We start from the raw sequence: 56623 nt of genomic DNA on the forward strand, positions 1-56623 counted from the left end.
TTTCTGGAGTGTACAGGGAACACTACAGGTAGTCAGGTTGCTTAAGCGCTCCCTTCTTCCGCTATCGGTATGATAGTTGGTAGAATGGAACCCGTCAAGGAAAGCACTTGACTGTTTCCATTCTACCAACTTCGTGGTCTGTATGCGGAAGAAGGATCCTGACTGATGAACCTATTTCATCCAGCTAACATGTTTCTGGGATTGAGTGGAAATCACAGAAAATGGTGAAGACCCAAAAAATTAAAAGGATTTTCATTTCAAATTACACTTGACAAAAAAAGAGGATTGTGATAAGTAAAACCAAAATAGTATTTCTTCCTTTTTATTCCATGCTTCTCTTTGGGCAACATTGCTGTCATGTTTGCCTTTAAAAGTCAAGTACATCTTTTGGTGAAGAACTTTTTTGTTTGGTTGTCAATTTATGTTAGTGAATTTGCTCATCTACAGTAGGTATTTTGTTTGCTTATCCATTGTAAAATATAGGTAAAGGACTCGCACGTCATGTGCTTGGAATCGCCTTGGGCCAGCGCGGTTTTTACGGTCCGCAACAACAAAAGGCTTCCGGTGATCAAAAAGGCGTTGGCGGCTTTCGTCTGCGCCCTTGTGTCTTTCGTCATAGCGGCGGAATCTGCCACGTCAATCCATTCGTCTTCGATCTTGGCTTGCTTCAGCTGCTCATGGACACGAGAGCGCTTTGATGCTTGCGATCAACTTAACCGCATCGCTGGTTCGGGTTTGGCATTGGGGATCCACAGAAACCGTCCGGTCAGAAACAAGTTTGAAATCGCGCCACGCAAAAACCCCCACCGCCAACCGATGGCGATGGGGGAATCGTTAATAAATCGGCGTGTTGTCTTTGTTCATATTTTCCAAAATCTCTTTGACGCGGGCGAGGAAGCGGCCGCAAATGAGGCCGTCCAAGACGCGGTGGTCGAGCGACAAACATAAGTTGACCATGTCGCGGATGGCGATCATGCCATCTTTGACGACCGGACGTTTGACGATCGTTTCCACTTGCAAAATGGCCGCTTGCGGATAGTTGATAATGCCCATCGACTGCACCGAGCCGAACGCGCCGGTGTTGTTGACGGTAAACGTGCCGCCTTGCATATCTTCCGGACGGAGTTTGCCGGCGCGCGTTTTCGCCGCCAGTTCAGCGATTTCGCGGGCGATGCCTTTGATCGTTTTTTCATCGGCGTGCTTGATGACGGGCACGAACAAGGCATCTTCCGTCGCGACGGCGATCGAAATGTTGATGTCCTTGCGCTGGATGATCTTATCACCGGCCCAAACGGAGTTCAGCTGAGGGAATTCTTTCAGCGCTTGGGCGACCGCCTTGACGAAGAAGGCGAAATACGTCAAATTGAAGCCTTCACGCCGCTTGAACTCGTCTTTGATCGCATCGCGGTAGGCGACAAGGTCGGTCACGTCGACTTCGACCATCGTCCACGCGTGCGGCGCTTCGTGTTTGCTGCGGAGCATGTTCGCGGCGATCGCTTTGCGCACCGGAGTGACCGGAATCTCGATGTCGCCTGCTCCTACTTCGATCGTTGGCGCTGCTGGTTTGATCGGCGCTGTCGCCGGCGCGGCTTGTGCGGCCGCTCCAGCCGTTTGAACTGTTGCGGCGGCCGTGGCCGGTTGTTCCGTTCTCGGTTCCGCTTTTGGCGCCGCTTGTTCCGCCGCCGGTGCCGCTCCCGCTTTCGGAATTTGTCCAGACTCAATGAGCTTCAGCAAATCTTTGCGCGTCACCCGCCCGCCAAGGCCGGTGCCTTTCACTTGTTCAAGGTCAATGCCGTGTTCTTGGGCAAGGCGGAGAACGGCCGGCGAATAGCGGCCGTTGTTTGCCCGGCCGGCCTTTTTCGGAGCCGCTGGCTTCGCGTTGTCTTCTGCTTTCGGCGCTTCATCCGCCGGCTTCGCTTCCGGAGCCGGTGCAGCGCCTTCGACTTCGATCGTGCAAATCGGCGCGCCGACCGGGAGCGTCTCCCCTTCTTTGGCGATCAGCTCGCGAATGACGCCGGCAAACGACGACGGAATTTCCGCGCTCACTTTATCGGTGATGACTTCGGCGACCGGATCGTATTTGTTCACTTTGTCGCCCGGGGAGACGAGCCATTTGCTGATCGTGCCTTCAGTGACGCTCTCCCCGAGCTGAGGCATCGTCAATTGTTCGATGGCCACATCGATACCCTCCTATCTCTGCTGCAATGTCTTCACCTTAAAACGCCGCCAGTTCGCGCATCGCTTTTTCGACTTTTTCCGGATTGATCATAAAGAACTTCTCCATCGTCGGCGCATACGGCATGGCTGGGACGTCCGGGCCGGCCAAGCGCATAATCGGCGCGTCAAGGTCAAACAGGCAATGCTCGGCAATGATGGCCGCGACTTCGCTCATGACACTTCCTTCTTTATTGTCTTCCGTAATGAGCAGCACTTTCCCCGTTTTGCTCGCCGCTTCGATGATCGCTTCTTTGTCGAGCGGATAGACGGTGCGCAAATCCAACAGGTGAACGGAAATGCCATCTTGGGCGACGCGCTCGGCCGCCTGCAAGGCAAAATGGACGCAAAGCCCGTATGTGATGACTGTGATGTCATCGCCTTCACGCTTGACGTCCGCCTTGCCGATCGGAAGCACGTAGTCGTCCTCCGGCACTTCCCCTTTAATGAGGCGGTAGGCGCGTTTATGCTCGAAAAAGAGAACCGGATCTTCGTCGCGAATCGCCGCTTTCAGCAGCCCTTTCACATCGTACGGCGTCGACGGCATGACGATTTTTAACCCTGGCTGGTTGGCGAAAATCGCTTCCACCGATTGCGAGTGGTACAGGGCGCCATGCACCCCGCCGCCGTACGGGGCGCGGATGACGATCGGGCAGTTCCAGTCGTTGTTCGAACGGTAGCGGATGCGCGCCGCTTCGGAAATAATTTGGTTGACCGCCGGCATGATAAAATCGGCAAACTGAATCTCGGCAATCGGGCGCAGGCCGTACATCGCTGCGCCGATGCCGACGCCGACGATCGCCGACTCGGAAAGCGGCGTGTCGATGACGCGCTCTTCCCCGAACTGCTCGTACAATCCTTGTGTGGCTTTAAACACCCCGCCTTTCCGCCCCACGTCTTCCCCTAAGACAAACACGCGCGGGTCGCGTTCCATCTCTTCGCGAATCGCCATCGTGACGGCATCAATATACGAAATGACAGGCATCGTCGATTCCCCCTTACTCCTCGGCATACACGTAGCGAAGCGCATGCTCCGGCTCGGCGTACGGAGCCTTCTCCGCATAGTCGGTCGCTTCGTTCACTTCCTTCATGACGCGCGCTTGAATGTCCTCGTCAAGCTGGTCGGTCAAGACGCCGGTTTCTTTCAAATAGTTGGCAAACGACACGATCGGGTCTTTGGCGCGCGCTTCGGCGAGCTCTTCTTCCGTCCGGTAGACGCGGTGGTCGTCGTCCGACGAGTGCGACGTCAGGCGGTATGTCACGGCCTCGATGAGCGTCGGCCCTTCGCCGCGGCGGGCGCGGTCGGCCGCTTCTTTCACGACGCGGTACACTTCAAGCGGATCGGTGCCGTCGACCGTATAGCCCGGCATGCCATAGCCGATGGCGCGGTCGGACACCTTTTCGCACGCGAGTTGTTTCGAAATCGGCACGGAAATGGCGTACTTGTTGTTTTCGCACATAAAGATGACTGGGAGTTTATGAACGCCGGCGAAGTTCGCCCCTTCATGGAAGTCGCCTTGGTTCGACGACCCTTCGCCGAACGTGACGAAGGCGACAAAATCTTTCTTTTCCATTTTCGCCGCCAAGGCGAAGCCGACCGCGTGCGGCACTTGTGTCGTCACAGGCGATGAACCGGTGACGATCCGGTTTTTCTTTTTCCCGAAATGCCCGGGCATTTGCCGGCCGCCGGAGTTCGGATCTTCCGCTTTGGCAAACGCCGCCAACATCAATTCTCTCGGCGTCATGCCAAACGTCAGGACAACGCCCACATCGCGGTAATACGGCAGAACATAGTCTTTCGTCCGGTCGAGGGCGAACGCCGCGCCGACTTGCGCCGCCTCCTGCCCTTGGCATGAGATGACGAACGGAATTTTCCCCGCGCGGTTTAACAGCCACATCCGTTCATCGAGCTTGCGAGCAAGAAGCATCGTTTCATACATTTCCAACACCGTGTCATCGCTTAATCCAAGCGCCTGATGACGATTTTGCGCCATCGAAACAAACCTCCCTTAATCGTAAGCGTTAAAAGTGAATCGCCCGGCCATCGACAGCAAGCGCCGCTTCCGCCATGGCCTCTGACAGCGTCGGATGCGGATGGATCGCATGCGCCACTTCCCAAGGAGCCGCATCGAGCACACGGGCGAGCCCGGCTTCGGAAATCAAATCGGTCACGTGCGGCCCGACCATATGAACGCCAAGCAGATCATCCGTGTTCCGGTCGGCGATGAGTTTCACAAACCCTTCCGCCTCACCGAATACAAGCGCCTTGCCAATGGCTTTAAACGGAAATTTACCGACTTTCACGTCATAGCCTTTCGCTTTCGCCTCTTGCTCGGTTAAGCCGACCGCTGCCGCTTCGGGACGGGTGTAAATGCAGCGGGGCACCATCGTATAGTCAATCGGAGCTGGATTGTGCCCGGCCAAATGCTCAATGGCCACAATCCCTTCATGGGCGGCGACATGGGCAAGCTGCAGGCCGCCGATGACATCGCCGATCGCGTAAATGTGCGATTCTTTCGTTTGGCCGAACTCGTTCGTTTGAATATATCCCTTCTCCACGACAATCTCGGTGTTTTCCAGGCCGATCCCCTCAATGTTCGCCTGACGTCCGACGGAAACAAGCATCTTGTCGGCCGCAAACGTTTTCCGCTCGCCTTGATGCTCCGCTTGAATGACAACGCCGTTTCCTTTCTCGAGCGTTTCCGGCAGCACCCGCGCTCCAGTGACGATGTTGACGCCGCGGCGGCGGAGCAGTTTTTCCATTTCTTTTGACACGTCTTCATCTTCTGTTGGCAAAATGCGATCGGCATACTCAAGCACGGTGACATCCACGCCGAAATCGTTCAGCATCGACGCCCATTCCATGCCGATCACGCCGCCGCCGACGATCAAGATGGACGATGGGAGCGTCTCCATTTGCAGCGCCTCATCGGACGTCATCACGAATTCGCCGTCCGGCTCGAGCCCCGGCAGCGTGCGCGGCCGCGAGCCGGTGGCGATGACGACAAATTTCGGGACGAGCATTTCGTTTTCGCTGCCGTCGTTCATTTCGACCGACACCGTCCCCGGCAGCGGGGAAAAGATCGATGGGCCGAGCAGGCGGCCGGTGCCGGCGTATACATCGATCTTCCCTTTTTTCATCAAATGCTGGACGCCTTTATGGAGCTGCTCAACAATCGTCGCTTTGCGCGCCTGCACTTTGGCAAAATCCAAGCGCACGCCGTCGGCGATGACGCCAAACGCCTCGCCGTTTTTCGTTTGCGCGTACACTTCCGCACTGCGAAGCAGCGCTTTGGACGGAATGCAGCCAGCGTGCAGGCACGTGCCGCCGAGCTTCCCTTTTTCCACGACCGCTGTTTTCAACCCGAGCTGCGAGGCGCGAATGGCGGCGACATATCCGCCCGTTCCTCCGCCGAGAATGACGACATCGTATTCTTTTGCCATCTTGCCTTCTCCTTTCTGTCCGTTGCCGCATCAACGCCGGGCTGGGACCGACGAAACGACCTCGCCTGGATACACTTTTTCCTCTTCTTCGCCGCGCAGAACGCGAAGCGCGCCTTCGGCGAGCGCCTGCAGTTCGTTTTCGCCCGGATGGACGATGACATCGGCGATCCATTGAACGCGGCGGGTGATCTGTTCTACAAACGATTTGCCGTACGCCAGTCCGCCGGTCAAAATGATGGCGTCAACTTTGCCGGAAAGCACGGCGCTTGCCGCACCGATTTCTTTCGCCACTTGGTACGCCATCGCCTCATACACGAGCTTGGCCTTTTCATCGCCGGCTTCGATCATTTTTTCGACTTTCACCGCATCATTCGTGCCAAGATAACCGACAAGGCCGCCGCCGCCGACAAGCATGTTCATGATCTCTTCGCGGTAATATTCGCCAGAGAAGCATAAAGCAACCAAATCGCCCGTCGGCACCGTCCCGGCGCGCTCCGGGCTGAACGGGCCTTCGCCGTCAAGCCCGTTGTTGACATCAATGACCCTTCCTTGCTTGTGGGCGCCGACCGTGATGCCGCCGCCCATATGGGCGACGATCAAGTTCAATTCGTCATACCGCTTGCCAAGCTGCTTGGCGACGCGGCGCGCAACCGCTTTTTGGTTTAAAGCGTGGAAAATGCTGCGCCGCTCAATGAGCGGAAATCCGCTGATCCGGGCGATCGGATCGAGTTCGTCGACAACGACCGGATCGACGATAAACGCCGGGATGTTCAAGGCCGAGGCGATCTCATGCGCCAAAATGCCGCCGAGGTTGGACGCGTGCTGGCCGGAATATCCGCGCCGCAAATCTTCAAGCATCGCCTCATTGACGCGGTACGTTCCGCCTTCGATCGGACGGAGGAGCCCGCCGCGGCCGCAGACGGCGCTCAACTTCGATAAATTGATCCCTTCTTCATCCAGTGCTTGCAAAATCGTTTTCTTGCGGAACTCATACTGGTGGGCGATCGTTTTATATTGCCGAAGCACGTCCGCCTCATGGCGGATCGTTTTTTCGAGCAATGGCCGTTCGTTTTCAAAGACGCCGATCTTCGTTGAAGTCGAGCCTGGATTGATCGTTAAAATGCGAAACTTCTGCTCTTCCATCGCTGTTGTCCCTCCATCATCCGCCGTCGGGGCGGGAGGCCGCCCCCTTGCTGCTCTTAGCGGCCGCGGCGGCGGCTTAAAATATGGTGGCCGTTTTGCAAAAATTGGCTGCGCGCTTTGCGCATCGTTTCGATCCGCTCTTCCGCCATCCGGTCGGCCGCGACGTAGGTTGGAATGTTGTCGCGCTTGGCGATAGCAAACACTTTTTCGATGTTGTCATAAATTTGCTCGATTTTTTTCATCGCCCGTTCGCGGTTGTAGCCGTACAACTCATCGGCGACGTTGATGACGCCGCCGGCGTTGATCACATAATCAGGTGCATAGACGATGCCCATTTCATGGATCATATCGCCATGGCGCGGCTCTTTCAGCTGGTTGTTCGCCGAGCCGGCGATCACTTTCGCTTTCAGCTGCGGAATCGTTTGGTCGTTGATGATGCCGCCGAGCGCGCATGGGGCGAAAATGTCGCACTCCACGCCGTAAATGTCGTTCGGGTCGACCGCTTTCGCCCCAAATTCCTCGACCGCGCGCGCCACCGCTTCCTTGTTGATGTCGGTGACTATCAGTTTGGCTCCTTCTTCGTGCAAATGGCGGCATAAATGGTAGGCGACATTGCCAACCCCTTGGACGGCGACGACTTTTCCTTCGAGCGAATCGCTGCCAAACGCTTCTTTCGCCGCCGCTTTCATCCCGCGATATACGCCGTAAGCCGTGGCCGGCGACGGGTTGCCGGATGAACCGAATTCCGGCGAAATGCCGGTGACATAGTCCGTTTCTTGATAGATGATGTCCATATCGGCAACGGTCGTGCCGACGTCTTCCGCCGTGATGTAGCGGCCGTTCAGCCCTTGAATGAACCGGCCGAACGCGCGGAACATCGCCTCGTTTTTATCTTTGCGCGGATCGCCGATGATGACCGTCTTGCCTCCGCCTAAATTAAGGCCGGCGGCCGCGTTTTTGTACGTCATGCCGCGGGCGAGGCGCAAGGCGTCTTCAAGCGCCTCTTCTTCCGAATTGTACATCCACATGCGCGTCCCGCCGAGCGCCGGGCCGAGCGTCGTATCATGAATGGCGATGATCGCCTTCAATCCGGATTCTTTGTCTTGGCAAAACAACACTTGCTCATAATCATACATTTCCATATATTTAAACAGTTCCATCACCGATGGCCTCCTTCATGATTTTCATTTCGCTGCGGAACAAATGGCGAGCGCGAGCGAATACAGTTTGCTTTCCGCCGAGTCGGAGCGCGACGTCAAGACGATCGGCGCCTTCGCTCCGGCGATGACCGCACCGACGCGTGCGTTCGCAAAATAGACGAGCGATTTGTACAACATGTTGCCGGCTTCAATGTCCGGCACAAGCAAAATGTCAGCATGTCCAGCCACTTCGCTTTCAATCCGCTTATGCTTCGCCGCCGCCAGCGACACCGCGTTGTCTAACGCAAGCGGTCCGTCAAGGAGGCAATGTTCGATTTGCCCCCGCTTTTGCATCATCGCGAGCGCCGCTGCGTCGACAGTCGCCGGCATGGCCGGATTGACCGTCTCCACCGCCGCCAGCGCCGCGACTTTCGGGCGCTCGATGCCGATGGAGCGCGCGATGCTGACGGCGTTGTTGACAATTTGCACCTTTTGTTCCAAATCCGGAGCGATGTTCATCGCCGCGTCGGTGACGATGACAAGCCGATCAAACTCCGGCACCTCAAAAACAGCGACATGGGACAACACCTTCCCAGCGCGCAGCCCATACTCTTTGTTCAAGACCGCTTTCAGCAGCGTTGCCGTCGGCACATGCCCTTTCATCAGCGCATCCGCCTCGTTCAAATGGACGGCGCGCACGGCAAGCTCTGCGGCTTGCCCGATCGAATTCGCATGAACGACATCGACGTCGGAAAAGCGGGTGCATCCTTTTTCCTTCAACAGCCGTCCGAGCCGCTCCCGATCGCCATAGAGCACAAAGCGTCCGAGACGGTGCTCGAGCGCCATCGCCACCGCTTCGATCACTTCTTCATCTTCCGCCGCCGCCACGGCCACCGTCCGGCCCTGGCATTGTCTTGCTTCTTCCACTAACGATTCAAGCTTCATCATCTGCACCAACCTTTTCTGCAAATCGTGCGGCACGATCTTTTTATGCAAAAACCGTGCCAACTAAAAATAGATGAAAGCGCTTTAAAATCATTGATACAAACAAACCGATATATGAAATCTCTTTCACAATACGCAAATTATTGCATGCTTTTTTTGTCAAGGTTGTATTTTTCCAGTTTGTAGTATAAATTGCGCACCGAAATGCCAAGCGCCCGGGCCGCCGCTGTTTTATTGCCGCGATGGCGGCGAAGCGCCTGCTCAATCAAGCTCGCTTCGTATCGGCTCACCATTTCCTCAAGCGGCCGAGGCTCCTCTTCCATCTCCATTCGAGGCGCCGACGCCGACGAAGGCGAAGCGAGCGGCGGCAAATGCGTGGCATCGATCATCACTTCATGAAACTTCATGAAAATCATCGCCCGCCCGAGCACGTTTTCGAGCTCGCGGACATTTCCCGGCCAATCATAGGCAAGAAGCTTCGCCATCGCTTCATCCGTGACACCTTCGACGTTGCGCCCGTAATCTTGGTTCAGTTTTTGGATCAAACGCCGGCACAGCGCCGGAATGTCTTCCTTGCGGGCGCGCAGCGGCGGAATGTAAATCGGCATGCGGTTGAGCCGATAATATAAGTCTTCGCGAAAGACGCCTTCGGCAATCGCTTTTTCAAGGTTGACGTTCGTTGCAGCGATGACGCGGACGTTGATCGGAATCGGCTTCGTTCCACCGACGCGGACGATCTCCCGCTCCTGCAGGACGCGGAGCAGCTTCGCCTGCGTGCTTGCGGACAGCTCGCCGATTTCGTCAAGGAAAATGCTTCCGTTGTTTGCTTCTTCAAACAGCCCTCGCTTGCCTCCGCGCCGCGCGCCGGAAAACGCTCCTTCCTCATAGCCAAACAGTTCGCTTTCCAATAATGTTTCCGGAATGGCCGCGCAGTTGACGCGGATAAACTTGTTATACTTCCGGTCGCTGGCGTTGTGAATGGCGTGGGCGAACAGCTCCTTGCCCGTCCCCGATTCCCCCCGCAGCAAAATCGTCGCCGGCGTTTTCGCCGCCAGCTTCGCCTGCTCGATGGCAACCTTCATCTCTTCCGACTCGCCGACGATGTCGGCAAACGAATATTTCGCCTCCAGCGTGCGGATGATTTGCCGCGCCCGATTGAGTTCAGCCGTCAGCCGCTGAATTTCTGACACGTCATGAATGACGCCGACGCTCCCTTTCAATACGCCATCAACAATAATCGGAGCGACATTGACGATGACATCCCGGTTTTTCGGTCCGACTTTCATGCGCACCCCGCGCACCGGGCGGCGCGTTTTCAATACTTGCATATGCATGCTTTCCCCTTCGGCGATGTCCGCGGTCGCCGGTTTGCCGATGACGTCTTCCTCTGTCAAACCGGTGAGCCGTGTATACGCCGGGTTGATCAAAATGCCGTTCCCATTTTCATCGACGACGGAAATCGCCTCTTCCGACGAATGGATGATCGCTTCGAGCATCATGCGGACTTCTTTTAAGTCGGTGATTTCTTCCGCCAAAGCGACAAGCTCGGTGATGTCCTTGAATACCGCGAGCGCCCCAAACAGTTTGCCATTGTCATCGATGATCGGGATGCGGGTGGTGATCAATTTTTTTCCATTGGCCAGCTCCACTTCTTGGTGAAACTCCGTCTGCCTCGTTTCGAGCACGCGCGGCAAGCCGCTTGACGGCAGAACGGTCAAAATATGCTTGCCGATCACTTTGTCTTTATCGACTTCAAGAAGCTCCGCCGCGCTTTGATTCATATCGGTAATGTAAGCATATTCATCAACGACAATCATGCCATCGTGGGACGAATGAAAGATGAGCGCGCGCCGGGCCGCTTCGCTTTTCAATTTGGCGATGAGCGCTTCTTTTTCTTCAACGAGCTCGGCCATCATCTGCGCGACTGCACTTGGGACAATATTCGCCCCCTCTGGCGCCAATCGACGGATTTCCTCAAGGACATCCGCCTTACCCGTCGTTTCAATGACCAAATCAAGCGGCTCGGCCATCCATGGACGCCAGTCGCTCGCAGCAGCGATGCCCCATTTTTGCGCCAGTTGCACCCCCGGAGCTTGTTCATCGACGTCAACAACCGCCACAACGTCAAATCCCGACGCCCCGTGAAGCAGCTTCAAAAGCGACATTCCGCGCGAGTCAGCCCCAATGATCATCACTTTTTTCATGTCCATCCACCACACTTTATAGTATGCCAATTTTTGCAGACACTTTTATCATACTTGATTTGCTCTTTCCTTGACAAACGCCCAATAACCGCTATGATAGTCGATAAGGTCACTCTTTTCGGAAAGGAACGCGATCGCGATGGGGCGAATGATTGCGCTGTTGATTTTAGTCATTCCCGGGCTTGGAGCGGCGCTTGGCATCAAATGGATGCGCGATGCGTTGTTTGGCATCAACGGGCCGCTGTTTTCTGCCTTATGGCTCCAATTTCTCGCCGGGCTCGCGCTGTTTGCCGCCGGGCTGGCGTTTCTCGGCGGTTTTTTGCTGCACCGCGACCGGAAGCGAAACAAAGTGCAGGCGCGTTTTCAACGAAAACGAAAAACGCCTTGACCCGGAACGTTTGATGCCTATTGCACTGGGAAAACATCCATTTCAAGGCAAACAAAAAACGCCTTAACGTCTCTCGTTAAGGCGTTTTCTCTTTCCATTGCTTCGCTTGGCGCGGGTAGTCGGTGAAGACGGCGTCAACGCTATAAGCAAACATCGTTTTCATCACATTTCGCTTATTTACCGTAAACGGGCGGACCGCCACCCCGCGCCGCCGCGCTTCGGCGGCAAATTCCGCCGTCACCGTCCGATAGTGCGGATGCACCCCGTCGGCGTTCATGGCGCGCACATACGTCCATGGGTCATACAGCGGCTCGATGTACAAGAGCGCCGTCTCGATTTCCGGTGCAAGCGTTCGGCAAAGGCGCATGCTATGATGATTGAACGATGACAAAATCGTCCGCTTCTCAAGCCCATAGCGGCGCACGAGGGAGATCGTTTTTTGCTCAAGCGTTTCGTAGGCGATGAGGCTGTTTTTCAGCTCGATGTTGACCGCCATCCGTGTTGATGACAGCCAAGCAAGCACTTCCTCAAGATGCGGAATCGGACAATGGCCGTGCTTGCCGTCCCACATGGCCGCCGCGTTCAATCGGCGCAGTTCGCGGTACGTGATGTCTTTCACCCAGCCGCTTCCATCCGTCGTCCGGTCGACCGTTTCGTCATGAATGACGACCACTTCGCCGTCTTTTGTGAGCTGCACATCCAATTCAATGCCGTCCGCTCCCGCTTTTTCCGCCTCGATAAACGCCGCCATCGTATTTTCCGGGTGCGTCCCCGCCGCCCCGCGGTGGGCAAAAATCAATGTCATTTTGCCTTCTTCCTTTCGCATTCATTCGCCGTTCAGCCAACGAGCTGGCCGAAACCGGCGGTCGTTCGTTATACTAAAAGCAATACTATGAACAAATGAGGTGAGATGATGCAGCCGTTGAAAATTTCGCTGGAAACGGCGCAAAAGCTGGCCAAAGCGCTCGGCGTGCCGATCGAGCAGGTCATGCATATGCCGCCGCACATTCTAGTGAACAAGCTGCTGGAATTGGAGAAGAAAGAAAAGGAAAACAGTTCATCTTAACTTTGCGCAACATCAACCGTAAAGAGTTTGTCGCCTGCAAGAAAAGACGCCCCATCCGCGGGGCGCCTTGCCGATGCATCACCGTTTTCTCATGGCCACTTACGACGCTTTATGCTCGAGCCGCAGCTTATCCGCCACCATCGCGATGAATTCGGAATTGGTCGGCTTCGCCTTCGAAACGCTCACTGTGTAGCCAAACAGCGAGGAAATCGATTCGAGGTTGCCGCGGCTCCAAGCGACTTCAATCGCATGGCGAATGGCGCGCTCGACGCGGCTGGCGGTCGTATTGTATTTTTTTGCGATGTCTGGATACAACACTTTCGTAATGGAGCCGAGCAGTTCGATGTCGTGGTACACCATCGCGATCGCTTCGCGCAAGTACAAATAGCCTTTAATATGCGCCGGGACGCCGATTTCATGGATGATGCTCGTAATGCTCGCATCCAAATTTTTCGGTTTGTTGTCGCGCGCCTGATAGGCAGAGCCGGTTTTTCTGACCATCGGCGCCGTTTTGCCGTGAATTTGCCGAATGTGATGGACCAAATTCTCCATGTCGAACGGTTTTAAAATGAAGTAGGAAGCGCCGAGTTCCACCGCCTTTTTCGTGACATCCTCCTGGCCGAACGCCGTCAACATAATGACGCTCGGCTGATGCTCACAACCAGCGCGGACTTTCTCAAGCACGGCCAACCCATCCAAGTGCGGCATAATGATGTCCAGAAGCAAAATATCAGGCCGCTTTTCCTCGAGCATATGAAGGCAGTCTTGGCCGTTATACGCCGTGCCAATCACTTCCATGTCCGGCTGGCTGGAAATATATTCGTCAAGCAATGTCACCAATTCGCGGTTATCATCAGCAATGCACACCTTAATGCTCAAAACGATCGTCCTCCCCCACTTTTTCTTGCTATGTAACATTCCGTTAACGTACATTCGACAGCAGCGGCAAAAAATCCTTTTATTTTTCAAAAAATAAAAATTATAACAAAAAATGAGTTTATTAGACAATATTCGTTTTCACCAGCGATGCGTTTGTCGAAAAATCTTTACACATTTCATTTTAACGGATGTTTCACCAAATATCTATGCCAAACCGGCAAAATTTTTGCCGCCTTTTTTGAAAAATTTTTAGTGGCAGCCTAACCAATATTGCGGAATCAATCAAGCCGCTCACAGCATTTCGAATCATTGGCCTTTGGATGATCATGAAGAGACGAACGGTGATCAAATGATCGTTCGTCATTTCACCAAATATACGCAAGAATCGAATGTTGGCTGCCGGGAAAAAGCGAGCCGACGTGGTCAGCTCGCTTTCTTTCGGTTGCCATATAGATCAATTCCTGCTTCTTGCAGCATCCATTCGATATGGACGCCGTATCCTGACGTTGGGTCGTTGACAAACACATGTGTCACTGCACCGACGAGTTTTCCGTCCTGGATGATCGGACTGCCGCTCATCCCTTGGACAATGCCCCCTGTTTTCTTTAACAGGCGCGGGTCGGTCACGCGAATGACAAGCCCTTTTGTCGCCGGAAATTTTTGCGGAATGGTGCTGACAATTTCCACATCAAACTGCTCGACTTTGTCGTTTTCCACCACTGTCAGCATTTTCGCCGGCCCTTCTTTCACTTGGCTGGCCAAAGCGACGGGAAGCGGCTTTGTGAACGGACCGTCCGGCAGCGGTTTCGTCAGCTTGCCGAAAATGCCAAACGGGCTGTTGGTGGTGATCGTGCCGATCACTTCTTCGCCGTCGGAAAAGCGGGCTAATTTTTCACCTGGATTGCCGCTCGTCCCTTTTTCGATCGATGTGACAGTCGAGCGCATAATTTGTCCGTTTTGCACGACAATCGGCTTTTTCGTATCCATATCGGAGATGACATGACCGAGCGCGCCGTACGTTTTCGATTTCGGATCGTAAAATGTCATTGTCCCGATGCCGGCGGCCGAGTCGCGGATGTACAGACCGATGCGGTACACGTCGTCATGCTTGTCTCTCAGCGGAACGAGCTTCACCGTCATGGAGTGCTGATCGCGCAGAATTTTTAGATGAAGCGGCTTTCCGGTTTTTCCGGCTTCCTCAATGAAAGGGGAGAGGTCGCTCATGTTTTCGATTTTTTGGCCGTTAATGCCGGTAATAATGTCGCCGACTTGAATGCCGGCTGCCTCTCCCGGCGATTTTTTCCCGTTTTCGGTTTCGACAAGGTGGTAACCGACGACAAGAACGCCGACGGTATTGAGCTTGACGCCGATCGATTGCCCGCCGGGAATGACTTTGAGCGTCGGCAGCACGTTGACATCCACTTGCTTGATCGGCATTCCGGCGACGTGCAACACCATCGTTTCATGTCCGCGGCGTTTCGCCTTTACAGACAGAGAACCGTTTTTTCGCTCAATGTTGAGCGTTTCGGGAGCGTTTCGGTCATTGACAGCCGCTTGCACGGGAAGGGAAGCGGCAGGAAATTCAACTGCGTCGCCTTCAAACAAGACAAGCTGCTTCGGAATTTGCCAATATTCCTTCATCGGTTTGGAAAAAGCGATGGCCGTCAACATGCCAAGGAGAAGCGCTCCTGCGATTTTTCGCGCCGTTTCTTTATTCAATGTCGTCCACTCTCCTCGCTCCCGCCTACACCATGCAAAAACGGTTACAGTTTTAATTTTGCCTGAACCGGGGAAAATATAATCGCCATGCCGATAAAAAAGCTGCCCGGAATTGGATGGACTTGCATCCGGACAGCCGCGCGGCTTTTTGCTTATCTTTATGAAACGCCGTAGTTCTCTTAAGGAAAGCGGGCGCCAAGACAGAACAGGCAGGCGGCATCGGCCCTCTTTGAGAGGGATGCGCCTCCCCTCGACGAACAGAGGAAACAGGAATCAATGTTTCATTTTCGCCGCCAGTTCCAACAGCTCTTTGGCATGCCGTTTCGTCAGCTCCGTCATCTCGACGCCGGAAATCATCCGCCCGATTTCTTTCACTTTCTCCTCCTCATTGAGCTTCCTCACGACTGTTTTCGTCCGTTCCCCATCCGTCTCTTTGGCGATCAACAAGTGCGTGTCCGCCATCGCGGCGACTTGCGGCAGATGGGAAATGCAAAGCACTTGCGACTGGCTGGCGATGCGGTAAATTTTTTCCGCCATCGCCTGGGCGACGCGTCCGCTGACGCCGGTGTCGACCTCATCAAAAACAATCGACGTCACTCCTTGATGTTTGGAAAAAATCGTTTTCAACGCCAGCATAATGCGCGACAGCTCGCCGCCGGAAGCGACTTTGACGAGCGGTTTTAACGGCTCGCCGACGTTCGTCGAAATGTAAAACTCGACGACATCGATGCCATCTTCTTGGAACCTAACCGGCACGCCGTCAACCAAGGGGGCGTCAAGCGATGCTTCGCGCTTGGCAAATACGATGTCAAATTTCGTTTTGTCCATGTATAAGTCTTTCAGTTCTTGATGAATGCGCTCAATCAGGCGCCGGGCATACGTTTGCCGAACAGCGGTGACGTTTTTCGCCTCCGTGAGCAACTCGTCCGTCACCGCAGCGAGCTGCTGCTTAAGCTCATGCACATGCGTTTCACGATTTTCGATTGTCTCGATTTCCTCGGCGATCGTCTCGGCATAGTGCAAAATATCGGCGATCGTCGCTCCGTATTTTCGTTTGAGCTGCCCGATTTCCGCGAGGCGGCTTTCAATGGCATCGAGCCGCGCTGGGTCGTACTCCATCTCCTCAATTTGATCGCGCAGCTTGTACATCACTTCCTCGAGCAAATAGTAGCAGTTCGCCGTCGTTTCGTGCGCTTCTTTGAGCGCCGCATCCATGGCGGCGACGTCATCGAGATGGCGCATCGCCTCCCCGATCGAATCAAGCCCGCGCCCCTCGCCGGCCAGCGCCTCATAGCTTTTCTGCAACGCGGTATAAATTTTTTGAAAATTGACGATGCGCACCTTTTCTTCCATCAGCCGCTCGTCCTCGCCCGGCTCGAGCGCCGCCTGTTCGATTTCGCGCAGCTGAAACGTCAGCAAATCGAGCCGATGCGCCATTTGCTGCTCATTTTCGCTCAGCTTTTTCAATTTGTTTCCGAGCGCCTCATACCGCTCGTAGACGGCACGGTAGCGGGCAAGCGCCTCTGCCGCCTCTAGGCCGCCGAACTCGTCTAAAAGCGGCAGATGGCGGGATGGATCCATCAGCTCTTGATGTTCATGCTGGCCGTGAATATCAACAAGCGTCGCCCCAATGTCGCGCAGCACCGCCGTGGTGACGAGCTTGCCGTTAATGCGGCAGACGCTTTTGCCGTTGGCCAAAATGTCGCGGCGCAACACGATCATGCCGTCGCTGGCGTCGACGCCAACGTCCGCGCATTTTTGCCAACACGGATGGCGGTCATCATCAAGCAAAAACAGCCCTTCGATTTCCGCCTTTTCTGCTCCGAAGCGGACAAATTCAGCGGAGCCGCGCCCGCCGATCAACAAATGAATCGCGTCGATGATGATCGATTTGCCGGCTCCCGTTTCGCCGGTTAACACCGTCAGCCCTTTGTCGAACGACAGCGAGAGCGACTCGATAATGGCGAAATTTTTAATCGACAGCTCGGCGAGCATTCCACCACTCCTTGCCTGTCCGATTGATTCTCCTTTCTGATTATAGCACATATGTTCGAATTCGCAAGCGAGGACCGCCCCCGTCGTTCCGTCCTTGAACGCAGAGCGGAAGCTGGTCCGGCCCTCGACTAGAGCATGGACAATAGCTGGTCGGACACTTTTTTCGCATCTTTCGGCGTCCGGCAGATGATTAGGCACGTATCGTCGCCGCAAATCGTGCCGACGATTTCGCTCCAATCCAAATTGTCGAGCAAAACGCCGACGGCATGGGCGTTGCCCGGCAGCGTCCGCAAGACGAGCAAGTTGCCCGTTCCGTCAAGCTTCACAAACACATCAACAAGCGCCCGCTTCAGCTTTTGCAACGGATTGAAGCGCTGGTCGGACGGAAGGCTGTACTTATAGCGGCCATTGGCCATCGGCACTTTGACGAGCTGCATCTCTTTAATGTCGCGCGAGACGGTCGCCTGGGTGACGTTAAAGCCCGCTTCTCTCAGCCGGTCGACGAGCTCGTCTTGCGTTTCAATGTCATGGTTCATAATGATTTCGCGAATTTTAATATGCCTTTGCCCTTTGTTCACATTGCACCACCTCCCCGCTTTTCAAAATGCAGAGCCGCTTGTCCGTCCCGCCGACGCTACTTGCCGCTTGGATCCGCGTTCCTCGCCCGCAAGCGGGCGTGCGCCTCGCTGACAACGTCGGCGACCGATGCTGGCAGTCGGTTTTCTCCTTCCCGGTTCTCTCCAGGATAGACAGCATGAAGCAAAAATTCAATATTGCCGTCACCACCGGTAATCGGCGAATACGACAAATGAAGGACATCGAACCCTTCCGCGCAGGCGAATCGAACGATCGATTCGAGTACTTCCTCGTGAATGTCGGGATCGCGGATGATCCCTTTTTTGCCGACCTTTTCCTTGCCGGCTTCAAACTGCGGCTTGACGAGAGCAATCACATCGCCGCCCGGCACAATGACCGTCTTGACGACCGGCAAAATGAGCCGCAGCGAAATAAACGAGACATCGATGACGGCTACTTCCGGCAGCCCTTTCGTAAACTGATCCGGCGTCACGTAGCGGAAGTTCGTCCGCTCCATCACAACGACGCGCTCGTCTTGACGCAGCTTCCAGGCAAGCTGGTTGTAGCCGACATCGACGGCATACGACAGCTTCGCCCCGTGTTGCAAGGCACAGTCGGTGAAACCGCCGGTCGACGCGCCGATGTCAAGAACAATTTTATTTTCCACGCGAATGTGAAACTCGCGCAACGCTTTTTCCAGTTTCAACCCACCGCGGCTGACGTACGGAAGCGGGTTGCCTTTCACCTCAAGCGGAATGTCAACCGGCACTTTTTCCCCGGGCTTATCGAGTCGAACGTCGTTTGAATAGACAAGCCCGGCCATGATCGCCCGCTTCGCCTTTTCCCGCGTTTCCGCCAGCCCGCGTTCGACAAGCAACACATCGAGCCGTTCTTTTTTTCCTTTCATGTCTCAAGCCCTTTTCTGTTTTCTTGGCACCATCGTTTTGATGCGGTCGATGATATGGGTCGACGTCAGCCCGATTTCATGGAGCAGCTCGCTGACGCTTCCATGTTCGATAAAGCGGTCCGGGATGCCCATCCGTTCGATGACCGCTCCGTGATAACCATGATCATGAGCAAACTCCAACACAGCACTGCCAAAGCCGCCTTGCAGCACCGCCTCTTCGACCGTTAAGATCGGCAGGCGGCTCTCAAGCAGTTCGTGAAGCATCGCTTCATCCATCGGTTTCAAAAAGCGAGCGTTGACAACTTTCACCGATACGCCGTCTTTCGCCAGCTCGTCGGCCGCCTTAAGCGCCATCGAAATCGTCGTGCCAAACGTCAAAATCGCCGCATCGCAGCCGTCGCGCAACACTTCCCACGTGCCGATTGGGATTTCTTTCAGCTCCTCATCAAGCGGTACGCCAAGCCCGTTGCCGCGCGGGAAACGCATGGCGATCGGCCCGTCGTCGTAGCGGATGGCGGTGTACACCATGTGCTGTCCTTCGTTTTCGTCTTTTGGCATCATCAACACCAAGTTCGGCACATGGCGCAAAAAGGCGATGTCAAACACCCCTTGGTGCGTTTCGCCGTCCGCCCCGACCAACCCAGCGCGGTCAATGGCGAAAAAGACATTTAAGTTTTGCCGGCATACATCATGGACGACTTGGTCATAGGCGCGCTGCAAAAACGTCGAATAAATGGCCAAAAACGGTTTCATCCCTTGCGTCGCCAATCCAGCCGCAAGCGTTGTCGCGTGCTGCTCGGCGATGCCAACATCAAACATCCGATCGGGGAACTCGCTTGCGAACCCTTCCAGCTTCGAGCCGACCGGCATCGCCGGCGTAATCGCGACGATGCGCGGGTCGGTGCGGGCGAGCCGGCGCACCGTTTCGCTGACAAGCGCGCTCCATGACGGACCGGCCTCTTTCGTTTTGACAAAAGCGCCGGTTTCGATTTTGTACGGCCCTGTGCCGTGCCATGTGCCGACTTTGTCGTTTTCCGCCGGACTGTATCCTTTCCCTTTCTTCGTGATGACATGCACAAGCACCGGACCTTTCATCTTCTTCGCGTAGCGCAAGTTCTCAAGCAAATCCTCAAAATCGTGGCCGTCGACCGGGCCTAAATACGTAAACCCAAGCTCTTCAAAAAAGACGCCGGAGACAAGCAAATATTTCAAGCTGTCTTTCAGCCGCTCGGCGGTCGCCGCCAACTTGCCGCCGACCGCCGGGATGCGCTTGAGCAGCAGCTCCAGTTCGTCTTTCACCCACTGGTATTTGCCGGCGGTGCGCAACCGGCCGAGGATGTTGTGCAACGCGCCGACGTTCGGGGCGATCGACATTTCATTGTCGTTTAAGATGACAATCATATCCGTTTTTTCATGCCCGATATGGTTGAGCGCCTCAAGCGCCATGCCGCCGGTGAGCGCCCCGTCGCCGATAATCGGCACGATGTATTCATCCGTCCCTTTCAAATCACGGGCGATCGCCATTCCCATCGCTGCCGACAGCGACGTCGAGCTATGGCCCGTTTCCCACACGTCATGCTCGCTTTCGCTCCGTTTCGGGAACCCGGACAGCCCCTTGTATTGGCGGAGCGTGTCGAATTCGGCGGCGCGGCCGGTCAAAATTTTATGCACGTATGACTGATGTCCGACATCCCAAATGAGCTTGTCTTTTGGGCTGTCGAACTCGCGGTGGAGGGCGATCGTCAGCTCGACGACCCCTAAATTCGGACCGATATGCCCGCCGGTTTTCGACAGCTTCTCAATTAAAAACCGCCGGATCTCGGCGCTTAACTGTTTCAGCTCAAGGATGGACATGTTTTTGACAACGCGTGGATGGTCAATTTTCGTCAAGTCCAACGAAGATCACTCGCTTTCATTTCGTCGTTTTCCGAGCCGGTTCTCCTCCATCACAGGTAGTATTATTATACATGATCCGGCGCGAAAAATCGACTTTCCCCGCCAACGCAGCCCGTCACCACTAGGACGCGGCTTGTGATGGATATAGAACTTGCGGCGGCCGCCCGCGGAAAACAACCAAAAAAACAAGGCCGCCTCCGCCCCGAAGGAAAGCGAACAACGGGAACAAGAGGCCGCCGCCCCGCATCAATGGTCGCGGACCGCGACAAGCTCGCAAATGTAGGCAAGCGCAGCGCCATCCACCCCAGCCTGCTGCAAATGGCGCTTCGCAGCATCAATATGAAACGTCAGCTTCTCTTTGGCGCCATCAAGCGACAGCAGCGCCGGATACGTCGCTTTCTTGTTGTCGTGGTCGCTGCCGACTCGCTTGCCGATTTTCTCTTCCGTCCCTTCAATGTCCAAAATATCGTCGCGAATTTGAAAGGCGAGGCCTAAATGTGCAGCGAACTCATCAAGCTCGCGCATCCGCCAGTCGTCGGCGCCGCCGAGCAGGGCGCCGGCGTGCACGCTGTATTGCAGCATTTTCCCCGTCTTATGGCGGTGGATGTATTCCAGTTCCGCAAGCGCCAGCGTTTTTCCTTCCGCCTCCATATCAGCCGCCTGTCCAGCGACCATGCCTTCCGGGCCGGCCGCCTTCGCGAGCTGCTCAATGAGCTGCAGCCGGACGGAAGGCGGCACGCAGTCGTCATCAACCTCGGCGATCAATTGAAACGCATACGTAAGCAAGGCGTCCCCGGCCAAAATGGCCATCGCCTCGCCGAACACTTTATGGTTCGTCGGTTTGCCGCGCCGCAAATCATCGTTGTCCATGCTCGGCAAATCATCATGAATGAGCGAGTACGTATGGATCATTTCAATGGCGCAAGCGACCGGCAGGCCAATCGCCGGGTCTTTGCCGAGCGCTTGAATCGTCGCCAACAACAAAAGCGGGCGAATACGTTTGCCGCCGGCCTCAAGCGAGTAGGCCATCGCCTTTTTCAGCGTCTCCGGCCCACGAAGCCGCGCCATATAGGAGGAAAGCGCCGCCTCGACGGCCCGTTTTTGTTCGTTGAGAAACTGTTCAACCGAAAGCTGCGCCACCCGTCACTCCTCCTCCGGCGAAAAAGGGACAAGCTCGCCGTCTTCGCGCAGCATGTACTCCAACTGTTTCTCCACATGCTGCAATTTATCATGGCAAAGCTTGGACAGTTTCATGCCTTCTTGAAAAAAGGCGATCGCCTCCTCAAGCGGCACGTTCCCTTCCTCGAGCTTTTCGACGATTTCCTCCAGTTTTTTCATCGCTTCTTCAAACGTCATCTCTTTTTCTTCGCTCATACGTGTTTTTCCTCCACTCCCGTCACTTGACAATCGACTCGTCCGTCTTGAACTTGAATGAAAAGATGCTCGCCGATTCGAAGCTGGTTCGTTCGTTTCACGAGCTCGCCCTGTTCATTGTACACCAAGCTGTAGCCGCGCTCCATGATGCGAAGCGGACTGAGCGCCTCAAGCCGGGCGAGGTTGGAGCGAAAGCGGAACCGATGGCGCTCCACCGCGGTGCGCATCGCTTTTTCCAGCGCATTGGCGGCCGCCTTTTGCCGTTCTTTCATCCGCTCGAGCTCTGCAGCCGGATGATGCCGCCATAGTCTCATGTCAAGCTCATGCAGCCGCTGGCGATGTTTGTCGACGAGCCGTTCGCGTTGGCGGCCAAGCCGCTCAAGCAACGCATCAAGCTGCTGTTCTTGTTGTTCATAGAGCCGCTTGGGATAGCGGAATGCGTAGGATCCTTGCAGCCGGCGAAGCTGCTCTTTATCAGCGGCAAGCCGCTCTTTCATGGCGCGGATGAGCCGCCATTTCCGCTCGGCGAGCCGCTCAGCCAACTCCCCAACATGCGGCGCCGCCATCTCAGCTGCTGCCGTCGGCGTCGGCGCCCGCAAATCGGCGACAAAGTCGGCGATCGTAAAATCCGTTTCATGGCCGACAGCAGAAATAATTGGAATTTTTGAGGCGAAGATGGCGCGAGCGACGATTTCTTCATTGAACGCCCACAGTTCTTCGATCGAGCCGCCGCCGCGGCCGACAATAAGCACATCAACCCCGCCGAACGCATTCGCCCGCTCGATGGCGCGCACGATCGACAGCGCCGCCCCGTCCCCTTGAACGAGCGCTGGAAACAAAATGACTTTGGCGAGCGGATAGCGGCGGCGAATCGTCGTCATAATATCGCGCACCGCCGCTCCAGTCGGCGATGTGACAACGCCGATGCAGCGAGGGAAGGCCGGAAGCGGCTTTTTATGGACCGGAGAAAACAGCCCTTCCGCCTCGAGCCGCTGCTTCAGCTGTTCGTAGGCTAAATACAGGCTTCCGACGCCTTCCGGCTGCATTTCTTTGACATAAAGCTGATAGTTGCCGTTCGGTTCATAGACGGAAATTTCCCCGCGCGCGAGCACGTTCATCCCATCTTCAGGACGGAACGGCAAATGCTGGTTGTAGCCGGCGAACATGACGGCGGCAATGCGTCCTTGGCTGTCTTTCAACGTAAAATACATATGGCCGCGCGAATGCTGCTTAAAGTTCGAAATCTCGCCCTTCACCCATAGATCGCGCAAATGCGGGTCGACATCGAACTTGCGTTTGATGTACTTCGTCAACGCCCCGACCGTCACATATTTGACTTCCACTGATCCTGCCCTCACTTTGCGGCCAGCTGCCGGGCCGCTTCAATCGTGTTGTGCAAGAGCATCGTAATCGTCATCGGCCCGACTCCGCCCGGCACCGGCGTAATATAGCCAGCCACTTCTTTCACAGCGTCAAAATCGACATCGCCGCACAATTTGCCGTTCTCAAGCCGGTTGACGCCGACGTCGATGACGACCGCCCCGGGCTTGATGTGTTCCGGGCCGATGAGGCGCGCCTTGCCGACAGCGACGATCAAAATGTCAGCCTGTCGAGTGATGGCGGCCAAATCCGGCGTTTTCGAGTGGGTGTAGGTGACCGTGGCATGTTCGCGCAAAAACAGCTGGCCAACCGGCTTGCCGACGATGTTGCTGCGGCCGACGACGACGACGTGCTTGCCGGCGATGTCAATGCTGGCCGATTGCACCATCACTAAAATGCCATGCGGAGTGCACGGGAGAAACGCCCGTTGGCCGATCATCATTTTTCCGACATTGATCGGGTGAAACCCATCGACATCTTTTTCCGGTGCAATCGTTTCAATGACCGACCATTCGCGAATGTGATCCGGCAGCGGCAGCTGCACTAAAATGCCGTGCACCGCCGGATCGGCGTTTAACTCGCGGATTTTCGCAAGCAGCGTCTCCTCCTCGGTCGCCGCCGGAAACGTGTAAAGAAAGGAGCGAATGCCGACTTCAGCGCACGCCTTTTGTTTCCCTTTTACATACGAATGCGACGCCGGATCGTCGCCGACTAGAATGACGGCCAGCCCCGGCTCAACGCCGTCCGCTTTCAACTGTGCGGCTTCATCCGCCAATGCGGTGCGAATGGTTCTCGCCATCTCCGTTCCGCTAATGATTTGTGCTGTCATCGTGTTTCGTTCCCCTCTCCTCGTTCATCGTTCGATATCAGCCCGCGATGCAGCCGGTTTTATTTTTGCAGCGCCGCTTTCACTTTCGAAAGCACGCCGTTTATAAAACTTCCGGATTTCCAATCGCCGAATTTTTTCGCCAGCTCGACCGCCTCATCGAGGCTGACGCTCACCGGCACATCATCGGCGTATTTCATCTCGTACGTCGCCATGCGCAAAATGGCGCGGTCAACGTTGGCGACGCGTTCAAGCGTCCATTTTTCCAAATTGGCGCGCAACAGCTCGTCAATCTCCTCCTGGTGCTCAACGACGCCAAAGACGAGCCGGCGCAAAAACGGGTCGATGTCGCCGCCGCCTGTGACATTGTGGAGCGCCTCGTCTGGAGGAATGCGTCCGACATCGATTTGAAACAGCGCCTGCAATGCCTTTTCCCGTGCTTCATGCCGCTTCATGGCGGTCCCCCTTTCCAAAAAACGAACATTCACAATGAAATCATATCATATTTTTCGGAAAAAACCAGCCTTTTCCCACAAATCATTCGCGCTGGCGTTGGCTGCGCCAACGGCCTCGTTCATTACAATAACAAACTTTGGCCAAAAAAACAAAAAGGCCGCTGCCGAAAAAGCAGCTGCCTTGCGAGATCACTGTTCGACCACGCCTTGTTCCTGCTTGCCGCCCTCAAACTGGATGCCGACGATATGAACGTTCACTTCGCTCGCCTCGAGGCCGGTCATGTTCCAAAGCGCCTGGCGCACGTTTTCCTGCACCTTTTTCGCTACGTTGGGAATCGATGCGCCAAACTGGACGAGGCAATAAAGATCGATGACGACGCCGTCGTCGCGCAAATCAACCTTGACGCCTTTGCCATGGTGTTTCTTTCCAAACCGTTCGGCGACTCCGGCGGCGAAATTGCCGCGCATTTGCGCGATGCCGTCGACTTCCGACGCCGCGATGCCAGCGATCACCTCAATCACTTCCGGTGCAATTTCCACCCTGCCGAGCGCCGGGTACGCTTGCTCTGTTTCAAAGACATGCTCAGACATAAGGCACCTCCTATTCTGCCTTCATAATATCATATAACTCCAAAAACTTCGTATTAAACTCGCCGCTTTGAAATTTCTCATGCTCCATTAATTTTATGTGGAACGGAATCGTCGTATGAATGCCTTCGATGATAAACTCCGAAAGCGCCCGTCTCATGCGGGCGATCGCTTCCGCACGCGTCGGTGCATGGACGATCAATTTGGCGATCATCGAATCATAATACGGCGGAATCGTATAGCCTGGATAGGCGGCGGAATCCACCCGAACGCCCGGGCCGCCCGGCGGCAGGTACATGGCGATTTTCCCCGGTGACGGCATAAAGTTTTTCGCTGGATTTTCGGCGTTGATCCGGCACTCGATCGCCCAGCCGTTAAACGTGACGTCATCTTGGGTGATCGACAGCTTTTCGCCGGCGGCGATGCGGATTTGCTCCTTGACCAAATCGACGCCGGTGATCAGTTCGGTGACCGGATGCTCGACCTGAATGCGCGTATTCATCTCCATGAAGTAAAATTGCTTGTTCCGGTGGTCATAAATAAATTCAACCGTGCCGGCGCCGGTGTAGTTGACCGCTTTCGCCGCCTTGACCGCCGCCTCGCCCATCTTCCGGCGCATCTCGTCGTCAAGCGCCGGCGACGGCGCTTCCTCGACCAGTTTTTGCAGCCGGCGCTGGATCGAGCAGTCGCGCTCGCCCAAATGGATCGTATTGCCGTATGAATCGGCGAGCACTTGAATTTCAACATGGCGGAAATCTTCGATATATTTCTCAATATAGACGCCCGGGTTGCCAAACGCCGTCGCCGCTTCCTGCTGGGTGATGTTGATGCCTTTGATCAACTCTTGTTCGTCGCGGGCGACGCGGATCCCTTTCCCGCCGCCGCCGGCCGTCGCTTTAATGATGACCGGATAGCCGATCTCTTCGGCAATCGCCCGCGCCTCATCAAGGCTTTCGATGACCCCGCGCGACCCGGGCACGATCGGCACCCCCGCCTCGCGCATCGTCTCGCGGGCGATGTCTTTAATGCCCATTTTTGCAATCGCTTCCGGACTTGGGCCGATAAATGTTACGTTGCATTCGCGGCACAGCTCGGCGAACGCTTCATTCTCCGCTAAAAACCCGTAACCAGGGTGGATGGCGTCACAGCCGGTCAGCGTGGCGACGCTCATAATGTTTGTGAAATTTAAATAGCTGTCTTTCGAAGCGGTCGGCCCGATGCAGTACGCCTCATCAGCCAGCTGCACGTGCAAAGCGTCGCGGTCGGCTTGCGAAAAGACAGCGACCGTCTCAATCCCAAGCTCGCGGCAGGCGCGGATGATGCGGACGGCGATTTCCCCGCGGTTCGCCACCAACACTTTTTTGATCATCGTCCGTTCTCTCCCTTATTCAGGCTTGACTAAAAACAACGGCTGGCCATATTCGACGAGCTGGCCGTTTTGCACCAGCACCTCGACAATTTCGCCATCGACTTCCGCTTCAATTTCATTAAACAGCTTCATCGCCTCGATGATGCAAACGACCGTATCTTTTTTCACTTTGTCGCCTGGCTTCACATACGGCGGCTTGTCCGGCGCCGGCGCTGCGTAGAACGTGCCGACCATCGGCGAAGTAATTTGATGCAAGTTGCCTTCAACAGCCGGCTTCGCTTCTTTGGCCGCCGGCGTTTCCGCCTTCGGCGCCGGCGCTTCCGAGGCCGCCGCTTGAACAGGGGCAGTTGCCGGAGCCGGTTCGACCGCTGCCGGAGCGGCAGGCGCCGGCTGTACGACCGCCGTCTGTGCGGCCGCGGCCGACGCAACGGCAACAGCAGCCGTTCCTTTTTTCATATGTACTTTTGTTTCGCCTTGTTCGTACACGAATTCGTCGATCGAGGACTGGTCGACCAAGCGGATCAATTCACGGATTTCTTGAATTTTCATCGATCTCACACCTTTCTCCAAGTATCGTGGCCCGTTCCTAGCAGGCGGTGCTCAAACGTGTTCATAACGATTATACACACAATCGTAGGACAAACAAAAGACTTTTCCGCAAAAAAGAAGCTGCCCTAAAGAGCAGCGCGTTCATCCAGCCGGCTGAAACTCAACCGTCACGTATTCAGCATCGGGTATTTCTTTTTTCACCATATGAATGACTTCGTTCGCCGATTTGGCTGAGCTTTGTTTCGCTTTGATCGTCACGCGCACTTGGTTGTCATCGGCGCGCACGAGCACGTCTTCATAACCGCCTTTTGATTTGATGAGCGTCTCCAACGTCGCTTCTTTTTCGGACAATGCTTGCAATTTTTCCATTTTGTCGAGCGCTTCATTTTTTTCTTCCGCCGTCGCGTTCGCTGAAGCGACAATGGCGTTCAGCTCATCGCGCAGCCGGCTCCGTTCATCCTCAATTTTCATGCGCAGCGCCGTAAACAAGTCGTCGCCCGTTTCGCCAGACGCGGACGGCTTTTTCGCCTCTTCGACAGCAACGCTCGGCTGATCGTTTGTTTTTTCCGTTTTCTCGTTGGCGGTAAATGCCGGACTGTCGTTCATATTTTTTGGCGCAGTCACATAATAGACCGACAGCACAACGACCAAGCTCAACATCGTTAGCAGCCATACGGTTTGTTTTTTCAACATGCCGATCTCCTCCCCTTACCCGGTCATTTTTTCGGCAAGACAGCGACGCGGTAGCTCGGAACGTTTAACACGCGCGTCACCGCCTCGACGATCCATTTTTTGATTTGCAAATTGTCCGCCCCTTTGGCGACAACGAGCACGCCGCGGATGTCCGGCTTTTTCGTGGCGACGACAAGCGGCGTTTCTTCTTCGCCGTTATGAATAATGATGACTTCTTCATTGGTCGACTCGTTTTCGATCGTCCGCTTCCCGCCTTCCTTGTCGCTCTCTTCCGTTGTCTGCTGCTGGGTCGAACGCTTTTTCTCATACAGTTTCAACTCCGTGGAATCGAGATTGACGACGACAGTGACATCATCGACCCCTTCGATCGCCTCAAGCGCGGCTTTCAGTTCTTTTTCGTACCGCTCCTCATAGGCGGCGATCACTTTCTCTTTCGTCTCCTTGCTTGCCAGGAACGCCGGCTCGGCTGGAGCGGACGGCTGCCCGGCGGAAGGCTTCGCTTCGGCTTCCTCTCCACTGTTTGCCCAATGGCTTGCCGCCATCAAGGCGACGCCGGCCAACAGCAGGACGACGACGTACGAAAACGGCCATTTTTTCTGTGCTCCTTCCCCGTCTTTCGGCGCTGAAGAAAAGAGCCGTTTGATGAGCGGCAACATCCCCCCTCTATTCCCTCCCCCTAAATTGCACGTCAATTTTATCTTCATCGATTTCCCATCGGCCGGCGAGAAAAGCGCGCACCTCCTCTGCCAGCGAAGCATCGCCCTCCGGCAAAGCCGGCGGCTTCGTCGTATCGATGACAACCGGTTCCACCGAACCGGCTGACTTCTGTTTCGAAAGGACGACCTCAATCGTCTTGATGTCATCCGGCATGCGCCAGTCGTCGCCTGGCTTGGCGTAAACGTTGACATCCGCTTTCAGCCCATACTTTTCCATCAACTCCTCATTGACATCGTTTTCGAGCTGGACAGCCATTTGTTTTAAAATATATGCGCGTTGCGAGGCTTGTATTTCTTTTTTCTGCTGTTCGATTTGATTTTTTATCGCCTCTTCCCCCTCACGGCCGTTGGAAAAATGAACGAACGCCGACGCGACGAGCTGCTCGGGATCAACGGAAGCGAGCCGGAGCACCGGGGCGAGCATCACAAGAACGAGCATAAGCCCGACAGCCATTTTAACGTATTTTTGCATCGTCCCCGACGGCAGCAAAAAATCGATGATGACAGCAAACAACAAAAACAAAATGATGTTTGTCACCCACTCAATGACTAGCTGCATAGCGCTCCCCCTAGCGGACCATCATCGTAATGTTCCCGGCCATCACCATGACGGTGAGGCTTAAGAAAAACATGAGCGACACAATGAGCAGCGCCGCCAGCACGTAGGCGATGCTTTTGCTGATGATGTTGAGGCAGGACAATACCGGTCCGCCGCCAAGCGGCTGCAGAAGAGCAGCCGATAGTTTGTAGACGATGACGATGGCGAAAATTTTCACCGCTGGAAAGATGGCGATCATTAACAAAATCGCCGCCCCGACCAACCCGACAGTATTTTTCAACAGCATGGAAGCGGCGACGACCGTATCGGCGGCATCGGTGAACAGCTTGCCGACGACCGGGATGAAATTGCCGGTGACAAATTTCGCCGCCCGGAGCGCCACGCCGTCAGCCACGGCCGCTGTCGCTCCTCGCACGGACATGACGCCAAGGAACACGGTCAAAATGAGGCCGAGCAAACCAAGGGCGGCTTTGTTGAGCAAATCGGCGAGCTGAGTCGCCTTGTAACGGTCGCTGAGCGTGCTGACGACAGAAAGCAACGCGGCCAGAAGCAAAAGCGGCAAGGTGACGTATTCAACGACCGTGCCGGTGGTGTTCATCACAAACAAAATGATCGGGTGGAAAAACGCCGCCGACGCGACCCCGCCGGAAGTGGCGAGCAGGGCGAGCAGCAGCGGAACGAGGGCGATGATGAAATGGCTCATCGTCCGCACCGCCTCAAGCGCATAATCCGCCGCGAGGCGAAAGCTGTTTAAGGCTATCAACAAGAGCACCATATAAACGACCGCCTGGGCGATTTTGCTTACTTCCTGCTGAGCGAATGCATTTTGCAGCGATTGCAGCACCGTGCTGAAGACAGCAAGCAAAATGAGCGTGCCGAGCAGTTTGCCGTTCACCTGCAGTTCATAAAACAAATAGCGGGCGAGCGCCTTCAGCCATTCGGCCGGCGACCATTGCTTGTCGCCGCTTAAAAAATCGGTGAGCGGCCCTTTCTCGCTTTCCGGCAAAAACCCTCCATACTCGCTGACGATCGTTTCCCAATAGCGGCGGATATCGCTCACATCGAGCTGAGCAAGCTGCTCGCTGACCGACGGTCCATCGCTTGCGGCTTGTACGACCAACGGACAAAAAAAGAGAGAAAGCAGCCCAACAATAAGGAACGCTGTTCGCTTCAATCCGTTCCCCCCTTTAGCGCGCCGACGGGATGAGGCCGATGACCGCTTCGATGATCGCGGTTAAAATCGGAACAGCCAGCGCCAAAATGACGATTTTGCCGCCGAGCTCAATTTTGGCGGCGATCGCCCCTTGGCCGGCGTCTTTGGAAATTTGCGCGGCGAACTCGGCAATGTAGGCAATGCCGATGATTTTCAGCATCGTCTCTAAATACACCATCTGAATATGGGCGCCTTCGGCCATTTTTCGCAACATCGCCAAAATGCTGCTGATTTGATCGACCAACAACAGAAAAATGGTGCAGCCGACAAACACGGTCAACAAAAAGGCCAGATTCGACTTTTGCTCTTGCAGCAACACGACCAAAAACGTCGCGATCAACCCGAGGCCGACGATTTGCAAAATGTCAATGGCCGATCCCTCCTACCCGCGGAACAAAAAGACATCCTTGATTTTTTGGAACAAGTCGCTGACGATGGAAGCGACCATAAACAAAATATAAATAAAGCCGAGCAGCGTCACCCATTGGGCGTATTCTTTCCTCCCCATCTGATCGAGCACCGTATGCAAAAACGCGATGACGATGCCGACGCCGGCGATTTTCAAAATGAGATCGACATCGATGCCCATGATTCTGCCTCCTGTCTACATGAGTAAAATGACGAGCAGCAGGCCGGCCAACACGCCTAAACTTTTCGCCATCTTGGCGTAGCGCGCCTGGTTGTCTAGCGCTTCCGCTTCCTCCCGCTCAAGATGGGCGAGCGCCAGCGCGATTTGCCTTTGCTGGGTGAGCCGGTCGTATTGGCCAAGCGTGGCGCCAAATTGTTTCATCACTTCAAATTCTCCTTGCTTTAGAGCGGTTTTTCCCCATACGGCTCGCAAGCTTTTTTCCCATGCCTCGGCGGCGCTCGTTTCTTCTGTGCATAACGCGGCGGCAAACCGCTTGAACAGCTCGGACAGCGGGGCGGCCGTTTGCCGGGCGAGATGCATAGCGGCGTCGGCAAGCGGCGTATGGCCATACATCACTTCCGCCTCAAGCGCCCTCAGCGCCGCTTTCAGCTGGCGGAGCTGGAGCGGCCGCTCGTGCAACACGCGGGCGGCGGCAAACCCAAGCCATGTTGAGGCGGCGAGAATCAACAGAGCGCCAAACCATTTCATCGATGGACCACCGCCCTTTCATACAGCACCGTTCCGCCAGCGTCGAGAATGCGTCGGATTGAGCCGGGATGGGGAATGTTCGTCAGCTCAATAAACCGTTCAAACACCTTTTGTTCCATCACCGGTCCGAGCGTCGGACGCTGCCAGACGTCTTGGATGTTGCGGCCGTGCACAGTCGTCCATACAGAGACGCCAGCATTGGCCGCTTCAAGCACTGCCTCGCTGTCCTCCTCGCGCCCGATTTCGTCGACAATCATGACATCAGGGCTCATCGAGCGGATCATCATCATCATCCCTTCCGCTTTCGGGCAAGCGTCCAACACGTCAAGGCGCGGGCCGAACGAAAACTGAGGAATCCCTTTCACACAGCCAGCGATTTCCGATCGTTCGTCAACGATCGCCACCTTTTGCGCCGGAATGCGCCTCGTCCCGCTGCTAATCAAGCGCGCCGCATCGCGCAGGAGCGTCGTTTTTCCCGTCTGCGGCGAGCCGATGATCATCGTATGACGCCAGCGGCCGTCGTACACATACGGAATCAGCGGCTCGGCGATGCCGATCTGTTCCTTGGCGATGCGAATGTTAAACGAGGAAACATCGCGGATCGCTTTCACCTTGCCCCCTTCAGTAATGACTTTGCCGGCCAGCCCAACGCGATGCCCCCCCTCAATCGTCATAAATCCGCGCTTCAGCTCTTCTTCGACGGCATAGATCGAATAATGACTCAATTTGTTGAGCAAATGCACGCCGTCTTCTTTCGTCACTTCATACGGCAGCAATCGGGCCGTTCCGTCGACGATCACCTCAAGCGGCCGGGAGACGCGGATGCGGATTTCTTCAATTCCGCGGCGGCATGAAGGAAGATGGTGCTGCAACGCGGCGGCGACCGTTTTCGGCAAAATTCCCCACACCGCTTCCATGGCCCTCCCCCTTTTCTTGTGGACTAGTTCATATGTATGGGCGGAATGCGCCGTTTATGCCTTACTTGTAAATCGCGAACAAAATGAGCGCTATCCCGAGCGCCACAAGCCCAAGCCGGGAAAACGAGAGCTCGTCCGCAAGCGAAAGCAGTCCAATCGCCATGGTCACCATCATGACGGTTGGACCGACGACAGCGAGCACCGCGTTAACGGCAAGCGCTTTTTTCACGTCATTGAACACAAGCATCAACAGCGCCGCGCTCAGTTCAATGAACGCGGACACCATCCGCATGCCAGCCATGGCCATAACAGACGGGTCGATCGATCGCAGCCAATGTTTCATGTTCCCCTCCTGTTTTGCCAAATGGGATCGATTAGTACAAACGTATGCGAAAACAAGCCGTTTCAGAAGAAGTTTTTACTGAGGAAAACGATGGGGGAGAGCAAAACGGCGCCCATTTTGCGCATAAAAAAACACCGCCCCGGAAGGTGTCCGAGACGGTGCCTGTCGGGCTTGCGCTTACGCCCGCGAAACGTACGTGCCGTCGGCCGTATTAATGATGAGCGTGTCGCCTTCGTTGACGAAAAACGGCACTTGAACGACAAGGCCAGTTTCGAGCTTCGCCGGCTTCGAACCGCCAGAAGCGGTGTCACCTTTAATGCCCGGCTCTGTTTCGACGACTTTCAGCTCAACGGTGTTCGGCAGCTCGACGCCGATCGTTTCGCCTTGGTACATCATAATAAATACTTCCATATTCTCTTTCAAGAACTTCAGTTCATGCTCGATTTGTTTCGCCGRCAGCTCGATTTGTTCGTACGTTTCCATATCCATAAAAACGTGTTGGTCGCCGTTGGCGTACAAATATTGCATTTTGCGTGTGTCGATTTGCGCCCGGTTCACTTTTTCGCCGGCGCGGAACGTCCGCTCCTGAATGGCGCCGGTGCGCAAATTGCGCAGCTTCGAACGGACGAACGCCGCCCCCTTGCCCGGCTTGACGTGCTGGAATTCAAGGACGCGCCAAATCTCGCCGTCCACCTCAATCGTAAGTCCTGTGCGAAAATCGTTGACTGAAATCATTAGCCGAAATCCTCCTCACGCAATCCATTATAAAATGATCAGTTCTTTTGGCGAATGGGTGAGCGCTTCGTTCCCGTCAGCAGTGATGACCGTATCGTCCTCGATGCGCACCCCGCCAAGCCCCGGGATGTAAATGCCCGGCTCGACGGTGACAACCATGCCTGGCTCAAGCACGACATCCGAACGGAACGAAAGCGTCGGCCCTTCGTGAATTTCCAATCCAATCCCATGGCCGGTCGAATGGCCGAAATAGTCGCCATACCCTTTTTCGCGGATGTAATCGCGCGTGAGCGCATCGGCTTCCTTGCCGGTCATGCCTGCCTTGAGCCCGTTCATGCCTCGTTGCTGCGCTTCAAGAACGATGTCATAGATCGTCCGCAGCTCCGCGCTAATGGCGCCGACAGCGACCGTTCTCGTAATATCGGAACAATACCCTTTATAGTAAGCCCCGAAATCAAGCGTGACGAGCTCGCCGCGCTCGATCGTTTTCTCTGACGCCACCCCGTGCGGCAGCGCCGAACGGTAGCCGGAGGCAACGATCGTATCAAAGGAGGACGAAGACGCCCCTTGTTTGCGCATAAAAAATTCTAGCTCATTCGCCACTTCGATTTCTTTAACGCCTGGACGGATGAACGACAAAATGTGCGAAAACGCCGCATCGGCGATTTCTGCTGCTTCCTTTAATATCTTAATCTCTGCCTCTGACTTAATCAAGCGCAATTTTTCTACGAGCCAAGACGTCGGCACAAGTTCAGCGCGGATGGCTTCTTCATACGACTTATATGCTGCATAGGTGACATGTTCTTGCTCAAAGCCAAGCCTCTTGATGCCAAGTCGCTTCACCTGATTGGCGATTTCTTCGATAATCGGCCCGCTGTGCTGGACGACTTCAAACCCTTGGGCTTGCCTCGATGCTTGTTCGACGTAGCGGAAGTCCGTAATCAACACCGCCCCTTGACGGCTGACAAGTACAGCGCCGGCCGTGCCAGTAAACCCGGTCAAATAGCGGCGGTTGTAGCCGTTTGTTACTAACAGCCCGTCGATATGCTGCTCGTCAAGAAGCTCCCGAAGCTTTTCCAGCTTTTCCATGTTCCCGTCTCCTCTTCCCAGAAAATGTACTCCCCCTGCCGCCGGCAACAGGAACAGAAAATCGTTGTGGCCAAGGCGACACAAGCGGCCTTATATAGGCGCGCCGGTTTTACGCAACGTCCGCCATGATGCGAAAGGCATGCCAAAACTTCCTTTAAATTTTACCATAAAGGTGACGGTTTCCGCCAGGCGTCCGCTTGACACTTGCTTTCAGGGCCAAAATGCGGCGTCAGCTTCCTTCGTTCGCCGCCTCCTTCCCCGAGCTTGAGGACAGCCGATTCATTTCTTGTGTTTCGAACGAGATGGAATAGCCGACAAACACGCCGTATAAAATGTACAAACAAAGCGTCGTCACGATCGTATTGATTTCCAAGTCGGCCACCGGCTGAACGTTTGGAAACAGGGGATTAAACAAATAAAAAACAATCATCCAAAGCGCAGCGCCGTATAAAATCCCAGCCCACATGCCGCAGATGTTTCGCAACAACGCGTAATACAAAAGCGCCGCCGCAATGGAAATGATGCCGATCAGCACGATGGCCGCATAATTGCCGGCTTTCCCATATTTCCAGTCCCCGGCAACCCACGGGATGAGAAACATGTTCGGACTGATTTCACTGAAATGGAAAAAATAGGACAAATAGCCGATCAAACTCCAAAACACCCCGCCGACAAACCCGATGATGATCGTTTTTTGTATGAGCGTCATCGGCCGCTCCGTCTTCTCTTGCTCGAGCTTCCCTTTTTGTTCCGCCATCATCGTGCACCTCCTTGTCTGTTAGTATGACCGAAAGCCGACCGTCCCATGAATCAAGCGAAAAAAATGACCGCTCTTGTGTAAATCATGGATTTTTTGGAAATCATAATAGTAGCATCAACCTAGAGGTTTCCGGATGTTTCTTGTAGAATAAAATAATAAAATAAAAAATAGGTTGGTGTTGGCCTTATGAAATCAATGGAGAAACCGTTATACGGCGGCCAAGCGGTCGTTGAAGGGGTGATGTTTGCCGGCAAGACGCACTCAGTCACCGCTATTCGCCGCCATGATGGGACGATTGACTATTTTACGCTGCCTCGCCGCAGCCATCCGACGCTGGCTGCCCTGAAGAAAATTCCGTTTGTCCGCGGCATTGTCGCCATTATTGAAGCGAGTGCGAACGGGGCCAAGCATTTGCAGTTTGCCAGCGAACAATATGAGGCGTCCTCGGACGAAAAACAGGCCGCCGAAGAAAGCCGCTCCAAATTCGGGCTGATTCTCGGCGCCGCCGTCATCGGCGTGCTATCGTTTTTATTCGCCAAAACCATTTTTACGCTCGTTCCGGCGCTCGCCGCCGACGCCTTTAAACCGCTCGTACCGGGGAAAATGGGGCAAATTTTGCTTGAAGGAGCCTTTAAGCTTGCTCTTTTGCTCGGCTACATTTACTTTATTTCGTTGACGCCGCTTGTTAGGCGCGTGTTCCAATACCACGGGGCGGAACATAAAGTCATCAACGCCTTTGAAGCGGGGTGGCCGCTCACTGTTGAGCACGTCCAGCGCGCCTCGCGCCTTCACTACCGATGCGGCAGCAGCTTCATTTTATTTACTGTCATTATCAGCTTATTCCTTTATTTGTTCGTGCCGACGGATCCGCTTTGGCTGCGAATCGCAAACAGGCTCGCCTTAATTCCTGTCGTGCTTGGCGTTTCGTTTGAAGTCTTGCAGTTTACAAATAAATTGAGGGATATTCCGCTGCTAAGCTGGCTTGGCTATCCCGGGCTATGGCTGCAGCGGTTGACGACAAAAGAACCGGACGATGACCAAGTGGAAGTGGCCATCGCCTCGTTTCAGCGGCTTCTCCATTTGGAAGCGGAAGCCGAAAGGAAACAAGCGGTGCAGTAATCGATCAAAGGGGGTGGACTCATTGCGGCGCCGGGCCATTCATCCGCTTGTCGGGCTTATGATTTTGCTTGGAACGCTTGGCATTGTCTATACCCTTTTTGCCCATCCGACAGTGCTGTTCCGCCAGCTGTTGTTTGTCGCGCTGTTTTTAGCCGCCATTTATCTCTTCTACCGGTTCATATACCAACGCCGCACCGATAAAGATCGGTTATCGTATTTAAAGGCGGTGCGGCAGTCGAAAAAGCTCCATCCCCGCTCCGGGCGCAAACAAGCAAAGCCGGCGAAACTGAAGCGGCCGCTGAAAAAACGGACGGCCATTCCGCACTTGACCGTGATCGAGGGCAAAAAAGGCAAAAAAAAGAATCGAGCTTCGTTTTAGCTTGATTCTTTTTTGTTTGCCCCCGCCGTTCATCTAAAAATCGTCGGCAGAGGTGTGCCATATATGCCGCTTTCCTGTCTAGTACACCCATTGTCGCAAAAACTGCCGCGTCCGCTCGCGTCCGTAATCGATCAGGCGCCGGCGTGCTTCCGGATCAATGGAAAATTCGGTGGAAATGACGTTGTCCACTGGCAAAAAGACGATGTTTTTTTCATGGCGGCGCGAAATGTAGCGGGCATCATGGGCCTCCTTCATCGCCGCAAACAGCGCTTCATACAAGTCGAGGGCATTGGCGATGATTCGTTTCGGCCGCTCGCCTGGCTTCGGGCTTAGTTGAACGCCGAGCACCGGCCGTTTTTTCTTCTTTTCCTCATCAAACAAAAACAGCGGAAAATTGCTCAACACCCCGCCGTCGACGATGAGGGATACACCGTTTCGCCCGCGGAGGCGGACCGGCTCAAAGAAATAAGGAATGCTGATGCTCATCCGCACCGCCTTGGCGATGGAAAACGACCCAGGGTCAATGCCGTATATGGCTAAATCATCCGGCAGCACGACGATGCGCCCGTTCGTCACGTCGGAAGCGACGATATACAAACTGCCGGCCGGCACATCTTGAAACGTCCGCACGCCGCGGGCGGCGAGCGCCGCCTCGAGCCACCGCTCAAACGCCTTTCCTTGATACAGCCCAAGATGCCAATACAGGCGCACCCATTTCCAAAGCGGAAACGGAATCCATAGCGGCCGTTCATCCAAAAACTGCTCCAACTCCAACTCCTCAAGCAGTCGGGCGATGTCGCGGGCGCTGTAGCCCGCCGCCAACAGCGCCGAAAGCAGCGATCCCGCGCTCGTTCCGGCGAGCCGCTTCCAGCGCAGCCCTTTTTCCTCAATCGCTTCGTACGCCCCAAGCAACGCAAACCCTTTCACCCCGCCGCCGGAAAAGACGATGTCAATGTCCACCGCTGCCTCCCCTTTCTCGCTCTTTATACATATGTAAGAGAAAGAAGCGGCGTTTAGTACGGCAAACAAAAAAGAGCAAGCCTCAGCTTACTCTCCTTGTTCATTGCGCTTTTGGACATCGCGCAGCGCTTCAAGGCGGCGTTCGTCCTCTTGAAAATATTGCACCAAATCACCGATCCGGTCGATGGCGTTCCAGCTCAAATGGTGTTCAATCCCTTCCACGTCGCGGTAAATGTTTTCTTCGCTGACACCGATCAAACGGAGAAACTGCTCAAGCAGCTCATGGCGGTAGACGAGCCGCTGGCCGATTTTTCTTCCTTTTGGCGTCAAGACGAGTCCGCGGTATTTCTCATACACTAAATACTCATCTTTATCGAGCTTTTGCACCATTTTCGTCACCGAGGAGGGATGGACGGACAACGCTTCAGCGATGTCAGAGACGCGGGCATAGCCCTTTTCTTCAATCAAAATGTAAATTTGCTCAATATAATCTTCCATGCTTGGTGTCGGCAACGTTTGTCCCCTCCCATCACGTTTGTCTGCCGCAGACAAGTGCAGCGGCCGTCAGCATCTCTCATGAAACAGGCGTGTTGATGAACCAATAAAAACGATATAGATGCAATTTGAAGCTTTAACATTTGCAGCTTTTACCGAGCATTTGATCGACTGTCACGCCTTGGCGTGATGGAGAAGCCTACAGCTTGCCCTCGACAGTCGAAAAATGGATAAGCGACTTTTCCGTCAAGGATATGTTAAACGTTTTCGTTGCATCTATATAGATGAGAAAGCTCTATTTTCAGCTTTTCTGCCGCAGTCGGCCGCCTAGGCAAACAAAAAATAGCAATCAATCCCATTATACCATGATGGGGATATTACGTAAAATACTGCACCTGAGCCGATGGAAAAAAGCGAGCAATACCTTTCCGAGCGGATACGACAACGCCTCCGGCTCGAAATACACAAGCTTGGGCACAAACGGTTTCATCGTTTCCCCCATTTCGTCCATCTTTATGGTTAGTATGGACGGGAACGGGGGAGTCGTTATCTTACTTTATTTGGAATTCTTTTTTCGTCTCATTGTCGCTCCTCATCCACATCCATCCGCCTCCCAGCGAAACCAGCGGGCATGGCCGTCGGTTTCAGCAACGATTTGCCGGCATTCTCGGCCATTGATCATGTTCCAACATACTGATTTCCTTTCAAAACATTCGCACACCTTTGAGATTCGTCATGACACCTAGTGGACGCAATGATATAATAAAATTAAACCGAAGGGGGGATATGAGAAATGTCTCACGAACTTGTCGAATTGCTTCGCTCGGTTCTGAAAGAGGAGTTGCAGCCCATTCATGAACGTCTCGACCGCCTAGAAGCCGGACAGCAACGCCTCGAAGAACGACAACAACGCCTCGAAGAACGACAACAACGCCTCGAAGAACGACAACAACGCCTCGAAGAACGACAACAGCGCCTCGAAGAACAGCAACAACGCCTCGAGGAAAAGTTGGATCATTTCATCATCGAGACGCGCAGCCATTTCAAAAAAATTGAGGACGAGCTGGCCGACCATCGGCGCATGTTCGAGATATTGTCACATGATTGGCGCAACGCGAACATTGCGATTGAATATTTAAACCATAAGATCGGCCAGCACGATCTGGAAATTTATCAACTAAAAAAGCGGCTCGAACTCCAAGAAACAAAGTAAAAGCGCATGCCCCATGATCGGCGCATACGCTCGAACCGCTTATCCCCGCTTGCGAATGCGGAAATTGTCTTCTAACAGCACCCAGTTTTCCGGATACGGATACCCGAGCACCCAGTAGCTGATCCCGCGCAATCCGTATTCTTTCACCAATTCAAATTTCGCCAACGCGCTGCGGGCGTCTTCAAACCATACTTCGTGCTGACGCCCTTGTTCGTCCGTGTAGCGGTAAAACGGCGAAGCCGCCGCCGCATCGTATTGGATGGACGCCCCGTAGCGAATGGCGCGCTCTAGCGCCTCTTTCGGACTGAACGTTTCCGCCTCTTGCCCTTGCACGTGCGGCAGCACCCAGTCGCGGGCATAAATTTGAAACCCCATCATGATTTTGCTACGCGGAATGGCTGTCACCGCATAATCGAGCACGCGCCGAATTTGATTCACCGGCGAAATGGCTTGCGGCGGCCCAAACCGGTAGCCCCACTCATAGGTCATAAGGACAACAAAATCGGCGATGCGTCCGTGGGCTGGGTAGTCGTGCGCTTCGTACAGCAGCCCTTTTTGTTCAGCGCTTATTTTGGGCGCCAGCGACGTCGATAAAACATACCCTTCGGCGTGAAGCCGGTTGGCCGCCCGCTGCAAAAACTCGTTATACCGCTTGCGGTCGGACGGATAGACATTTTCAAAATCGACATTCAACGCGCGGTACCCTTTTGCTCGCATTACTTGAATGACGTTGTCAAGCAATCGCGTTTGCAGCGCAACGTCGGCCAGAATCGTCTGCGCCAGCCTCGAGCCCGGGTCTTGGTACGTAAAGTTCGTGATCGTCATCATCGGCACGACACGGGCGGCATAAGCCGCCTGAATGAATGCCGTATCATTGATCGGATTGAGCCCGCCATCGGCGCGGATCGTGTAGGCGAATGGCGCGGCATATGTCAAATGGCGGCCGACTTCGCGCACTTGCTCCGCTCCTTTCTCCCCTTGGTCCACCGTAAATGCGTTCACCTCGATGAGCGGCTTCGCCGGCGGGATGATGAGCCGCTGTCCGGGGACGATCATATTGGGATCGGCGATTGGATTGAACTCAATGATTTGCTGGACGCTGACCTGGTAGGTGGCGGCAATTTGCCCTAACGTTTCCCCGGGGCGCACCGTATGAAGGCGAGCCGGGATCAATAGCACAGCGCCTGGATAAATGAGCGCCGGGTTGGCGACTCGGTTCGCCTGCACGATGGCTTCAACCGCCACTCCGTACTGACGGGCGATTTGCCATAACGTTTCCCCTTTGCGGACCGTATGGTATCGATACGGCACCGGAATGACAACCGCCTGCCCAACAGCGAGCCGGTTCGGGTCGCTCAGTTCATTGGCGGCGACAATCCGCTCGAGTGGAACGCCGTAGCGCTGAGCCAACTGCCAAAGCGTCTCCCCGCGTTGGACGACATGAACAATCATGACGCTCCCCCTTTCGTTCCCTCCTTTTACCACTATATTTTTGCTTTTGCCTTTTATGTAAAAAAAAACGCCGGTTCCTCTACGGAAACCAGCGTTTCATCCATCCAAACCCATCCGTATCGCCATTACAGGCCGCACTTCAGCTGCGCGCCGCAGCTTGTGCACGTGTTGCAACCGCCGATCTCTTCGATCGTCCCTTCGCGGCAAATCGGGCAAATATTGCCGATTTCGGAACCGATTGTCACATCGGTGGCGCGCACATCTTGAATCGTATCAACGAGCACGACGGGGCGTTTCGTTTCTTTTTCTTCGAGTTCCTCCGGAAGCAATTCGAGCTGCTCCTCGATCTGATTCTCCTCAGCCTTTAACGTCAACACTTGCGCATCGCGGCTGCCGTCGACATAGACGGTTCCGCCTTTCGCACCGCAGCGCCATAAACGCTCGTACACTTTTTGCACTTGCTCGACGGTGTAGCCCTTTGGCGCGTTGACCGTTTTCGACAAGCTCGAGTCGACCCAGCGCTGAATGATGCACTGCACATCGGCGTGCGCTTCCGGCGGCAAGTCCATCGCCGTCACAAACCAAGGCGGCAAGTGGTTCGGGTCGGCTTCCGGGTGTTTGTCCAAATATTCTTGGACGATGTCCGCTTTCACTTCGATAAATTTGCCCAAGCGCCCGCTCCGGTAGTACGAGAACGAGAAGTACGGCTCAAGCCCGGTTGAGACGCCGACCATCGTTCCCGTCGATCCTGTCGGCGCCACCGTCAGCAAGTGCGAGTTGCGGATGCCGTATTTCAAAATATCTTGACGAATATCTTCCGGCATCCGTTTCATATAGCCGGTGTTGATGAACGCTTCACGCAGCTTGCGCGTCTCTTCCTCCGTTTCGCCGACAAGAAACGGGAAGCTGCCTTTTTCTTTCGCCAGCTCGATCGATGCCCGGTATGCGGTCGTGGCGATCGTGCGGAACAGCTCATCGACGAGCTGGTTTCCTTCCTCAGAGCCGTATGCTTTTTCGCAGTAAATGAGCAAGTCTGCAAGCCCCATGACGCCAAGGCCGATGCGGCGCTCGCCGAGCGCTTGTTTTTTGTTTTCCTCAAGGAAGTACGGCGTGGCGTCAATGACGTTGTCTTGCATCCGCACCCCGATTTCGACCGTGCGTTTCAGTTTTTCGTAGTCAATGACCTTCCGTTCTTTGTCCACCATGTTCGCCAAGTTAATGGCGGCCAGATTGCACACCGAATACGGTGCCAACGGTTGTTCCCCGCACGGGTTGGTCGCAACGACTTTTTGCCCGTACGCGCGGGCGTTCGTCATTTCGTTGGCGTTGTCGATGAAGAAAATGCCCGGCTCGGCCGAATACGTCGCGCAAATGTTGATCAGCTTCCACAGTTCGCGGGCGCGGATTTTCCGGTAGACGCGGACACGATAGCCCATTTTCTCCCATTCGCGTACATCGCCGACTTCATGCCATTTTTCGTTGTAAATGCGCATTTCCTCTTCGGAATAGGTTTCCACGTCCGGGAAGCGGAGCGCGTATTCTTCGTCCTTTTCGACCGCTTCCATGAACTCTTTCGTCAAGCAGACGGAAATGTTCGCACCGGTCAAAAAGTCTGGGTTGTGCACTGTATATGTACCGCCGGTGCGCAGTTTTTCTTCGGCGTCTTTGATGATTTCCTCAGTGAAACCGCCGTAGTCAGGCGCGTTCTTGTATCGGACGATCGCTTCGTACATCGCCCGCTCCCGCTCGGTGAGCGGCGTGAATTTCAGCTTGTCGCGCGCTGCTTTTTTGATGCCTTCGTCTTCCATATTTTCGAGCAGGTAGCGCAAAATGCGCGGGTTTTGCATTTTCGAGACGATGAATTCGATAATGTCCGGGTGCCAGTCGGCAAGCATAATCATTTGGGCGCCGCGCACATTGTTACTCACTCGCTTTCACGAGTGGGCTAGGTCATTTCTGCCTAGCTCTCCGCCTTTCGGTCGGAGATCAGACTATATCATCAGGGAAGAGAATGCTTCCCTGTCTCGCGCCTCGTAGCCCCGTCGCCGTAAGCTACGATTTACTCCTTCCATGGCCCTCTCCCCCCGAAACAACGTTCGTTATCCTCATTGTACCGAGGGCTGTAGGAAGTTTCAATAGTCGTTGAACCTTCATCTCCGTTTCCAGAGATGCTTGGCTGCTGGTTGCCCATTGTTGCATCCAACTTGTTTTCCAACCGTCACGTCTGCCGTCGCCGGCTGCGTTGTGGTCAAGTTGGCTTTAGGGTGTTCCAGCAATTCGCGAGATTTTACTCCCGCCGTCTGGCGCCTCATCAACGGGAGCCACCTTGCTCGACAAGGTGGGTCAGCTTCGCAATATCGTCAAGCCACGAGACCGACCCGGACGATTTGCCGTTCACCCCGCGCGCAAGCGTATGGCGCGGCCGCAATGTCGAGCCGTTCGTCCCAACGCCGCCGCCGCGGCTCATGATTTCCATCACCTGCTTCCGATGTTCGGAAATTCCTTCGCGCGAGTCTTTCACAAACGGCATCACATAGCAGTTGAAATACGTCACTTCCTTGCCCGAACCCGCCCCGTACAACACGCGGCCGGCCGGAACAAAATTCAAGCTGGCGAGCTCTTGATAAAACTTTTCGAACCACTCTTTCCGCTTTTCTTCCGTCTTTTCCACCGCCGCCAGCCCAGTCGCATTGCGCTTGGCGATTTGCTCATAGAAAATCTCGAGCGGCTTATCAATAATGTCGAGCGACCGAACCACAATGCCGGTCTCCGCCTCTTCCCCTTCGAGCACGTGCCGGTATTCGTCTTCAATCAACACGCGCGCCTTTTTCGCCTCCCAATCGATGTCGACGATAAACCCGAGCCCTCGTGCCGGGAATTTCGGATCCTCCTTGATCGTCAACACGACGAAGTCGCCCGGTGTGAGCGTCAGCTTCTCCGTATCTTTGAACGAATACCGGTCAAGCATGACCAAACGGGATACGCCTTTATGGGTGATGTGCATATCCGGCGTAATCGGATGCACTTGCGGAAATAGGCGGATATCCTCGTTCAGCTTGTCAATATTGATCTTCATTTTTTCGGATGACGCCACCGTCATTCTCCTATCTCTCCTCTTTTATATAATCTCTCATGTTTTTGGCAAAGTTGTCCTGTCTTCTCTACCTTACCATATCAAACAGAAAAAAACAATATATAGTATGATTTTTTATGAAAATCATACTATATATTGTTAAAGAGAACAAATGATTTCATTTTGTCAAGCAAAAAAAAACAAAACACGGCGAAAAGCGGAGAAAAACGGGGGAGTGCCGCCGTTTTTGCCGAAAAACGAACGATTTACCGCGTCGCTGTTCAGCGCTTGAAGTTCCATTCGTCGCTTTCGTATTTCGTCCGCGCCAGCTCTTCGACGTACGCCCGCTCTTCGGCGGTGAGCGTGTACGGTTCCAATACGATGTTCAATCCTTTTTCAAATCCTTTGTAAAACGCCTCTTTCGCTTCCTCGATCGTCACCGTGCGGCTAGTCAACTCATTGATCGCGACTGCCTTCTTTTTAAAATCGCGCTGCAGACGCTCTTTCACCCGCTCGTTTGGATATTTAAACAAGCTGAACAGCAGCTCTTCGTCCAGATCAAGCAAAATCGATCCGTGCTGCAAAATGACGCCTTTTTGCCGCGTTTGCGCGCTGCCGGCGATTTTCCGCCCCTCAACGACAAGCTCGTACCACGACGGCGCGTCAAAGCAAACGGCCGAGCGCGGGCTGCGCAAATCTGCCTTCTCTTCTTCCGTTTTCGGCACGGCAAAATACGCATCCAACCCAAGATAGCGGAACCCTTCCAAAATGCCTTGGGAAATGACGCGATACGCTTCCGTCACTGTCTGCGGCATTGCCGGGTGCGACTCGGAGACGATCACGCTGTATGTCAATTCTTTATCGTGCAGGACGCCGCGCCCGCCGGTCGGCCGACGGACAAAGCCGAGGCCGTGCCGTTTGACCGCCTCTAAATCAATTTCTTTCTCCACTTTTTGAAAATAACCAATCGACAACGTCGGCGGATTCCAGCCGTAAAAGCGGACCGTCGGCGGAATTTTGCCTTCGCTGTGCCAATCGAGAAGTGCTTCATCAAGCGCCATGTTAAACGACGGCGAGCCATCGCCGGAATCGATAAAGCGCCATACTTCTTTTGCCATCGTTCCACCTTCTCTATTGTTCCATACTCTAAACGCTGCGGCGGCTTGTCCACCACCGCCAAGGGGCGGGACGCTTTTGGCCGCCTTTATTAGTTTAGCAAACAACGCCGGTGAAGGAAAGAAAAATGGCATCGCGCAAACCTCTTTGCTTCCCGGCGGCGACTTTATATAATAGGAAATAGCAGACGAAGCGAAAGGAGGCATGACGGGTGGAAGTTTTGCTGATCATTGTCGGCGCGATCATCATTTATTCGGTGATCACATACATTTGGCAAAGACGAATTGTCAAATCGTTGACGGAAGAAGAATTCCGCGCCGGCTACCGAAAAGCGCAATTGGTCGACGTCCGCGAACCGGATGAGTTTGCGGCTGGACATATTTTAGGGGCTCGCAACATCCCGCTCACGCAGCTTCGCGTGCGCATGAAAGAATTGCGCAAAGACCAGCCGATCTATTTGTACTGCCAAAACGGACTGCGCAGCGGGCGGGCCGCGCAAATGCTCTACCGAAAAGGGTACCGCGACTTGTACCATTTAAAAGGCGGATTTAAAACATGGACCGGGAAAGTGAAGAAAAAAGCGTAGCCCGTTAACCAAAAAGGCGCTCTGCCCAAACAGGCAGGCGCCTCTTTTCGCATGCGCTAGACCGCCGCAAATTCCGGCGGCAGGACGACCGCCTCAAGCACCGAAGCAGCCGCACCGATGGCGCAGCTTTTCTCTTTCAGCTTGGAGGCGATGATGGACGGCTCGCTTTCTTTTTTGACGAGAATTCGCTTTCTCACTTCTTGGCGCGCCGGACCGATCACATACTCGCCCGCTTGGGCAAGCGGACCGCCGATGATGACTGCTTCTGGATTGTACGCATAAATCACCTGCAACAACCCAACGCCGAGATAGCGCCCCGTTTCCTCCAAAATGCGCGCCAGCTGTTCATCGCTTTCCGCCGCCAACGCCATCGCAGCGATGGAAAAGCGGTCATCGAGCCATTCGGAACGCCCTTCTTCAGCCAAACGGCGTTCAATGTATTTTTCCGACGCATACATTTCCCAGCAGCCGATGTTGCCGCAGCTGCAGCGAATGCCGTTGACATCGATCGTATGATGGCCGATTTCACCAGCTAGACCGCTGACACCCCGATAGAGCTGATGGTGAAGAACGACGCCGGCGCCAATGCCGATGCCGGCGCTGATGTAAACAAAGTGGGCGAACTCGTTGCCGGCGCCGAACCACTTTTCTCCAAGCGCCGCCAGTTTCGCCTCATTCTCGACAATGACAGGACGCTCAGGCCACCGTTGCCGCAAAACAGCCGCCAAGGCGACATCGTCCCAACGCAAGTTCGGGGCAAAAATGACCGTCCCGCTTTCAGTATGGACGACGCCCGGCACGCCGATGCCGATTCCCATCACGCCGTACGGCGTCGCCGGCGCCCGGCGGATGGCCGCCTCGATGAGCTCCATCATTTCGCCGATGATCGCCTCCTGCCCTTCGGACGGGCGGAACGAACGCCGTTGCTCCCAAAGAATGTCCGCGTTTAAATTGGTCAACACGGCATACAAATAGTTCACCCCCAGCTCAACGCCGACAAGCGAGCCGGCGTCGGCGTTGAAACGAAGCATGAGCGGCCGGCGCCCGCCGGTTGACTCGCCGATTCCGCTTTCATGGACGAAATGCTCGGCGATCAGTTCGTCAACAAGCGCGGAGACAGTGGCCTTGTTCAATCCGGTTGTCTTGGCGATATCGGCGCGTGAAATCGGATGCTGGTCGCGAATCAATTTTAAGACGAGCTGTTTATTCATTTTTTTTACAAGGGAAATATTTCCTGTCCGCACGTCTCTGTCATCCTTTTCATTTGATTGATCGAATGTGTCTTGCGAAAGGGCAGGGGCGCCTCGCTATTATGGCGGTTGCTGTATCCATCGATTCCTGCCGTGTTCGACTCTTGACCATCAGCTTTTTCGCCCAAGCCGTCGGGCGCCCGTGCACCGACTGTTAAGGCTAACTTCTCCATATGGACACATGCTTTTTCTTTCTTGATCTTAGTTTATATAATAAACTAATTCGACATTTCTGTCAATGACTCATCCGTCGTACAAAGAAACGGCCCGCTCCGTTAGGGAGCGAGCGCTCATCAATGCTCAAACGTCAGTTATTGCTATGTTTCGGTTTTTGGTAGCGCAAAATCGGCTTGCGCGCTGCGGTCGTTTCATCAAGTCGCTTCACAACGGTCGTATGCGGCGCTTCTTGAACGATTTCCGGATTTTCCTCCGCCTCTTTGGCGATTTGGATCATGGCGTCAATAAACGCGTCGAGCGTCTCTTTCGACTCCGTCTCCGTCGGCTCGATCATCATGCATTCTTCGACGATGAGCGGGAAGTAAATCGTCGGCGGATGGAACCCGAAATCAAGCAGCCGCTTGGCGATGTCGAGCGTTCTGACGCCAAGCTTCTTTTGCCGGCGGCCGGAGAGAACGAACTCGTGCTTGCAATGGCGGTCATACGGCAAATCGTAATACTCAGCAAGCCGGCGCATCATATAGTTGGCGTTTAACACCGCATATTCGCTCACCGCTTTTAAGCCGTCCGGCCCCATCGAGCGGATGTACGTGTACGCCCGGACGTTGATGCCGAAATTGCCGTAAAACGGCTTGACGCGGCCGATCGATTGCGGACGGTCATCATCAAGGTAATAACCGTTTTCCCCTTTTTCGATGACCGGCTTCGGCAAAAACGGAATGAGGTCGGCTTTCACCCCGACCGGGCCGGAGCCTGGGCCTCCGCCGCCGTGCGGGCCGGTGAACGTTTTGTGCAAGTTCAAATGGACGACGTCAAAACCCATGTCGCCCGGGCGCGCCTTGCCAAGAATCGCGTTGAAATTCGCGCCGTCATAATACAGCTTGCCGCCGGCTTTGTGGACGATTTCGGCCATTTCGACAATATGCTCTTCAAACAGCCCGAGTGTGTTCGGGTTCGTAAGCATAAGCGCTGCTGTATCCGGACCGACGACGCGTTTTAAGTCATCCAAATCGACAAGCCCGTCAGCCGTTGAGCGGACAGTAACCGTCTCAAAACCCGCGACCGTTGCCGACGCCGGGTTCGTGCCGTGCGCTGAATCCGGGACGATCACTTTCGTCCGGTTGAAGTCGCCGTTTGCTTCATGGTAAGCGCGGATCATCATCAGCCCCGTCCATTCGCCGTGGGCGCCGGCCGCCGGTTGCAAGGTGACCGCATCCATGCCCGTGATTTCTTTTAAGTGCTCCTGCAAATCGTACATGAGTTCAAGCGCCCCTTGGACCGTTTTCTCTGGCTGAAGCGGATGAATGTAGGCAAACCCGGCGAGGCGGGCGACGTTCTCATTGATTTTCGGATTGTATTTCATCGTGCACGACCCAAGCGGGTAAAACCCGGAATCAACGCCGTGGTTTCGTTTCGACAGCGCCGTATAATGGCGCATTAAGTCAAGCTCCGATACTTCCGGCAGCTCCGGCTCCTCTGTGCGCAAGTAATCGTCTGGAATGAGTTCGCTGACATCAACAGACGGAACATCAAGCGCCGGCAGGCTGTAGGCGATGCGCCCCGGCTTGCTTCGTTCGAAAATAAGCGGTTGATCGTTACGCATGGCCATCCCCCAATTCATTGACAAACCGATCGATTTCTTCTTTTGTCCGCAGTTCGGTGACAGCAACAAGCATATGACCGGCAAGCTCCGGATAGTCAGCCCCAAGGTCATAGCCGCCGATGATCCCTTTTTCGAGCAGGCGATCGTTCACATCAGAAACCGGCCGTCCGAGCCGGATGACGAACTCGTTGAAAAACGGACCGGCAAACGGCGACGACAGTCCGCGCTTTTCAAGTTCCACCTTCGCATAATGCGCTTTTTGAATATTCATCGCCGCCATTTCTTTCACGCCCCGCTTGCCAAGCGCCGACAGCGCAACGGAAGCGGCCAAGGCGTTTAACGCTTGGTTGGAGCAAATGTTGGATGTCGCCTTATCGCGGCGGATGTGCTGTTCGCGCGCTTGAAGCGTCAAGACAAACCCGCGGCGCCCGTCCTCATCGGTCGTCTGCCCGACAAGACGGCCTGGAATTTTGCGCATGAGCGGCGCTTTGACAGCGAAATAGCCGCAATGCGGGCCGCCAAACTGCGTCGGAATGCCAAATGGCTGCATGTCGCCGACCACAATGTCGGCGCCAAACGCCCCGGGTGGAGTCAGCACGCCAAGCGCCAATGGGTTGCTGGCGACGACAAACAAGCTTTTCTTTTCATGCGCAAGCGGCGCGATCGCTTTCAGCGGCTCGATTTGACCAAAAAAGTTCGGGTATTGGACGACAACGCACGCCACATCATCCCCCATTTCCGCATCAAGCGCCTTAAGATCGGTGACGCCGCCGTCATACGGAATTTCTTTCACTTCGAGCTTCTGTCCTTTGGCGTACGTGCGCACGACTTCCCGATATTGCGGATGAACGGCGGTCGAGATGAGCACTTTCTTCCGCTTCGTATGCGCGGCGCTAAGGAGCACCGCTTCGGCCAGCGCCGTGCCGCCGTCGTACATCGACGAGTTGGCGACATCCATGCCGGTCAGTTCGCACACCATCGTCTGAAACTCAAAAATCGCCTGCAGCTCGCCTTGGGAAATTTCCGGTTGATACGGCGTATATGCCGTATAAAATTCAGAGCGCGACAAGACATGATCCACAACCGCTGGAATGTAATGGTCGTACACCCCGGCTCCTAAAAAGGAAACGTATTGTTTTACGTTGGCGTTTTTTTCCGCTAAGGCCGCAAGCTCTTTCCACAGCTCCGGCTCCGATTTGGCCGGTTTCACCTTCAGCTCGCCGCGGAAGCGGACTTGTTCTGGAATATCGGCAAACAAGTCGTCAATCGAGGCGACGCCGATCGTCTTCAACATCTCCTGTTTATCTTCTTCCGTCATCGGCAAATAACGATGGAGCACAGCGCTTTTCCCCTTTCCTTGTCGCTTTGGAATCGTCACTTGGCCCGCTTGTAAAACGGAATCGGCACGATGTTCGCTTTCAGCCGTTTGCCGCGGATGTCCACCTCCACCTCCCGGCCGATGGCGGCCACATCCGCTTCCACCAAGGCCAAGCCGATGTTTTTCTTCAGCGTCGGCGACTGTGTGCCGGTCGTGACGAAACCGACCTCTTCGCCGTCGGCAAATACAAGGTATCCGTGGCGCGGAATGCCTCTGTCGATCATTTCGATGCCGACGAGCCGGCGCGGCGGCCCCTCCTCTTTTTGCCGTTTCAACACAGCTTGGCCGATAAACGACGGCTCTTTTTCCGTTTTGACGGCAAAACCGAGTCCGGCTTCAACCGGTGAAATCGAGTCGGACAGCTCTTGGCCGTAAAGCGGCAGACACGCTTCAAAGCGGAGCGTATCGCGCGCCCCCAACCCGCATGGGAGGACGCCGTCACGAGCTCCGGCCGCGATGATGGCATCCCATAGCGCAACGGCATCTTTTGCTTGGCAATATAGTTCAAACCCGTCTTCGCCCGTGTAGCCGGTACGCGAAACGAGCGCCTTCACGCCCGAGACTTCGACGCCGTCGGCGAACGAAAACGGGCGCAACGCCGCCAAATCAAAATCCGTCAATCGCTGCAAAACGCGCTCTGCCGCCGGTCCTTGCAAGGCAAGCTGAGCCGTTTCGGCCGATACATCCTTGAGCTCGACGTCGCCCTCAACATGCTCGCTTAGCCAGGCGAAGTCTTTTTCCGTATTCGCGGCGTTGACGACAAGCAAATAGTCGTCGTCCGCTTTTTGATAAATGAGCAAATCATCGACTGTGCCGCCGTCCTCATAGCACATGAGCGTATATTGCGCCCGGCCGGGCCGCAGTTTGGCGACGTCATTGGTCATTAGTTTTTGCAAAAACGCAAGACTCCCGCGGCCGCGGACGACAATTTCCCCCATATGGGAGACGTCAAACAGCCCGGCGCGCGTTCTTACGGCCTCATGTTCTTCCTTGATGCTGGAAAACTGCACCGGCATCTCCCAGCCGCCAAATTCAATCGTTTTGGCGCCGCAACGGGCGTACACCGAGAATAGGGGCGTGCGCTTTAGCATCTGATTCCCTCCTTTGATCCACATCACACAAAAAAGGACAGACTCCCCCTATCAACAAGTAAGGGGGCTCTGTCCTGGCACCTGAAAGTTTCCCGCCGGCCGTTTGGCGCGTCCGTTCGCGGTCCGTGGGGCCGATCGGTTTCCTCTTGGGTGGCCTGCGTGAACGCAGGCGCTCTCCAGAGCTGCGTCAAGCAAGAGTCTTTTTGCCTGAGAGATTCGCGTTTTCCGCTTGCTCCTTCGGCGCTACATTCCGTAGTCTCTCCCCTTGCCGTCATCCGCCCATCGATAAATTGTTTTCAAAACGGGCATACTAACAAACGCCCTCATCAATGAGTCATGCGAATGTTCTAAATTTATACTACCATCAACTGCAGCCAAAGGGCAATAGGAAATAATCGAACTTTCATGGTAATTAGTCATAATAATGTTCTTGTTTTACCCAACATACCAAATGTAATCTATATAAACATTCGCAACAAGGGAAGGGGATCGCCATGAACATTGACCTTGAAATGGATGAAACATGGAAGGAGGAATTTTTGGCACGCGTCGAAAAAGACGGTCCGTGGGCGAGCTGGGAAATGTACGAACTGGCGCTTGAGGCCGCCCATCATTTAAGCGTCCCAGAATTTAATGGCTTGCAGGCGCCGAAACATTTGCCCCACTTGACGATCCTTCCGCACCAGATTGAAGTGGCGCGCCGCGTCGTCGAGGAGATGAACGGCAAAGCCATTTTGGCGGATGAAGTCGGGCTTGGAAAAACGATCGAGGCCGGGCTCGTCTTAAAAGAATATATGATTCGCGGCCTTGTGAAAAAAGCGCTCATTCTCGTTCCCGCCTCCCTTGTTTCGCAATGGGTGAGAGAGTTGAACGAAAAATTTTTCATCCCGGCCGTCCAGCAGAAAAAGAGCTACGTCTGGGAGCAGTGCGATATCGTCGTTTCATCGATCGACACGGCGAAAAAACCGCCGCACCGTGACATCATCTACGGGCAGTCGTACGACATGATCATCATCGACGAGGCGCACAAACTGAAAAATAACAAAACGAAAAACTACGAGTTTGTGCAAAATTTAAAAAAGAAGTTTTGTTTGCTACTGACGGCGACGCCGATCCAAAACCGGATCGAAGAAATTTTCAACCTCGTCTCGCTGTTGAAACCCGGCCATTTAGGCAGCGCGGAACAGTTTGCCAAAACGTACGGAAAAACGCGGGCCATACAGACGAACGACCATTTAAAAGCGCTCGTCAACAAAGTGATGATCCGCAACCGCCGCGCCGACACGCCGATCGAATGGGCGAAGCGCCACGTTGAACCGGTGCTGATCGAGTTTACGAATGAGGAACGGGAACTGTATGAAGCGGTCAAGGCGCTCCGCCGCGAATCGTTCGCCGGCTCGTTTTCGCTCATCACGCTTCTTCGCGAGGCGTGCAGCAGCCGCGAGGCGCTGTTTCTCACGATCAAAAACATGATCGACAAATGCGACGGGGCGGTTCCAGAGCCGCTTGAGCGCGTATTGGAAAAAATCAACGCCGTCACGACGAACTCGAAGGCGGAAAAAGCGCTCGAGCTCATCCGTTCCATTAATGACAAAGTCATTATTTTCACGGAATACCGGGCGACGCAGTTTTATTTGCAATGGTTTTTAAAGCAGCACGGCATCTCGTCCGTTCCGTTTCGCGGCGGCTTCCGGCGCGGCAAAAAAGACTGGATGCAGGAACTGTTTAAACACCACGCCCAAGTGTTCATCGCCACCGAGGCGGGCGGCGAGGGCATCAACTTGCAGTTTTGCCGCTATGTCATCAACTACGACTTGCCGTGGAACCCGATGCGCCTTGAGCAGCGGATCGGCCGCGTCCACCGGCTCGGGCAGACCGATGACGTCTACATTTATAACTTCGCTGTCAAACAGACGGTCGAAGAACATATTTTAACGCTTCTGTACGAAAAAATCCGCCTGTTTGAACGGGTCGTCGGCGAGCTGGACGACATTTTGGCGAAAATGAACCTCGCCAACCTGGAGCGCTACTTCGAAGACGCCTTCGTTCATTCACGGAGCGAAGGGGAGATGAAAATCAAAATGGAAAACATCGTCGCGATGATCGAGCTGGCGGAGCAGCTCGGAAAGGAAGGAGGAGAGCGGCATGCAACAACATGAAATCCGCCGCTTTGTCGAACGCTATTTTGCGGCCAACGGCTGCACGTTTGTGGAAGCAAGCGACGATTACCTCACCGTGCAACTGACGGCAGAAATGGACAAAGAGCTGATGAACCGGCCGTTTTACTGGCATTATATCGAACGGACAGGCGGCGTCCCGCAGCCGATGCAACTGACGCTCATCACCCGCGCGAGCGAACGGACGGACAAACTCAAAGGCGAGCGCCTCCATTTCGGCGCTCCCCGGCTGCACCAGCTGTTCCGCTCAGCGCAAAAACGCGGCAGCTTCATCCGCCTGTATGAGGAGCCAAGCGCGCCTTTGGACGGCAACGCCGCCCTCCATCCATGGCTCGGCATGAACGTCACGATTTCGTACGAATGCGACCGAAAAAAAGATGAAATCGTCTCCCTTGGCCTTCACCTCATTAGCGGAACGATCATCGAGTCGTTTCATGAGCGGATGCGCGAGCGACGGCTGACGCCGAAAATCCCTGATTACTGTTTCACCATATCCCCGCTCATTAAACCGAGAAGCGGCATCGGCCGTCTCGAGCAATACATACGCAGCCGCATCGCCGCCGACAACCACGCGTGGGCGGATGAGGCGCGCCGACGCTGGGCCGACGATTTGGCGTTGCTTGATGAATTTTACAAAGACTGCGAAGAAAAGCCGGAGTGCTATTATATTGAGAAGGAAGCGTTGGAAAAGCAGTACAAGCCGCGCATCACCGTTTCCGTCATCAACGGCGGACTGTTTTATTTGCTGCCCCGCTCATCGTGAATCAACCCCGGGATCGGCCCATCCGGCTCGGAGCGCTCAAACCGACGAACTCCCTTCCGTCGGCACGAAAACCGCCCGCCGGCCTAGGCCAGCGGGCGGCTGCTACGGGCGGCGCCGAAACAGCAAGCGAAGCGAAAGCGGCACCATGCCAAACAAGCGGTATGAAAGCGGAAGCTGCTCTTGTTTCCGCACCTGACGCCGCTGCCTCCGCTCCTCTTTCGGCAAGTCCATGTAGGCGACAAACTGTTGGGTGACAAACTTGACATAATCGTTGACCGCCATCAAATCCCCCCTTTTTTCTTTTAGTTTTTCCGCTTCTTTCCTCTTTTAATCGTTTTGCTCGCTCCATTCGACAATATGAAGCGCCGGAAGCGTGACAGTAAACATGACAGCGCGCCTCAGCCCAGAGGCCGAACGGATGGACAAAGAAACCCGAACGTGCGCTGCATCTTCCCGCACCCACCGGTAGGCGGCCCTTCCGCGCGGATAGGTCCATTCCCCAGCCTCTCCCGCGGTCGACGGATCGGCTGATGCGATGCGTTCTTTTACGTCAAACACGGCCATCTGCACAAGCTCGTCCGCCTCGGCTGCCTGCCGGGCCGCATAAGCCGCCTGTCGTTCCGCTTCATAGAGGAGCAAGACATGCGTGACAGAAAAGACAAGCAACAAAGAAACGACAGCCACAATCGGAAAAATAACGCCATCTTGTCGACCCATTTCTCCTTCCCCTCGTTTTTCCAGTCTAAAAGGGGGAAGCGGCGGTCAAGGGGGTCTCACCGTACAAGCCGCCCGCTAAAACGCCCGCGCCACAAACGCCTCGCAAACGGTGCCGTCATCAGCCGTCACTTGCAAAAATATCCCGCGGGCGCCGGCGCGGTACGAAACAGCGCGCACATGACGGAGCGCCGTTTCATTGCCAGCGCCGTCCACCTGGCGGATCAGTTCGGCTCTTGACGCAACAACAGAAAAACTGACCGTCTCACCGCTCCATTTTTGCAAATAGAGGACATGGTCGCCTGCCGACCACTGCCTCGTTTCATTCAGCTCGATTTGCAGCTGTTGCAAAAACAGCCGCCATTCCAATCGGGAAAACGCGTCCGTCGGCTCCGGAGCCAGCAAGCGGACGGACAACAGCGCCGGAACGGCCGCCGCCACCGCCATCGCAGCCGCCAGCGCCAACAGCGCTTCGATCATCGTAAACCCGTTTTCTTTTGCCGCTACCGCTTGCCATACCCGCACCGCTCCATCTCGCGGCCGGCGTAATCGTTCCAACGCACGCATACTTTCCACATTCGTCCCCCTTCATCGCTCGCTTGCAGTCGAAATACCGTGCGCCCGTCGGCGATCATGGTTTCTCCGGCAAGCGGCTCCTCATACAACGCGATGGCCAACAGCCGGCGCGCTTTCTCCTCGAGAACGAGGCTGTTGCGCTCATGCGCCATTTGCATCAACAGTGGAAGAAGAACGGCCGCTGTCGTCCATAGCAGCGCCAAAGCGAACAATGCTTCAACGAGCAAAAATCCGCCGCTACATTTTTTGTACATAAAATCGCCCTTTCCCCAGCAAAAAGGTGACTTTATAAGTCATTTGGCCGCCCCGTATCCAAATGGTTCCAGCCCGTTCAATGTTGCCGTTGTCGGTAAAGATGAGCGGATTGCGCAGCGTGCCGAGCTGAAACCGCCACGGAGAAGGGAGCGAACGAGCGACAACCTGCCGGCCGCTCGATGCATCAATCGCCTTGTACCCAGCGCCGCCGTCGGTAAAAAAAACCGCTACATTCACCCGCCGGGCGATGGCATGCTGCTGCGCGCCATACAAATCCGCACGCAGCACAGCCAGCATATACGCCTCCTCCTGATGGCGCACAGCGCCGCCAAGCATCGGAACAGCCAGCGCGGCAAGCACCAGCACCACCGAGAAAACGATCAGCATCTCAAGCAGCGTAAACCCGCCGTTACGAGCCACTTTCACTCACATCGCCGTTCGTGCTGATTTGGATCGCATGACCGTTCGGGCATTTATCCGATTTAATATAGCGGCCAGCGAGCAATTCCTGCACCGTCGGAATTTTGTTATGCTCCATCTCATACGCTTTCACCTGCGCTTGCACGGTGTTCAAAAACGCCTCGCATCCTTTCGAATTGATCATGCTGTTGTGCTTTGTAATATTTGGAATTGCAATCAGCAGCAGAACAGAAATCACCATCATCACGATCAACATTTCGATCAATGTGAATCCTTTTTGATTCATTGTCACTCCTCCTCGCATACGAAATTTCAGAAAGAGCGCCTAAGTTCGATTTGTTTCTTGAGCATCAAATCTGTTCATAGATTGGGCCTTGGGAAGAGGGGCGCGCCCCTCTCTCAAGGAGCCAACACATCAAGAATGGCCATCTTGTTCCTGCAGAGCCGTCCCATCCTTGTTATACAGAAGAGATTTACAGTTCATTCAACATCGAAAACATCGGCAGCAAAATCGCCAAATACATGCCGACGACAAACGCGCCAACGACCGCCAACAAAAGCGGCTGCATTCGTTTTAAGACCGACTCGATTCGTTGTTCCATCACCTGCAGCAAAAACTCGCTGTAAT

At 54.8% G+C, this 56623-nt stretch carries 58 protein-coding genes, 3 pseudogenes and 1 riboswitch (1 of these 62 cut by a window edge); of the genes and pseudogenes, 8 read left to right on the forward strand and 53 right to left on the reverse strand.

The window, feature by feature from the left end:
* Positions 1 to 497: 497 nt before the first annotated feature.
* The 9 genes and pseudogenes from B1A75_RS13955 to B1A75_RS13995 form a co-directional block, all read right to left on the reverse strand.
* Positions 498 to 689 (reverse strand): annotated as a pseudogene (locus B1A75_RS13955) (IS1634 family transposase); the annotation flags it as partial.
* 145 nt (positions 690 to 834) lie between these two features.
* Positions 835 to 2178 carry a dihydrolipoamide acetyltransferase family protein gene (locus B1A75_RS13960; protein WP_079936382.1) on the reverse strand — a complete coding sequence of 448 codons (1344 nt, stop codon included), beginning with the start codon at positions 2176 to 2178 and terminating at the stop codon, positions 835 to 837.
* A 37-nt stretch (positions 2179 to 2215) separates the two neighbouring features.
* Positions 2216 to 3199: an alpha-ketoacid dehydrogenase subunit beta gene (locus B1A75_RS13965; protein WP_011231859.1), complete on the reverse strand. Its 984-nt coding sequence runs from the start codon at positions 3197 to 3199 to the stop codon at positions 2216 to 2218.
* 13 nt (positions 3200 to 3212) lie between these two features.
* A complete protein-coding gene (locus tag B1A75_RS13970) occupies positions 3213 to 4208 on the reverse strand; it encodes a thiamine pyrophosphate-dependent dehydrogenase E1 component subunit alpha (RefSeq protein ID WP_011231860.1) in 996 nt (331 codons plus the stop codon).
* 28 nt (positions 4209 to 4236) lie between these two features.
* On the reverse strand, positions 4237 to 5658 hold the full coding sequence (lpdA, locus tag B1A75_RS13975) for a dihydrolipoyl dehydrogenase (protein ID WP_079936383.1): 1422 nt from the start codon (positions 5656 to 5658) through the stop codon (positions 4237 to 4239).
* A gap of 30 nt (positions 5659 to 5688) precedes the next feature.
* A complete protein-coding gene (buk, locus tag B1A75_RS13980; RefSeq protein WP_079936384.1) occupies positions 5689 to 6801 on the reverse strand; it encodes a butyrate kinase in 1113 nt (370 codons plus the stop codon).
* Positions 6802 to 6857: 56 nt separating this feature from the next.
* Positions 6858 to 7961: a leucine dehydrogenase gene (locus B1A75_RS13985; RefSeq protein ID WP_079936385.1), complete on the reverse strand. Its 1104-nt coding sequence runs from the start codon at positions 7959 to 7961 to the stop codon at positions 6858 to 6860.
* A gap of 24 nt (positions 7962 to 7985) precedes the next feature.
* Complete coding sequence (yqiS, locus tag B1A75_RS13990) at positions 7986 to 8885, reverse strand: phosphate butyryltransferase (RefSeq protein ID WP_079936396.1); 900 nt, start codon at positions 8883 to 8885, stop codon at positions 7986 to 7988.
* 140 nt (positions 8886 to 9025) lie between these two features.
* Complete coding sequence (locus tag B1A75_RS13995; protein ID WP_079936397.1) at positions 9026 to 11089, reverse strand: sigma-54 interaction domain-containing protein; 2064 nt, start codon at positions 11087 to 11089, stop codon at positions 9026 to 9028.
* A 139-nt stretch (positions 11090 to 11228) separates the two neighbouring features.
* On the opposite strand from B1A75_RS13995, the gene B1A75_RS14000 reads away from it, so the two are divergent.
* On the forward strand, positions 11229 to 11477 hold the full coding sequence (locus B1A75_RS14000) for a DUF2627 domain-containing protein (RefSeq protein ID WP_011231866.1): 249 nt from the start codon (positions 11229 to 11231) through the stop codon (positions 11475 to 11477).
* A 76-nt stretch (positions 11478 to 11553) separates the two neighbouring features.
* Here B1A75_RS14000 and B1A75_RS14005 read toward each other — a convergent pair whose 3' ends face one another.
* Positions 11554 to 12282: a glycerophosphodiester phosphodiesterase gene (locus tag B1A75_RS14005; protein WP_074044287.1), complete on the reverse strand. Its 729-nt coding sequence runs from the start codon at positions 12280 to 12282 to the stop codon at positions 11554 to 11556.
* A gap of 108 nt (positions 12283 to 12390) precedes the next feature.
* Here B1A75_RS14005 and B1A75_RS14010 point away from each other — a divergent pair, with 108 nt between their 5' ends.
* Positions 12391 to 12543 (forward strand): YycC family protein, encoded by a 153-nt coding sequence (locus B1A75_RS14010; RefSeq protein ID WP_074044288.1) that lies wholly within the window; start codon positions 12391 to 12393, stop codon positions 12541 to 12543.
* 99 nt (positions 12544 to 12642) lie between these two features.
* Here B1A75_RS14010 and spo0A read toward each other — a convergent pair whose 3' ends face one another.
* The 26 genes from spo0A to B1A75_RS14140 all read right to left on the reverse strand — a co-directional run bounded on the left by spo0A (position 12643) and on the right by B1A75_RS14140 (position 35198).
* Positions 12643 to 13461: a sporulation transcription factor Spo0A gene (gene spo0A / locus B1A75_RS14015; protein WP_025038882.1), complete on the reverse strand. Its 819-nt coding sequence runs from the start codon at positions 13459 to 13461 to the stop codon at positions 12643 to 12645.
* Between the two features lie 384 nt (positions 13462 to 13845).
* Positions 13846 to 15141 carry a SpoIVB peptidase gene (gene spoIVB, locus B1A75_RS14020; protein WP_074044289.1) on the reverse strand — a complete coding sequence of 432 codons (1296 nt, stop codon included), beginning with the start codon at positions 15139 to 15141 and terminating at the stop codon, positions 13846 to 13848.
* A 273-nt stretch (positions 15142 to 15414) separates the two neighbouring features.
* A complete protein-coding gene (recN, locus tag B1A75_RS14025; protein WP_079936386.1) occupies positions 15415 to 17136 on the reverse strand; it encodes a DNA repair protein RecN in 1722 nt (573 codons plus the stop codon).
* A gap of 128 nt (positions 17137 to 17264) precedes the next feature.
* On the reverse strand, positions 17265 to 17714 hold the full coding sequence (gene ahrC / locus B1A75_RS14030) for a transcriptional regulator AhrC/ArgR (protein WP_066233594.1): 450 nt from the start codon (positions 17712 to 17714) through the stop codon (positions 17265 to 17267).
* 56 nt (positions 17715 to 17770) lie between these two features.
* Entirely contained in the window at positions 17771 to 18619 is an 849-nt protein-coding gene (locus B1A75_RS14035; RefSeq protein WP_074044291.1) for a TlyA family RNA methyltransferase, read from the reverse strand.
* A 3-nt stretch (positions 18620 to 18622) separates the two neighbouring features.
* Positions 18623 to 20515 carry a 1-deoxy-D-xylulose-5-phosphate synthase gene (dxs, locus tag B1A75_RS14040; RefSeq protein ID WP_074044292.1) on the reverse strand — a complete coding sequence of 631 codons (1893 nt, stop codon included), beginning with the start codon at positions 20513 to 20515 and terminating at the stop codon, positions 18623 to 18625.
* A gap of 246 nt (positions 20516 to 20761) precedes the next feature.
* Positions 20762 to 21655 (reverse strand): polyprenyl synthetase family protein, encoded by an 894-nt coding sequence (locus B1A75_RS14045; RefSeq protein ID WP_074044293.1) that lies wholly within the window; start codon positions 21653 to 21655, stop codon positions 20762 to 20764.
* 3 nt (positions 21656 to 21658) lie between these two features.
* Positions 21659 to 21889: an exodeoxyribonuclease VII small subunit gene (locus tag B1A75_RS14050; RefSeq protein WP_012820585.1), complete on the reverse strand. Its 231-nt coding sequence runs from the start codon at positions 21887 to 21889 to the stop codon at positions 21659 to 21661.
* The gene (gene xseA, locus B1A75_RS14055; RefSeq protein WP_074044294.1) at positions 21886 to 23232 is read right to left on the reverse strand and encodes an exodeoxyribonuclease VII large subunit; all 1347 of its coding nucleotides are present in this window, start codon (positions 23230 to 23232) and stop codon (positions 21886 to 21888) included. The genes B1A75_RS14050 and xseA overlap by 4 nt, the downstream gene beginning before the upstream one ends.
* A gap of 11 nt (positions 23233 to 23243) precedes the next feature.
* Entirely contained in the window at positions 23244 to 24098 is an 855-nt protein-coding gene (folD, locus tag B1A75_RS14060; RefSeq protein ID WP_079936387.1) for a bifunctional methylenetetrahydrofolate dehydrogenase/methenyltetrahydrofolate cyclohydrolase FolD, read from the reverse strand.
* 59 nt (positions 24099 to 24157) lie between these two features.
* Entirely contained in the window at positions 24158 to 24550 is a 393-nt protein-coding gene (nusB, locus tag B1A75_RS14065; RefSeq protein ID WP_074044296.1) for a transcription antitermination factor NusB, read from the reverse strand.
* A gap of 189 nt (positions 24551 to 24739) precedes the next feature.
* Positions 24740 to 25141, reverse strand: coding sequence for an Asp23/Gls24 family envelope stress response protein (locus B1A75_RS14070; RefSeq protein WP_074044297.1), 402 nt, complete (start codon positions 25139 to 25141; stop codon positions 24740 to 24742).
* Positions 25142 to 25151: 10 nt separating this feature from the next.
* A complete protein-coding gene (gene accC / locus B1A75_RS14075) occupies positions 25152 to 26507 on the reverse strand; it encodes an acetyl-CoA carboxylase biotin carboxylase subunit (protein ID WP_074044298.1) in 1356 nt (451 codons plus the stop codon).
* 15 nt (positions 26508 to 26522) lie between these two features.
* Positions 26523 to 27056: an acetyl-CoA carboxylase biotin carboxyl carrier protein gene (gene accB, locus B1A75_RS14080; protein WP_074044299.1), complete on the reverse strand. Its 534-nt coding sequence runs from the start codon at positions 27054 to 27056 to the stop codon at positions 26523 to 26525.
* Between the two features lie 141 nt (positions 27057 to 27197).
* Positions 27198 to 27749: a SpoIIIAH-like family protein gene (locus B1A75_RS14085; RefSeq protein ID WP_074044300.1), complete on the reverse strand. Its 552-nt coding sequence runs from the start codon at positions 27747 to 27749 to the stop codon at positions 27198 to 27200.
* A 23-nt stretch (positions 27750 to 27772) separates the two neighbouring features.
* A complete protein-coding gene (spoIIIAG, locus tag B1A75_RS14090; RefSeq protein WP_011231884.1) occupies positions 27773 to 28405 on the reverse strand; it encodes a stage III sporulation protein AG in 633 nt (210 codons plus the stop codon).
* Between the two features lie 7 nt (positions 28406 to 28412).
* On the reverse strand, positions 28413 to 29024 hold the full coding sequence (gene spoIIIAF, locus B1A75_RS14095; protein ID WP_074044301.1) for a stage III sporulation protein AF: 612 nt from the start codon (positions 29022 to 29024) through the stop codon (positions 28413 to 28415).
* A 10-nt stretch (positions 29025 to 29034) separates the two neighbouring features.
* Positions 29035 to 30198, reverse strand: a complete 1164-nt coding sequence (gene spoIIIAE / locus B1A75_RS14100) for a stage III sporulation protein AE (RefSeq protein WP_074044302.1) — start codon at positions 30196 to 30198, stop codon at positions 29035 to 29037.
* A 13-nt stretch (positions 30199 to 30211) separates the two neighbouring features.
* Entirely contained in the window at positions 30212 to 30598 is a 387-nt protein-coding gene (gene spoIIIAD / locus B1A75_RS14105) for a stage III sporulation protein AD (protein WP_012820577.1), read from the reverse strand.
* Positions 30599 to 30619: 21 nt separating this feature from the next.
* Positions 30620 to 30826 (reverse strand): stage III sporulation protein AC, encoded by a 207-nt coding sequence (gene spoIIIAC, locus B1A75_RS14110; protein ID WP_011231888.1) that lies wholly within the window; start codon positions 30824 to 30826, stop codon positions 30620 to 30622.
* Between the two features lie 15 nt (positions 30827 to 30841).
* Complete coding sequence (gene spoIIIAB / locus B1A75_RS14115) at positions 30842 to 31354, reverse strand: stage III sporulation protein SpoIIIAB (RefSeq protein ID WP_079936388.1); 513 nt, start codon at positions 31352 to 31354, stop codon at positions 30842 to 30844.
* A complete protein-coding gene (spoIIIAA, locus tag B1A75_RS14120; protein WP_011231890.1) occupies positions 31351 to 32271 on the reverse strand; it encodes a stage III sporulation protein AA in 921 nt (306 codons plus the stop codon). Before spoIIIAA ends, spoIIIAB begins: the two co-directional genes overlap by 4 nt.
* Positions 32272 to 32332: 61 nt before the next feature.
* Positions 32333 to 32614 (reverse strand): YqhV family protein, encoded by a 282-nt coding sequence (locus B1A75_RS14125; protein ID WP_074044306.1) that lies wholly within the window; start codon positions 32612 to 32614, stop codon positions 32333 to 32335.
* A gap of 177 nt (positions 32615 to 32791) precedes the next feature.
* Entirely contained in the window at positions 32792 to 33349 is a 558-nt protein-coding gene (gene efp / locus B1A75_RS14130; protein WP_079936389.1) for an elongation factor P, read from the reverse strand.
* Between the two features lie 27 nt (positions 33350 to 33376).
* A complete protein-coding gene (locus tag B1A75_RS14135; protein ID WP_074044307.1) occupies positions 33377 to 34438 on the reverse strand; it encodes a M24 family metallopeptidase in 1062 nt (353 codons plus the stop codon).
* 229 nt (positions 34439 to 34667) lie between these two features.
* Positions 34668 to 35198, reverse strand: a complete 531-nt coding sequence (locus tag B1A75_RS14140; RefSeq protein WP_079936390.1) for a YqhR family membrane protein — start codon at positions 35196 to 35198, stop codon at positions 34668 to 34670.
* Between the two features lie 195 nt (positions 35199 to 35393).
* Here B1A75_RS14140 and B1A75_RS14145 point away from each other — a divergent pair, with 195 nt between their 5' ends.
* Positions 35394 to 36317: a DUF1385 domain-containing protein gene (locus tag B1A75_RS14145; RefSeq protein ID WP_176202421.1), complete on the forward strand. Its 924-nt coding sequence runs from the start codon at positions 35394 to 35396 to the stop codon at positions 36315 to 36317.
* Positions 36318 to 36339: 22 nt separating this feature from the next.
* Complete coding sequence (locus B1A75_RS14150; protein WP_074043488.1) at positions 36340 to 36696, forward strand: SA1362 family protein; 357 nt, start codon at positions 36340 to 36342, stop codon at positions 36694 to 36696.
* 78 nt (positions 36697 to 36774) lie between these two features.
* Here the strand turns inward: B1A75_RS14150 and B1A75_RS14155 are convergent, their stop codons facing one another.
* Complete coding sequence (locus B1A75_RS14155) at positions 36775 to 37656, reverse strand: patatin-like phospholipase family protein (protein ID WP_074043489.1); 882 nt, start codon at positions 37654 to 37656, stop codon at positions 36775 to 36777.
* Between the two features lie 87 nt (positions 37657 to 37743).
* On the reverse strand, positions 37744 to 38169 hold the full coding sequence (gene mntR, locus B1A75_RS14160; protein WP_011231898.1) for a transcriptional regulator MntR: 426 nt from the start codon (positions 38167 to 38169) through the stop codon (positions 37744 to 37746).
* Between the two features lie 775 nt (positions 38170 to 38944).
* Here mntR and B1A75_RS14170 point away from each other — a divergent pair.
* The gene (locus tag B1A75_RS14170; RefSeq protein WP_079936391.1) at positions 38945 to 39364 is read left to right on the forward strand and encodes a hypothetical protein; all 420 of its coding nucleotides are present in this window, start codon (positions 38945 to 38947) and stop codon (positions 39362 to 39364) included.
* A 39-nt stretch (positions 39365 to 39403) separates the two neighbouring features.
* Here B1A75_RS14170 and B1A75_RS14175 read toward each other — a convergent pair whose 3' ends face one another.
* The 4 genes and pseudogenes from B1A75_RS14175 to B1A75_RS14195 form a co-directional block, all read right to left on the reverse strand.
* Positions 39404 to 40816 carry a glycoside hydrolase family 18 protein gene (locus B1A75_RS14175; RefSeq protein ID WP_074043490.1) on the reverse strand — a complete coding sequence of 471 codons (1413 nt, stop codon included), beginning with the start codon at positions 40814 to 40816 and terminating at the stop codon, positions 39404 to 39406.
* Positions 40817 to 40941: 125 nt separating this feature from the next.
* Positions 40942 to 42729 (reverse strand): annotated as a pseudogene (locus B1A75_RS14180) (vitamin B12-dependent ribonucleotide reductase); the annotation flags it as partial.
* Positions 42730 to 43130: 401 nt separating this feature from the next.
* Positions 43131 to 43916, reverse strand: a pseudogene (locus B1A75_RS14190) (ribonucleotide reductase N-terminal alpha domain-containing protein); the annotation flags it as partial.
* Between the two features lie 254 nt (positions 43917 to 44170).
* Positions 44171 to 45007, reverse strand: a complete 837-nt coding sequence (locus tag B1A75_RS14195; RefSeq protein ID WP_066230505.1) for a lipoate--protein ligase family protein — start codon at positions 45005 to 45007, stop codon at positions 44171 to 44173.
* A gap of 209 nt (positions 45008 to 45216) precedes the next feature.
* Between B1A75_RS14195 and B1A75_RS14200 the strand changes: the two genes are divergently transcribed.
* Positions 45217 to 45591, forward strand: a complete 375-nt coding sequence (locus B1A75_RS14200) for a rhodanese-like domain-containing protein (RefSeq protein WP_068894988.1) — start codon at positions 45217 to 45219, stop codon at positions 45589 to 45591.
* Positions 45592 to 45647: 56 nt separating this feature from the next.
* On the opposite strand, the gene B1A75_RS14205 is transcribed toward B1A75_RS14200, so the two are convergent.
* The 4 genes from B1A75_RS14205 to gcvT all read right to left on the reverse strand — a co-directional run bounded on the left by B1A75_RS14205 (position 45648) and on the right by gcvT (position 51090).
* Positions 45648 to 46835, reverse strand: coding sequence for an ROK family transcriptional regulator (locus B1A75_RS14205; protein WP_079936392.1), 1188 nt, complete (start codon positions 46833 to 46835; stop codon positions 45648 to 45650).
* Positions 46836 to 47148: 313 nt separating this feature from the next.
* Positions 47149 to 48621, reverse strand: coding sequence for an aminomethyl-transferring glycine dehydrogenase subunit GcvPB (gcvPB, locus tag B1A75_RS14210; protein ID WP_074043523.1), 1473 nt, complete (start codon positions 48619 to 48621; stop codon positions 47149 to 47151).
* Entirely contained in the window at positions 48614 to 49960 is a 1347-nt protein-coding gene (gene gcvPA / locus B1A75_RS14215; RefSeq protein WP_074043492.1) for an aminomethyl-transferring glycine dehydrogenase subunit GcvPA, read from the reverse strand. Before gcvPA ends, gcvPB begins: the two co-directional genes overlap by 8 nt.
* A gap of 35 nt (positions 49961 to 49995) precedes the next feature.
* Positions 49996 to 51090: a glycine cleavage system aminomethyltransferase GcvT gene (gene gcvT, locus B1A75_RS14220; protein WP_074043493.1), complete on the reverse strand. Its 1095-nt coding sequence runs from the start codon at positions 51088 to 51090 to the stop codon at positions 49996 to 49998.
* A gap of 185 nt (positions 51091 to 51275) precedes the next feature.
* Positions 51276 to 51365: riboswitch (glycine riboswitch) on the reverse strand.
* A 219-nt stretch (positions 51366 to 51584) separates the two neighbouring features.
* On the opposite strand from gcvT, the gene B1A75_RS14225 reads away from it, so the two are divergent.
* Together B1A75_RS14225 and B1A75_RS14230 are read left to right on the forward strand one after the other, a co-directional pair.
* Positions 51585 to 53249: a DEAD/DEAH box helicase gene (locus B1A75_RS14225; protein WP_079936393.1), complete on the forward strand. Its 1665-nt coding sequence runs from the start codon at positions 51585 to 51587 to the stop codon at positions 53247 to 53249.
* The gene (locus tag B1A75_RS14230) at positions 53236 to 54030 is read left to right on the forward strand and encodes a YqhG family protein (protein ID WP_079936394.1); all 795 of its coding nucleotides are present in this window, start codon (positions 53236 to 53238) and stop codon (positions 54028 to 54030) included. Before B1A75_RS14225 ends, B1A75_RS14230 begins: the two co-directional genes overlap by 14 nt.
* A gap of 102 nt (positions 54031 to 54132) precedes the next feature.
* On the opposite strand, the gene B1A75_RS14235 is transcribed toward B1A75_RS14230, so the two are convergent.
* From B1A75_RS14235 to comGB, 7 genes are all read right to left on the reverse strand, one after another.
* Positions 54133 to 54312 (reverse strand): YqzE family protein, encoded by a 180-nt coding sequence (locus B1A75_RS14235; RefSeq protein WP_011231910.1) that lies wholly within the window; start codon positions 54310 to 54312, stop codon positions 54133 to 54135.
* Positions 54313 to 54357: 45 nt separating this feature from the next.
* Entirely contained in the window at positions 54358 to 54747 is a 390-nt protein-coding gene (gene comGG / locus B1A75_RS14240; RefSeq protein WP_079936395.1) for a competence type IV pilus minor pilin ComGG, read from the reverse strand.
* Positions 54748 to 54822: 75 nt separating this feature from the next.
* Positions 54823 to 55269 (reverse strand): competence type IV pilus minor pilin ComGF, encoded by a 447-nt coding sequence (gene comGF / locus B1A75_RS14245; protein ID WP_074043497.1) that lies wholly within the window; start codon positions 55267 to 55269, stop codon positions 54823 to 54825.
* Positions 55248 to 55574, reverse strand: a complete 327-nt coding sequence (locus B1A75_RS14250; protein ID WP_074043498.1) for a competence protein ComG — start codon at positions 55572 to 55574, stop codon at positions 55248 to 55250. The genes comGF and B1A75_RS14250 overlap by 22 nt, the downstream gene beginning before the upstream one ends.
* Positions 55558 to 55995 carry a competence type IV pilus minor pilin ComGD gene (comGD, locus tag B1A75_RS14255; RefSeq protein WP_074043524.1) on the reverse strand — a complete coding sequence of 146 codons (438 nt, stop codon included), beginning with the start codon at positions 55993 to 55995 and terminating at the stop codon, positions 55558 to 55560. Before comGD ends, B1A75_RS14250 begins: the two co-directional genes overlap by 17 nt.
* Positions 55985 to 56281, reverse strand: a complete 297-nt coding sequence (gene comGC / locus B1A75_RS14260) for a competence type IV pilus major pilin ComGC (RefSeq protein WP_015375395.1) — start codon at positions 56279 to 56281, stop codon at positions 55985 to 55987. Before comGC ends, comGD begins: the two co-directional genes overlap by 11 nt.
* Positions 56282 to 56468: 187 nt before the next feature.
* On the reverse strand, positions 56469 to 56623 hold the 3' portion of the coding sequence (gene comGB / locus B1A75_RS14265) for a competence type IV pilus assembly protein ComGB (RefSeq protein WP_074043499.1). 874 nt of this gene lie beyond the right edge of the window; the window shows 155 of its 1029 coding nt (coding positions 875–1029); its start codon lies beyond the right edge, outside the window — the gene reads right to left on this strand; it ends in the stop codon at positions 56469 to 56471.

Source organism: Geobacillus sp. LEMMY01 (assembly GCF_002042905.1).
In the GTDB taxonomy this organism is placed as follows: domain Bacteria; phylum Bacillota; class Bacilli; order Bacillales; family Anoxybacillaceae; genus Geobacillus; species Geobacillus proteiniphilus.

What these genes read in the sequence shown, in the direction of transcription:
- nusB (WP_074044296.1), bottom strand. Translation starts at nt 24,550, where the DNA reads ATGAAGCGGCATGAAGCACGGGAAAAGGCATTGCAGGCGCTGTTTCAA.
- B1A75_RS14195 (WP_066230505.1), bottom strand. Translation starts at nt 45,007, where the DNA reads ATGGCAAAAGAAGTATGGCGCTTTATCGATTCCGGCGATGGCTCGCCG.
- B1A75_RS14135 (WP_074044307.1), bottom strand. Translation starts at nt 34,438, where the DNA reads ATGGAAAAGCTGGAAAAGCTTCGGGAGCTTCTTGACGAGCAGCATATC.
- B1A75_RS14145 (WP_176202421.1), top strand. Translation starts at nt 35,394, where the DNA reads ATGGAGAAACCGTTATACGGCGGCCAAGCGGTCGTTGAAGGGGTGATG.
- gcvPB (WP_074043523.1), bottom strand. Translation starts at nt 48,621, where the DNA reads ATGCGTAACGATCAACCGCTTATTTTCGAACGAAGCAAGCCGGGGCGC.
- B1A75_RS14235 (WP_011231910.1), bottom strand. Translation starts at nt 54,312, where the DNA reads ATGGCGGTCAACGATTATGTCAAGTTTGTCACCCAACAGTTTGTCGCC.
- B1A75_RS14085 (WP_074044300.1), bottom strand. Translation starts at nt 27,749, where the DNA reads ATGTTGAAAAAACAAACCGTATGGCTGCTAACGATGTTGAGCTTGGTC.
- comGG (WP_079936395.1), bottom strand. Translation starts at nt 54,747, where the DNA reads ATGGGTCGACAAGATGGCGTTATTTTTCCGATTGTGGCTGTCGTTTCT.
- B1A75_RS14250 (WP_074043498.1), bottom strand. Translation starts at nt 55,574, where the DNA reads ATGTACAAAAAATGTAGCGGCGGATTTTTGCTCGTTGAAGCATTGTTC.
- spoIIIAC (WP_011231888.1), bottom strand. Translation starts at nt 30,826, where the DNA reads ATGGGCATCGATGTCGATCTCATTTTGAAAATCGCCGGCGTCGGCATC.
- B1A75_RS13985 (WP_079936385.1), bottom strand. Translation starts at nt 7,961, where the DNA reads ATGGAACTGTTTAAATATATGGAAATGTATGATTATGAGCAAGTGTTG.
- spoIIIAG (WP_011231884.1), bottom strand. Translation starts at nt 28,405, where the DNA reads ATGTTGCCGCTCATCAAACGGCTCTTTTCTTCAGCGCCGAAAGACGGG.
- buk (WP_079936384.1), bottom strand. Translation starts at nt 6,801, where the DNA reads ATGGAAGAGCAGAAGTTTCGCATTTTAACGATCAATCCAGGCTCGACT.
- comGC (WP_015375395.1), bottom strand. Translation starts at nt 56,281, where the DNA reads ATGAATCAAAAAGGATTCACATTGATCGAAATGTTGATCGTGATGATG.
- B1A75_RS14140 (WP_079936390.1), bottom strand. Translation starts at nt 35,198, where the DNA reads ATGATGGCGGAACAAAAAGGGAAGCTCGAGCAAGAGAAGACGGAGCGG.
- B1A75_RS14070 (WP_074044297.1), bottom strand. Translation starts at nt 25,141, where the DNA reads ATGTCTGAGCATGTCTTTGAAACAGAGCAAGCGTACCCGGCGCTCGGC.
- spoIIIAB (WP_079936388.1), bottom strand. Translation starts at nt 31,354, where the DNA reads ATGAAATGGTTTGGCGCTCTGTTGATTCTCGCCGCCTCAACATGGCTT.
- B1A75_RS14035 (WP_074044291.1), bottom strand. Translation starts at nt 18,619, where the DNA reads ATGAAAGGAAAAAAAGAACGGCTCGATGTGTTGCTTGTCGAACGCGGG.
- B1A75_RS14050 (WP_012820585.1), bottom strand. Translation starts at nt 21,889, where the DNA reads ATGAGCGAAGAAAAAGAGATGACGTTTGAAGAAGCGATGAAAAAACTG.
- B1A75_RS14230 (WP_079936394.1), top strand. Translation starts at nt 53,236, where the DNA reads ATGCAACAACATGAAATCCGCCGCTTTGTCGAACGCTATTTTGCGGCC.
- recN (WP_079936386.1), bottom strand. Translation starts at nt 17,136, where the DNA reads ATGCTCGCCGAGCTGTCGATTAAAAATTTCGCCATTATCGAGTCGCTC.
- gcvT (WP_074043493.1), bottom strand. Translation starts at nt 51,090, where the DNA reads ATGCTAAAGCGCACGCCCCTATTCTCGGTGTACGCCCGTTGCGGCGCC.
- B1A75_RS14170 (WP_079936391.1), top strand. Translation starts at nt 38,945, where the DNA reads ATGTCTCACGAACTTGTCGAATTGCTTCGCTCGGTTCTGAAAGAGGAG.
- lpdA (WP_079936383.1), bottom strand. Translation starts at nt 5,658, where the DNA reads ATGGCAAAAGAATACGATGTCGTCATTCTCGGCGGAGGAACGGGCGGA.
- B1A75_RS14175 (WP_074043490.1), bottom strand. Translation starts at nt 40,816, where the DNA reads ATGATTGTTCATGTCGTCCAACGCGGGGAGACGCTTTGGCAGTTGGCT.
- B1A75_RS14010 (WP_074044288.1), top strand. Translation starts at nt 12,391, where the DNA reads ATGCAGCCGTTGAAAATTTCGCTGGAAACGGCGCAAAAGCTGGCCAAA.
- B1A75_RS13970 (WP_011231860.1), bottom strand. Translation starts at nt 4,208, where the DNA reads ATGGCGCAAAATCGTCATCAGGCGCTTGGATTAAGCGATGACACGGTG.
- accB (WP_074044299.1), bottom strand. Translation starts at nt 27,056, where the DNA reads ATGAAAATTCAAGAAATCCGTGAATTGATCCGCTTGGTCGACCAGTCC.
- spo0A (WP_025038882.1), bottom strand. Translation starts at nt 13,461, where the DNA reads ATGTTACATAGCAAGAAAAAGTGGGGGAGGACGATCGTTTTGAGCATT.
- B1A75_RS13995 (WP_079936397.1), bottom strand. Translation starts at nt 11,089, where the DNA reads ATGAAAAAAGTGATGATCATTGGGGCTGACTCGCGCGGAATGTCGCTT.
- accC (WP_074044298.1), bottom strand. Translation starts at nt 26,507, where the DNA reads ATGATCAAAAAAGTGTTGGTGGCGAACCGCGGGGAAATCGCCGTCCGC.
- B1A75_RS13965 (WP_011231859.1), bottom strand. Translation starts at nt 3,199, where the DNA reads ATGCCTGTCATTTCGTATATTGATGCCGTCACGATGGCGATTCGCGAA.
- yqiS (WP_079936396.1), bottom strand. Translation starts at nt 8,885, where the DNA reads ATGAAGCTTGAATCGTTAGTGGAAGAAGCAAGACAATGCCAGGGCCGG.
- B1A75_RS14000 (WP_011231866.1), top strand. Translation starts at nt 11,229, where the DNA reads ATGGGGCGAATGATTGCGCTGTTGATTTTAGTCATTCCCGGGCTTGGA.
- B1A75_RS14225 (WP_079936393.1), top strand. Translation starts at nt 51,585, where the DNA reads ATGAACATTGACCTTGAAATGGATGAAACATGGAAGGAGGAATTTTTG.
- B1A75_RS14125 (WP_074044306.1), bottom strand. Translation starts at nt 32,614, where the DNA reads ATGAAACATTGGCTGCGATCGATCGACCCGTCTGTTATGGCCATGGCT.
- spoIIIAA (WP_011231890.1), bottom strand. Translation starts at nt 32,271, where the DNA reads ATGGAAGCGGTGTGGGGAATTTTGCCGAAAACGGTCGCCGCCGCGTTG.
- spoIIIAF (WP_074044301.1), bottom strand. Translation starts at nt 29,024, where the DNA reads ATGCAGCTAGTCATTGAGTGGGTGACAAACATCATTTTGTTTTTGTTG.
- B1A75_RS14005 (WP_074044287.1), bottom strand. Translation starts at nt 12,282, where the DNA reads ATGACATTGATTTTTGCCCACCGCGGGGCGGCGGGGACGCACCCGGAA.
- folD (WP_079936387.1), bottom strand. Translation starts at nt 24,098, where the DNA reads ATGACAGCACAAATCATTAGCGGAACGGAGATGGCGAGAACCATTCGC.